50 protein-coding genes and 3 pseudogenes (1 of these 53 only partly in view) are annotated in these 56,985 nt (G+C 68.5%); 30 read left to right on the forward strand and 23 right to left on the reverse strand.

Features of this window, described 5'->3' with window-relative positions; all coding sequences use genetic code 11:
• The 3 genes and pseudogenes from H9Y04_RS24535 to H9Y04_RS24545 form a co-directional block, all read left to right on the forward strand.
• Positions 1-308: pseudogene (locus H9Y04_RS24535) on the forward strand (hypothetical protein); the annotation flags it as partial.
• Between the two features lie 901 nt (positions 309-1,209).
• On the forward strand, positions 1,210-1,665 hold the full coding sequence (locus tag H9Y04_RS24540; protein WP_187816187.1) for a hypothetical protein: 456 nt from the start codon (positions 1,210-1,212) through the stop codon (positions 1,663-1,665).
• Positions 1,666-1,916: 251 nt separating this feature from the next.
• Positions 1,917-3,202 (forward strand): IS3 family transposase gene (locus H9Y04_RS24545; protein WP_187816188.1). Its coding sequence is split into 2 segments (ribosomal slippage): positions 1,917-2,190 and positions 2,190-3,202, totalling 1,287 coding nucleotides; the frame shifts between segments, so codons are not numbered across the junction.
• A gap of 239 nt (positions 3,203-3,441) precedes the next feature.
• On the opposite strand, the gene H9Y04_RS24550 is transcribed toward H9Y04_RS24545, so the two are convergent.
• From H9Y04_RS24550 to H9Y04_RS24560, 3 genes are read right to left on the reverse strand one after another with little or no spacing between them, the layout of a single operon-like run.
• Positions 3,442-4,212 carry an AAA family ATPase gene (locus tag H9Y04_RS24550; RefSeq protein WP_187816189.1) on the reverse strand — a complete coding sequence of 257 codons (771 nt, stop codon included), beginning with the start codon at positions 4,210-4,212 and terminating at the stop codon, positions 3,442-3,444.
• Positions 4,209-5,957, reverse strand: coding sequence for a TnsB C-terminal domain-containing protein (locus H9Y04_RS24555; protein WP_187816190.1), 1,749 nt, complete (start codon positions 5,955-5,957; stop codon positions 4,209-4,211). The genes H9Y04_RS24550 and H9Y04_RS24555 overlap by 4 nt, the downstream gene beginning before the upstream one ends.
• A 28-nt stretch (positions 5,958-5,985) precedes the next feature.
• Complete coding sequence (locus H9Y04_RS24560; protein WP_187816191.1) at positions 5,986-7,236, reverse strand: ATP-binding protein; 1,251 nt, start codon at positions 7,234-7,236, stop codon at positions 5,986-5,988.
• Between the two features lie 449 nt (positions 7,237-7,685).
• Between H9Y04_RS24560 and H9Y04_RS47790 the strand changes: the two genes are divergently transcribed.
• Positions 7,686-7,796, forward strand: a complete 111-nt coding sequence (locus H9Y04_RS47790; protein ID WP_306660172.1) for an ATP-binding protein — start codon at positions 7,686-7,688, stop codon at positions 7,794-7,796.
• Positions 7,797-8,408: 612 nt separating this feature from the next.
• Here H9Y04_RS47790 and H9Y04_RS24570 read toward each other — a convergent pair.
• Together H9Y04_RS24570 and H9Y04_RS24575 are read right to left on the reverse strand one after the other, a co-directional pair.
• A complete protein-coding gene (locus H9Y04_RS24570) occupies positions 8,409-9,557 on the reverse strand; it encodes a serine/threonine-protein kinase (protein ID WP_438818141.1) in 1,149 nt (382 codons plus the stop codon).
• 80 nt (positions 9,558-9,637) lie between these two features.
• Positions 9,638-10,207, reverse strand: coding sequence for a DNA-binding protein (locus tag H9Y04_RS24575; protein WP_308801083.1), 570 nt, complete (start codon positions 10,205-10,207; stop codon positions 9,638-9,640).
• 73 nt (positions 10,208-10,280) lie between these two features.
• Here H9Y04_RS24575 and H9Y04_RS24580 point away from each other — a divergent pair, with 73 nt between their 5' ends.
• Together H9Y04_RS24580 and H9Y04_RS24585 are read left to right on the forward strand one after the other, a co-directional pair.
• Positions 10,281-10,583, forward strand: a complete 303-nt coding sequence (locus H9Y04_RS24580; protein ID WP_187816193.1) for a hypothetical protein — start codon at positions 10,281-10,283, stop codon at positions 10,581-10,583.
• Positions 10,584-10,622: 39 nt separating this feature from the next.
• Positions 10,623-11,876, forward strand: coding sequence for a DUF4132 domain-containing protein (locus H9Y04_RS24585; RefSeq protein WP_187816194.1), 1,254 nt, complete (start codon positions 10,623-10,625; stop codon positions 11,874-11,876).
• Between the two features lie 502 nt (positions 11,877-12,378).
• Here H9Y04_RS24585 and H9Y04_RS24590 read toward each other — a convergent pair.
• Both H9Y04_RS24590 and H9Y04_RS24595 read right to left on the reverse strand, forming a co-directional pair.
• The gene (locus tag H9Y04_RS24590; RefSeq protein WP_187816195.1) at positions 12,379-12,816 is read right to left on the reverse strand and encodes a hypothetical protein; all 438 of its coding nucleotides are present in this window, start codon (positions 12,814-12,816) and stop codon (positions 12,379-12,381) included.
• Between the two features lie 55 nt (positions 12,817-12,871).
• Entirely contained in the window at positions 12,872-13,360 is a 489-nt protein-coding gene (locus H9Y04_RS24595; RefSeq protein WP_187816196.1) for a DUF8825 domain-containing protein, read from the reverse strand.
• A gap of 282 nt (positions 13,361-13,642) precedes the next feature.
• Here H9Y04_RS24595 and H9Y04_RS24600 point away from each other — a divergent pair, with 282 nt between their 5' ends.
• The 3 genes and pseudogenes from H9Y04_RS24600 to H9Y04_RS24610 all read left to right on the forward strand — a co-directional run.
• Positions 13,643-14,107: an integrase gene (locus H9Y04_RS24600; protein ID WP_214661580.1), complete on the forward strand. Its 465-nt coding sequence runs from the start codon at positions 13,643-13,645 to the stop codon at positions 14,105-14,107.
• Between the two features lie 89 nt (positions 14,108-14,196).
• Positions 14,197-15,633, forward strand: coding sequence for a membrane-associated oxidoreductase (locus H9Y04_RS24605; protein ID WP_236071352.1), 1,437 nt, complete (start codon positions 14,197-14,199; stop codon positions 15,631-15,633).
• A 94-nt stretch (positions 15,634-15,727) separates the two neighbouring features.
• Positions 15,728-16,345: pseudogene (locus H9Y04_RS24610) on the forward strand (DinB/UmuC family translesion DNA polymerase); the annotation flags it as partial.
• Between the two features lie 138 nt (positions 16,346-16,483).
• Here H9Y04_RS24610 and H9Y04_RS24615 read toward each other — a convergent pair.
• Both H9Y04_RS24615 and H9Y04_RS24620 read right to left on the reverse strand, forming a co-directional pair.
• On the reverse strand, positions 16,484-16,975 hold the full coding sequence (locus tag H9Y04_RS24615; protein ID WP_187816199.1) for a hypothetical protein: 492 nt from the start codon (positions 16,973-16,975) through the stop codon (positions 16,484-16,486).
• On the reverse strand, positions 16,932-17,240 hold the full coding sequence (locus tag H9Y04_RS24620) for a hypothetical protein (RefSeq protein ID WP_187816200.1): 309 nt from the start codon (positions 17,238-17,240) through the stop codon (positions 16,932-16,934). The genes H9Y04_RS24615 and H9Y04_RS24620 overlap by 44 nt, the downstream gene beginning before the upstream one ends.
• A gap of 211 nt (positions 17,241-17,451) precedes the next feature.
• Here H9Y04_RS24620 and H9Y04_RS24625 point away from each other — a divergent pair, with 211 nt between their 5' ends.
• Complete coding sequence (locus H9Y04_RS24625) at positions 17,452-18,714, forward strand: MFS transporter (protein WP_187816469.1); 1,263 nt, start codon at positions 17,452-17,454, stop codon at positions 18,712-18,714.
• Positions 18,715-19,223: 509 nt separating this feature from the next.
• Here the strand turns inward: H9Y04_RS24625 and H9Y04_RS24630 are convergent.
• Positions 19,224-20,483 (reverse strand): cytochrome P450, encoded by a 1,260-nt coding sequence (locus H9Y04_RS24630; protein WP_187816201.1) that lies wholly within the window; start codon positions 20,481-20,483, stop codon positions 19,224-19,226.
• A gap of 391 nt (positions 20,484-20,874) precedes the next feature.
• On the opposite strand from H9Y04_RS24630, the gene H9Y04_RS24635 reads away from it, so the two are divergent.
• The 3 genes from H9Y04_RS24635 to H9Y04_RS24645 all read left to right on the forward strand — a co-directional run bounded on the left by H9Y04_RS24635 (position 20,875) and on the right by H9Y04_RS24645 (position 25,488).
• Positions 20,875-23,223 carry a chitinase C-terminal domain-containing protein gene (locus H9Y04_RS24635; protein WP_187816202.1) on the forward strand — a complete coding sequence of 783 codons (2,349 nt, stop codon included), beginning with the start codon at positions 20,875-20,877 and terminating at the stop codon, positions 23,221-23,223.
• A 767-nt stretch (positions 23,224-23,990) separates the two neighbouring features.
• Positions 23,991-24,269, forward strand: coding sequence for a hypothetical protein (locus tag H9Y04_RS24640; protein ID WP_187816203.1), 279 nt, complete (start codon positions 23,991-23,993; stop codon positions 24,267-24,269).
• Between the two features lie 808 nt (positions 24,270-25,077).
• The gene (locus H9Y04_RS24645) at positions 25,078-25,488 is read left to right on the forward strand and encodes a hypothetical protein (protein WP_187816204.1); all 411 of its coding nucleotides are present in this window, start codon (positions 25,078-25,080) and stop codon (positions 25,486-25,488) included.
• A gap of 177 nt (positions 25,489-25,665) precedes the next feature.
• On the opposite strand, the gene H9Y04_RS24650 is transcribed toward H9Y04_RS24645, so the two are convergent.
• Complete coding sequence (locus tag H9Y04_RS24650; RefSeq protein WP_236071353.1) at positions 25,666-26,298, reverse strand: DUF2461 family protein; 633 nt, start codon at positions 26,296-26,298, stop codon at positions 25,666-25,668.
• Between the two features lie 183 nt (positions 26,299-26,481).
• Complete coding sequence (locus H9Y04_RS24655; protein ID WP_214661582.1) at positions 26,482-26,859, reverse strand: hypothetical protein; 378 nt, start codon at positions 26,857-26,859, stop codon at positions 26,482-26,484.
• Between the two features lie 83 nt (positions 26,860-26,942).
• On the opposite strand from H9Y04_RS24655, the gene H9Y04_RS24660 reads away from it, so the two are divergent.
• Positions 26,943-27,254 carry an ArsR/SmtB family transcription factor gene (locus H9Y04_RS24660; RefSeq protein WP_187816205.1) on the forward strand — a complete coding sequence of 104 codons (312 nt, stop codon included), beginning with the start codon at positions 26,943-26,945 and terminating at the stop codon, positions 27,252-27,254.
• 775 nt (positions 27,255-28,029) lie between these two features.
• Here the strand turns inward: H9Y04_RS24660 and H9Y04_RS24665 are convergent.
• From H9Y04_RS24665 to H9Y04_RS24680, 4 genes are all read right to left on the reverse strand, one after another.
• A complete protein-coding gene (locus H9Y04_RS24665) occupies positions 28,030-28,869 on the reverse strand; it encodes an alpha/beta fold hydrolase (RefSeq protein ID WP_308801084.1) in 840 nt (279 codons plus the stop codon).
• Between the two features lie 869 nt (positions 28,870-29,738).
• A complete protein-coding gene (locus H9Y04_RS24670; RefSeq protein ID WP_187816207.1) occupies positions 29,739-30,314 on the reverse strand; it encodes a transcriptional regulator in 576 nt (191 codons plus the stop codon).
• Positions 30,315-30,882: 568 nt separating this feature from the next.
• Positions 30,883-31,194 carry an alpha-amylase inhibitor gene (locus H9Y04_RS24675; RefSeq protein ID WP_187816208.1) on the reverse strand — a complete coding sequence of 104 codons (312 nt, stop codon included), beginning with the start codon at positions 31,192-31,194 and terminating at the stop codon, positions 30,883-30,885.
• Positions 31,195-31,253: 59 nt separating this feature from the next.
• Positions 31,254-31,562, reverse strand: coding sequence for an alpha-amylase inhibitor (locus H9Y04_RS24680; protein ID WP_308801085.1), 309 nt, complete (start codon positions 31,560-31,562; stop codon positions 31,254-31,256).
• Positions 31,563-32,094: 532 nt separating this feature from the next.
• Here H9Y04_RS24680 and H9Y04_RS24685 point away from each other — a divergent pair.
• The 5 genes from H9Y04_RS24685 (at position 32,095) to H9Y04_RS24705 (ending at position 37,393) form a co-directional block, all read left to right on the forward strand.
• Entirely contained in the window at positions 32,095-32,580 is a 486-nt protein-coding gene (locus H9Y04_RS24685) for a hypothetical protein (protein ID WP_187816209.1), read from the forward strand.
• Positions 32,577-32,927: a winged helix-turn-helix domain-containing protein gene (locus tag H9Y04_RS24690; RefSeq protein WP_187816210.1), complete on the forward strand. Its 351-nt coding sequence runs from the start codon at positions 32,577-32,579 to the stop codon at positions 32,925-32,927. The genes H9Y04_RS24685 and H9Y04_RS24690 overlap by 4 nt, the downstream gene beginning before the upstream one ends.
• 483 nt (positions 32,928-33,410) lie before the next feature.
• Complete coding sequence (locus tag H9Y04_RS24695) at positions 33,411-35,240, forward strand: glycoside hydrolase family 20 protein (protein WP_187816473.1); 1,830 nt, start codon at positions 33,411-33,413, stop codon at positions 35,238-35,240.
• 22 nt (positions 35,241-35,262) lie between these two features.
• Complete coding sequence (locus tag H9Y04_RS24700) at positions 35,263-36,909, forward strand: alpha-L-fucosidase (RefSeq protein ID WP_187816211.1); 1,647 nt, start codon at positions 35,263-35,265, stop codon at positions 36,907-36,909.
• A gap of 301 nt (positions 36,910-37,210) precedes the next feature.
• Positions 37,211-37,393, forward strand: a complete 183-nt coding sequence (locus tag H9Y04_RS24705) for a hypothetical protein (RefSeq protein WP_187816212.1) — start codon at positions 37,211-37,213, stop codon at positions 37,391-37,393.
• Positions 37,394-37,462: 69 nt separating this feature from the next.
• On the opposite strand, the gene H9Y04_RS24710 is transcribed toward H9Y04_RS24705, so the two are convergent.
• Both H9Y04_RS24710 and H9Y04_RS24715 read right to left on the reverse strand, forming a co-directional pair.
• Positions 37,463-38,332 (reverse strand): class II fructose-bisphosphate aldolase, encoded by an 870-nt coding sequence (locus tag H9Y04_RS24710; protein ID WP_187816213.1) that lies wholly within the window; start codon positions 38,330-38,332, stop codon positions 37,463-37,465.
• 21 nt (positions 38,333-38,353) lie between these two features.
• Positions 38,354-39,238, reverse strand: a complete 885-nt coding sequence (locus H9Y04_RS24715) for an SIS domain-containing protein (protein ID WP_187816474.1) — start codon at positions 39,236-39,238, stop codon at positions 38,354-38,356.
• Between the two features lie 136 nt (positions 39,239-39,374).
• Between H9Y04_RS24715 and H9Y04_RS24720 the strand changes: the two genes are divergently transcribed.
• Complete coding sequence (locus tag H9Y04_RS24720; RefSeq protein ID WP_187816214.1) at positions 39,375-40,154, forward strand: DeoR/GlpR family DNA-binding transcription regulator; 780 nt, start codon at positions 39,375-39,377, stop codon at positions 40,152-40,154.
• Positions 40,155-40,239: 85 nt separating this feature from the next.
• On the opposite strand, the gene H9Y04_RS24725 is transcribed toward H9Y04_RS24720, so the two are convergent.
• The 4 genes from H9Y04_RS24725 to H9Y04_RS24740 all read right to left on the reverse strand — a co-directional run bounded on the left by H9Y04_RS24725 (position 40,240) and on the right by H9Y04_RS24740 (position 45,107).
• Positions 40,240-41,418 carry a Gfo/Idh/MocA family protein gene (locus H9Y04_RS24725; RefSeq protein WP_187816215.1) on the reverse strand — a complete coding sequence of 393 codons (1,179 nt, stop codon included), beginning with the start codon at positions 41,416-41,418 and terminating at the stop codon, positions 40,240-40,242.
• A 325-nt stretch (positions 41,419-41,743) separates the two neighbouring features.
• On the reverse strand, positions 41,744-43,069 hold the full coding sequence (locus H9Y04_RS24730; RefSeq protein ID WP_236071355.1) for a type 2 periplasmic-binding domain-containing protein: 1,326 nt from the start codon (positions 43,067-43,069) through the stop codon (positions 41,744-41,746).
• A gap of 68 nt (positions 43,070-43,137) precedes the next feature.
• Complete coding sequence (locus H9Y04_RS24735; RefSeq protein WP_187816216.1) at positions 43,138-44,079, reverse strand: carbohydrate ABC transporter permease; 942 nt, start codon at positions 44,077-44,079, stop codon at positions 43,138-43,140.
• Complete coding sequence (locus H9Y04_RS24740) at positions 44,076-45,107, reverse strand: ABC transporter permease (protein ID WP_438818142.1); 1,032 nt, start codon at positions 45,105-45,107, stop codon at positions 44,076-44,078. Before H9Y04_RS24740 ends, H9Y04_RS24735 begins: the two co-directional genes overlap by 4 nt.
• 464 nt (positions 45,108-45,571) lie before the next feature.
• On the opposite strand from H9Y04_RS24740, the pseudogene H9Y04_RS24745 reads away from it, so the two are divergent.
• Together H9Y04_RS24745 and H9Y04_RS24750 are read left to right on the forward strand one after the other, a co-directional pair.
• Positions 45,572-45,890 (forward strand): annotated as a pseudogene (locus tag H9Y04_RS24745) (transposase family protein); the annotation flags it as partial.
• 376 nt (positions 45,891-46,266) lie between these two features.
• Entirely contained in the window at positions 46,267-46,713 is a 447-nt protein-coding gene (locus H9Y04_RS24750) for a peptidoglycan-binding domain-containing protein (protein WP_187816218.1), read from the forward strand.
• A 768-nt stretch (positions 46,714-47,481) separates the two neighbouring features.
• Here the strand turns inward: H9Y04_RS24750 and H9Y04_RS24755 are convergent.
• Positions 47,482-48,393 (reverse strand): MHYT domain-containing protein, encoded by a 912-nt coding sequence (locus tag H9Y04_RS24755; protein ID WP_187816475.1) that lies wholly within the window; start codon positions 48,391-48,393, stop codon positions 47,482-47,484.
• Positions 48,394-49,497: 1,104 nt separating this feature from the next.
• On the opposite strand from H9Y04_RS24755, the gene H9Y04_RS24760 reads away from it, so the two are divergent.
• The 8 genes from H9Y04_RS24760 to H9Y04_RS24795 form a co-directional block, all read left to right on the forward strand.
• A complete protein-coding gene (locus H9Y04_RS24760; protein WP_187816219.1) occupies positions 49,498-50,148 on the forward strand; it encodes an ester cyclase in 651 nt (216 codons plus the stop codon).
• Positions 50,149-50,443: 295 nt separating this feature from the next.
• Entirely contained in the window at positions 50,444-51,577 is a 1,134-nt protein-coding gene (locus H9Y04_RS24765) for a hypothetical protein (protein ID WP_187816220.1), read from the forward strand.
• A 223-nt stretch (positions 51,578-51,800) separates the two neighbouring features.
• Positions 51,801-52,121 carry a methyltransferase domain-containing protein gene (locus H9Y04_RS24770; protein ID WP_187816221.1) on the forward strand — a complete coding sequence of 107 codons (321 nt, stop codon included), beginning with the start codon at positions 51,801-51,803 and terminating at the stop codon, positions 52,119-52,121.
• Positions 52,091-52,519 (forward strand): hypothetical protein, encoded by a 429-nt coding sequence (locus H9Y04_RS24775; RefSeq protein WP_187816222.1) that lies wholly within the window; start codon positions 52,091-52,093, stop codon positions 52,517-52,519. The genes H9Y04_RS24770 and H9Y04_RS24775 overlap by 31 nt, the downstream gene beginning before the upstream one ends.
• A 449-nt stretch (positions 52,520-52,968) precedes the next feature.
• Positions 52,969-54,015 (forward strand): type III polyketide synthase, encoded by a 1,047-nt coding sequence (locus tag H9Y04_RS24780; RefSeq protein ID WP_187816223.1) that lies wholly within the window; start codon positions 52,969-52,971, stop codon positions 54,013-54,015.
• A 198-nt stretch (positions 54,016-54,213) separates the two neighbouring features.
• Positions 54,214-55,155, forward strand: coding sequence for an aldo/keto reductase (locus tag H9Y04_RS24785; RefSeq protein ID WP_187816224.1), 942 nt, complete (start codon positions 54,214-54,216; stop codon positions 55,153-55,155).
• Between the two features lie 22 nt (positions 55,156-55,177).
• The gene (locus H9Y04_RS24790) at positions 55,178-55,609 is read left to right on the forward strand and encodes a nuclear transport factor 2 family protein (protein WP_187816225.1); all 432 of its coding nucleotides are present in this window, start codon (positions 55,178-55,180) and stop codon (positions 55,607-55,609) included.
• A 126-nt stretch (positions 55,610-55,735) separates the two neighbouring features.
• Positions 55,736-56,985, forward strand: partial view of an acyl-CoA carboxylase subunit beta gene (locus H9Y04_RS24795; protein ID WP_438818147.1) — the 5' portion only. 307 nt of this gene lie beyond the right edge of the window; 1,250 of the gene's 1,557 nt are visible here — the first part of the coding sequence; the start codon lies at positions 55,736-55,738; the stop codon falls past the right edge of the window.

Here is a 56,985-nt window from a genome sequence, read left to right on the forward strand (position 1 = left end):
ACATTCCATGGCCCACCAAGCAGGAAACGCTGCCAGAACTCACCGACATGCGCTGTCACTTACCGCCGACAGAGCCAGAAGGCCTCGCCTATGCCGCAACCGTGCCCATCGACGAATACGGGCTGCGTGGACAACATGCCTGGCTCCTGGCCGGTGCCGGCCGCCTCAACGAGGCCCTCGACCTCCTGCGCCCGCACGTACGCGACTTCTTCGACCTGGCCTACCTACTGATCGAGCACGGACGCGCGGACGAAGCGATCGACTGCATGCCGCCGCTGGCCGAGCTCCGTGCCACACGCCCGTACTGACACCGCATGCGGCGCGGTGAATGGTCTCAACCCGCTGTTCGACCGCCTCGTCATGGCAACGCGGACGGCAGGCATAACGTGCTCGCCCTGCAGATCGCTGACGACTGAACTCGTACGTCACCCTGCAGGCCGCCGGCCAGCACTCCGGCTCCGCGCATTCTCGCGCCGGAGGGGCACTGGCAGGAGCCGGTCTTGATCGACAAGCCGGGCTTGAGGTCAGAGTGTCAGTGGTGCTTGCCACACTCCACAACCCCGCATCACCAGAGGGGAGTTGCTGTGCCCGCACCACTAAGACCCGAGGATGCCGCGCGCTATCAGATCACGGTGAAGCGACTGTGGCCGCTGGAGCGGTTCCCTGGCACCGGGAAGCCGTGGCTGTGCGAGTGCATGGTGTGCGGCTTGCGGGGAAGCCCTCGGTACGGCAAGGGCTGCCGCGGGTGCCAGTACGACAAACTCTCCCGCGATCGGCGCCTGGACCCACAGCTGGCCGCACAGAACATGCTGAACCGCGGCTACCTGACGACCGTCCACTACCCTGGCAGCCACCAGCAGTGGCCCGCAGTCCACTTAACCTGCGACTCCCCCGTCACGCCGACCTACGCGAACGTCATGCAGGGCCATGGGGGCTGTGAAACGTGTGCCAACCAGGCCCGAGCTGACACGCACATGCTGTCGGCAGCACAGGCAGTGGCGGAGCTGCACAGATACGGCTGGGTACCCTTGGTGGACTACCCGGGCGGGATTGAGCGGTGGAAGGCCCGGCATCTGAAGTGCGGTGAGGTGTCGTTCCCCCGCCTCCTCGATCTCCGTAAATGTGCCAAGGTGGCGAACGCCCGGGACGGATTGGGCTGCTCGGCATGCTCCGAAGCCGGCTTCAAACCCTTGCTGCCTGCTGTGGTTTATGTACTGCGGCAACCCGCTCTCCCCCACTCTGCATGCAATCAAGGTCGGCATCTGCAACGTGGGGAGTCAGCGGCTCGCCGTGCACAACCGCTACGGATGGCAGCTGCATCGGCAGTTGAGCTTCGAACACGGAAGGGACGCTCGGGATGTGGAGCAGATAGTCCTGAGCACGCTCAAGTCACAAGGGCTCAAGCCGTATCTGTCAGCGTGGGAGATGCCTCAGGCCGGTTGGCGCGAGACCTTTGACGGGACGGTAGTAACCGAGGACATGGCCTGGACCCTGGTCACCGAAACGGCCCGACGGCACCAACTGCAGACACGGCCGATCGTGGTGACAGGGCCGACACGTGCGGTCGGTGGAAACGCCCAGCCGCCCGTGCCCGCTGCGCGCAGCGTGGGCGCTTACGAGCGGCTCACCCTCTACGGCACCCTGGAGGCCCTCGGCGAAGACTGAGACTGCTCAGTCGTACGTCATCCCGGCAAAGGGATCGGCCTCGCCCGTCCACGGATCAATACCTGAATCGCGAAGGCGCTGCTCCTCGCGCACATGAAGGAATCTTGGGTTCGAATTCCCCCACAGAGTACTCACGCTTAGAGGACAACTCTCAAAGTCTGCACGGAATACCTTGAGCAAAAATTCGACCATACTGAACCGTCCTGGCTTTTCTGCCGCCTCGTTGTGAGGTAGCAGAGAGGATGGGCATCGTGCCCAAGAAGATTGATCCCGCGCTTCGGAGCCAGGCTGTGCGCCTGGTGACCCAGCACCGCTCGGAGTACTCGACCGAGCGAGCCGTCCATATCCAGGTCGCCGAATCGCTCGGTGTCTCCAGGGAGTCCGTGCGGCGCTGGGTGGCCCAGCACGAGATCGACAGCGGCCAGGCGGCGGGCGTGACCAGCGAGGAGCGCGAGGAACTCAAGCGACTGCGGGCGGAGAACAGGCGGCTGCGTGAGGTCAACGAGGTCTTGAAGTCCGCGACGATTTTCTTCGCGGGGGAACTCGACCCCCGAAACCGCTGATCGTGGCGTTCGTCGATCAGATGCGAGCGGTTGGTCATGCCGTCGAGTCGATCCTCATCGCCCTGAACCAGGCAGGGCTGAAGATCGCGGCACGAACCTTGCGAGCCTGGTGCGCCCCAGCCGGCCCAGGAAACGGGCCCGCGGTCCGGACGGTGAGTGACGCCCAAGTCGAGGATGCCGTCCGCCAGCTGGCCTTCACCATGAACGCGGCCGGCGATCGTGTGCTGGCTCCTGAAGGGCTCTATGGCCGGCGCAAGATGCTGGCTCTCATCCGTAAAACGGTGCTGCCCGAGGCCGGGTTCGGTGCCGTCGACCGTGCGATGCGCTCGCTTGGGCTCAACGGAGTGGTGCGCGGACGAAGACCCAGAACCACCATCCCCAACCCGGCCGACAAGCGGGCGGCGGACCTGCTGAACAGGGACTTCACCGCTCCGGCCCCGGACCACAAGTGGATCACCGACTTCACGTATGTGCGGACGTATCAGTCGTTCACCTATGTGGCGTTCATCGTGGACTGCTTCTCCCAGAAGATCGTGGGCTGGCACGCCTCTATCAAACGGGACGTGGAACTGGTCGACGTGCCGCTGCGGATGGCGCTGTGGCGCCGTGGCCACGAAGGAACCCCGGTCGGACGGGACCAGCTCATATGTCACTCGGACGCGGGCTCGCAATATACGAGTGTGCGCTTCACCGAACACCTTCACCTCGAGGGCATCCAGCCATCGATCGGCAGTGTCGGCGACGCATACGACAACGCGCTGATGGAGACCATCAATGGTCTCTACAAGGCCGAATGCATCCGCACCAGGGTCTTCCACGACGGCCCGTACCGGACGATCTCGGATGTCGAGTACGCCACCGCATCCTGGGTCGAGTGGTACAACAACCGCCGCCTGCACTCGAGTTTGGGCATCATCAGCCCCACCGAGTACGAGACAGCACATTACGCTGACACAGAACCCGTGGCCGACTGATCACCGGCCCACAAAGCACCGGCAGGAAAGTCGGGACGGTTCACACCTGCCGTCTGGTTGAGGCATCTGAACTGTCGCGGCAGGGCGGGGCGAGCGCGGAGGAGTGTGTTGGGTCATCGGTGCTGCGCCTGTTCGCGTTCGGACCTGCTGGCGGGCTGTGTCGAATGTGGTGAAAGCTCTGGACTTTCTGAAGTTCGGGGCCGGTCCTCTTCGCGGTGGGACGTGTTGCCCGTAGGTCATCATTGGCCTGAGCTGAGTCGGCTGAAGGTCCAGCGGAGAACTTCCTGATCGACGCTGGTGCGCCCGGTTCGCTTGAGGGCGGTGCGGGCGAGGGCGGTCAGGCGGGCCCAGTTGCGGAAGTTGCCGTGCGCGGCGTGCTTGTCGGCGTAGGCGATGTGGTCGGGGTCGGTGTTGGCCCAGATGGGGTGGTAGAGCGGGATCGTCTGCAGGACCTCGTCGGGGGTGAGGCGGGTGAAGTGCTGCCAGATGAAGATCCGGGAGGAGAGCATGGGCTCTTTGCGGAGTGTGTGGTGACAGCCTTCGCCGCCGACGAAGACAACGGCGATCTGGGTGTACGGGTCGTCCCAGAGGTAGCGGACGTACTCCAGCTGGTCGCTTTGGAGCCACTGGGCCTCGTCGAAGACGAGGGTGCGCGGGTGGGTCGCGAGCGCGTGTTTGAGGTGGTGGTCGAACTCGCTGGCGTAGCGCGGGGGCTGGCCCGGCAGCTCGAGTGCGTTGAACAGCTCATGGCGTACGGCGCGGGTGGTGGCGCGGGCGTGGAAGGTGATGCGGCGGATGTCTTCGTCGGGTTCGAGTGCGCGCAGGCAGCTGGTGACGGCCATGGTCTTGCCGAAGCCTGCACCGCCGTGGACGCACATCATCGCGCGTGCCTCGATCGTGTCGGCGAGGTTTTCCCGTGCGGTGAGTACCGCGCGGGTGCTGACGAGGCGGGCCTCGGGCAGGAGGACGTACTGGTCGCTGGAAGCGGGTGGCAGGTGGCCGCCGGTCATGGGGAGTCCTCGCTGTGGTCGGGCGGTTCGGTGGGGCGGGTTCGGGCCTTGAGGGCTTCAGGAATGGCCCAGTCGGCTGGTGGCGGGGCGGGTGGGATGAGGTCGGGCAGTGCGAGGGCGGCCAGGTCGGTGTGCTGGTGCTGGTCGAGTTCGCGGGCGGCCTCGGTGGCGGTCGTGGCGTCCAGGCGGCGCGGTTGGCCCGGTTCGGTGGCGGGGGCGAAGCGGGTGTGGCGTAGTTGCTCAGCGGCTTTCGCTTCGGCGCGCAGGCGTCGGGCGCGCTGGGCACGGGTGCGGCGTAGCTCTGTGCGTTGTTCTTCGGTGGCCTGGTCGGCGAGGTAGGCGGTGCCGAGGTGGCGGCCGTGGGGTGTGCAGATTTCGATCTCGTGGGTGTGGTGGGGCATGAAGCGCACGGTGACTTCGCGGCCGGCCTGTCCGGTCATCCAGTCGGCAAGGTAGTGCCGGTTCTTGAAGCGGACTCCGTGGCTGGTGATGGTGCGGGTACGGCCGTCGTCCTCGAGCGTGAACGACCACACGTCCTGGGCGGGGATGTCGTTGAGCGGTGTCGCATCGGATTGCCAGGCTTCGAGCGGGGTCGCGCCGTGCAGTTCCGCGGGGCGGTGTTCGGTGTTCCACCAGTGCGCCCAGGTCAGCAGTTCTTCGGTGAACGCCGCAAACGACATGGGCGGTGCCGTGTGGGGGCGGCGGTCGGGGCGTCGGCGCGGCTGTTTGGGTGTGTAGCCGGGTAGGGCGGCGAACAGCATGCGGGAGACGTTGAGGTTGAGGTTCTCGATGCTGCCCTTCAGGTGCGGGCTGTAGGGCGGCAGGATGGTGATGTCCGCGTCCAGGGCGGTCAGCGCGGTGGATACGGTGCGGGAGAGGAAATCGCGGCCGCGGTCGAATCGGACGTTTTCGGGCAGGCCTCCGAAGGGGCCGTAGGGGCCGGTGCGTAGGGTGGCGGAGCGCAGGGCGGCCAGGATCGAGGCGCGGGTCGGGGTGTTGGGAGTGACGGCGAGGCCGGTGATGGCTTTGGTCGCGCAGTCGATGAACCAGGTGACGTACGGGGGAACTAGCTCTCCGTCCGCCTCGACGCGCAGCGGGGCCTGGACGTGGTCGGCCTCCCAGACGTGGTTGCGCCAGGTGCGGGGGCGCTTGGCGAACACGTCGCTCGCGCGGGCGGCCTCGGGACCGTGGCGGTAGCCGGCCCGCTCCCCCGCTGTCAGGTCCCGGCGCACGGCGCGCAGGAACGTCGACAACGACGGCACCGGATCCAGTAGCGGGACAGCGGCTGGTGGTGCACCGCCCGGAACAGGCGTACGGCTCGACGGTGCCGCGGGTATCGCTCCTGTCACTTCCCCGTCCGCGGCATTGGCTTGTGCGGCTGTACCGGCGCGCGCCACAAGCTCCCGGTGGACCGCGGAGGCGTTGCCGTGCCAGTACGCCAGCAGCACCCTGACCTCGGGAGTGACTTCGAAACGGTCGCTGTGGCGTGCTCCGGGGCGTGCGGCGGTCTCGGGAGCGGTGGTCGCGTCTGCCAGCCATCGCCACACCGTGCGGTCGGAGACATTCAGGCACTGGGCTGTGGTGTGGACGTGGGCGCGGGTGAGGCGGCGTGCGGCGCGCAGCGCGAGCAGGCGGCGGACGGCCGGGGCCCGCAGCGCGGTCAAGGACGCCGTGTCGAGGGCGGGTTCAGCCTGGGGCGCTGGGGAGTCCTGAAGGATGCCGTCATCGAGGGTAGTGGCGATCATTGGCATACCTGCCCGTGGGAGTGGTCGGTCAGGGGGTGGGGCCGAGTCGGGAGCAGGCCCGGCTCAGCAGCGTGTGGTCCACGGTGGTGTCGGGGTGGCGGCTCAGGGCCGCGTAGGCGTGGCTGGTGATCTTTGCCCAAGCGCGGAAGTTGCCGCGGGCGCATGTCTTGTCCGCATGCAGCAGATCGGCGTCGGTCGCGGTGTGCCACAGCGGGTGGAACAAGCGCAGGACGCCGGGAACTTGGGCGGGCTCCAGGCGCGGGGTGTGCTGCCAGGTGAGCACCCGAGAGGCCAGAGCAGGGGCCCGCGCCAGGGTTCGCTCGGCGCCGGCGCCGCACAGCACCAGCGACATCTGAGTGGTGGGCGCGTCGATGAGCAGGCGCAGGTAATCGAGTTCGGGCCCGGCGATGCGCTGCACGTCGTCGATGACCAGCACGCCGGGGGTGGCCAGAGCGTCGATCAGGGCGCGATCAGCCGCATCCGTGCGGCTCGTGAGCGCTTTTGCGGGCAAAGAGAACGCGGTGAGCAGCGCGGCGCGTAGCTGCGGCAGGGCCGGCTTCACTGCCACGTGGGCGAAGTGGATCGGCACACGGCGCGGAAGCAGACGCAGAGCCCGGTGGACGGCGACCGTCTTACCGTGGCCGGTGTCCCCGTATACGCACAGCACACCTCTGGCGGCGGCCGTGTGCGCGAGCGCTTCGGCAACCTCCCCTACCTGCCGTGTCGACACCAGATGCGCGCCTGGGGCGTAGAGACGCACGCCGCGGGTGAGGGGCGAAGCCTCGCCGGTCGTGCCGGCGTCATCCACCGGGTCTGCTTGGTCGGTGGTCGCGGCTTGGGATCGGCCGGTTTCATCGCTCGTGCCTGGCAGGGCCAGCTCGGCCAGGGCGCGGTCGTAGCGGTCCGGGTCGACGTGTCCGTGCCGGGGGTGGGTGGTCTCCAAGACCCGGCCGGTACGGAGGTCCTCGCGTACCGCGCGGTGCAGTGTGGCCAGCGAAGGAAGTGGTCCATGAAGGGGTGCGGTGTCACCGGCCTGTTCCAGCTCTCGGTGCAGTTCGGCGACGTTCCCGCCCAGCTTCCCCAGGCGGGCCCAGAGCTCATCGGTGAACGCGAAACCACCGGGTCGCGACCTGGGTTCCATCCGGCCCGACTCACGGGCCACTGCCAGCCATCGCCACACCGTTCGGGTCGACACCCCGGCCGTCTCGGCGGCGATCCGGACATGCACCGACTCCAGCGTGCCCGTCTCGTCCAGGGCGAGGAGGCGGCGCACCACCACTTGCCGGGCCAGCCTCCGATCCTGCGATCTGGACGCCAGCGGTGCAGCAGCGCGCGGGGATCCCGTCCCCGTCCCCGAGACGGCTAGGGGAGATACCTCGGCGGTCATACTCTCCAGCGCACACCCCTGCCCTGGTCCAGAGCACAGGAACACGCATCCTCACGTCAGCCACGGCCCTGGTGTGCTAGGCCCAACACGCGGACCATGACAGCAACTTGGTCACCCCGTAGCAGCCAAGATCAGGCGCAAAGAGCCTGGCCAGAGAGGCATATCCCGGCTAGCGCTTGATGACGCCCATACCGCTGACACCACCCCACCCACTCACAGTCCCCTTGGTCGCCACACACCCCCAACTCGGGCCGCTACGAACGCGCCTCCGTGATCGTGACCAGCAACAAGCCCCAGATCGCTGGGGAGAGGTCTTCGGCGACGACACCGTCGCCGCCGCGATGATCGACCGCCTGGTCCACCACGCGGAGGTCATCTCGCTCAAGGGAGACAGCTACCGGATGCGCGGCCGCGACCTCGGACGGGTTCCAGCCGCCAACACCGGGGAATGACCAACATCAACTGACCAGCAGGAGGGTCACTTTTCAACCGCCGGCACTGGCTCACAATTCAAGCGTCGCCGACATCACGAGACGGGCTGGAGCCGCATCGCCGACAACGCAGCTCCAGCCGCCGCCCGGGCGTGACGGCAGCAGGGCTATTCCCGCAGCCCCGGCCACCCCGGAGGGCGCCTCGCGCGAGGACCGATAGAGGGGGAGCCTCGGTCCCTCGCGCGCCAGCCGCTGCCGCACCCGCGCAGTGGCGGCCGGACGCTTCTAGCTTCCCACCAGGGATACAGCCTGTCCGCAAATGCGGCCTATTCTCCATGCCATTTGCGGCAGCAGGTTCTCACTTCCACCAGATCGACGTCACCGCCGCAACGACCGTTCCAACGGCACACCCGTCATCACAGCCTGCATCGGACGAAGCCTGCGAAGTTCAGACACAGGCACTGAGCGGCCCTGCACCACGTGCGAAGTGCAGGGCCTTGGGCTTCGGTCCTGTCGTCGCCCCACCGCCGACCGTACGACCGCGAGGACGCGGCCGCATGTCCAGCTGGCCGGGCGGCTCCTGCGCGATCCGCGGTGCAGCGGACTATGGGTGCCGTCGGCGGGTCGGCGCGGTCAGGGTTGCAACCAGGCCCAGATCCCGACGGCGATCAGTAGGAAGCCGAGCCCGGTGAGCCAGCCGGTCCCGGCCGGTAGATGGCTGGCGCGGGTTGCTGGTGCAGCGTCGGCCGCGGGCCATGCTGGGGCCGCTGGGGTGGTCAGGTGCGCGGTTGTGGCCGTCGGCGAATAGATCGGCTTCGCAACGGACGGGGCCGCAGAGACCGCGGGTGCTGGCACGGCAGGGGCGGGTCTGCGCAGTTGTGCGGTCTCGGCAGTCGGCTGTGGGGCCGTGGTGATGTTCGGTGTGGGCTCGGTGGTGAGCGGGCCGTCGGGGCCGAAGCCGTCGGGCAGCGGCGCGAGTTGGTCGAACACCTCGATGGTGCTGTCGCTGTCCGGTTCAGGCAGGTGCGGGGCGATCGCGGCGAGGGCCGTGCGGGCCTGGGCCGCGGTGGCGAGGCGCTCGAGCGGGTCGGGATGGAGCAGGTGGGCGATGACCTGCCACCACGGTTCGGGAACATGCTCGGGGGCGGCAGGCGGGATACCGTCGTCGGTGTAGGCGCGGACGAGGGCGGGGGCGTCCGGGTGGGTGCCTTGGAGGAGGTAGAGGGCGACGACGCCGACGGCGAACAAATCGGAGCGCGGGTCGGGTTCGGCGCCCTCGTACTGTTCGGGGGCGACGTACCCAGGGGTGCCGATGACCTGATGCACCTGGGTCATGCGGACATCGCCGTCCTGATGGGCCAGGCCGAAGTCGCCGATGCGCAGGCACGGCTGTTTCGGTCCGGTCGCCTCGAGGAGCAGGTTCCCGGGTTTGATGTCGCGGTGGACGAACCGCAGGGCGTGGACGGCGTCGAGGCCGGCCAAAAGCTGGTCGACGAGAGTCAGGACGTAGCGGGGCGGCAGGGGTCCGTAGTCGCCGACGAGGCTCGCCAGGGTGCCGCCGCCGGCGAGGTCCATAGCGATGAGGACCTTGTCGTCGGCCGCGGCCCAGCCGGACGGTGCCAGAACGTGAGGATGCTCAATGCGGCGGGCGCCTTCGCGGACGAATCGGAGCAGGTTGTGGGCCTGGGACTGCTGCAGCATCTTGGCCGCCACGTAGCGCTGTTCGCGGATGTCCCAGGCGCGGTAGACGAGGCCGAAGGCGCCTTGCCCGAGCTCGTCCACGAGAACGTACCGTCCGGCAAACAGCGTGCCCGCGCCCATCGTCTCCCCCAGTCGTTCGCGGTCGTTGATCGGATCCCGTACTACGTGTTCTGGTGCCCGAGGTAGTGGGCGAGCGCCTCGTCGGTGCGGCCCGCACCGTAGACGGACAGGAACTGGGCCAGCTGCGGATGCGTCGCCTCGAGCGCGGCCGCAGCCGCGAGGAGGTCGCCGGCGTCAGCGACCTCGCGCAGCAGCCCCTGCACTTCGCGGACCACCCGCCTGGCAGTGGCCACATCACTGGCGCTGGGGGTGGAGTCCGCGGACATGGAAGGGCGCGCGGACAGCACGGCGCTGTCCTGCAGCAGCTTGATCTCGTCCATCTTCGCGGCGATGTCGGCGGGTCCGAGTGTGCCCCGGGCGGCCTGGGAGGCGAGTGCCTGCAGGGCGCTGAGGCGCTGCATCACCACCGGATTGCCGATCTTCGCGCGCTGGCCCGACATGAGCTGCGACAGCATCGGCGCCGACAGACCGAGCACGCCCGCCAGGCGAACCTGGTTCAGGCGGAGGTCATGAAGGAGGTCTTTAAAGATGTCGCCGAGCGGGCGCCCGTACCAGGCGCGCTGCAGCTCCTTCGCCTTCGCGCACGCCTCCTGCTGGACAGCGTCCGGCACTCCAAGCCTCCTTCGCGCTGGCGAACTGGCCTGCATCATACGGAAGTTCCGGCAGCCGGATCAGCCGTTGTAGTTGTATCCCCAGCGTGCCGTGCCGTCCCTGCCCACGTTCAGCTTCCCGCCGCTGGCCAGCGGTAAGCGCCTGACGGCGTCGTTCGCGACGGCCGCGGCCGAGACCTTCCCGGCCGGCCCGCGGCACACCTGGCTCGACTTCGAGGTACGCGACGACGACCTGAACCTCTTCGGGGACTTCGTCCAGGCCCACAGCCGGGAGGACCTGGATGACCTCGTGGATCACCTGGAACGGGCCGCGGCGCAGCTGAAGGCGTTGCGTGATCGCCTTCCTGCCGCGTCTCGCGAACGCGCGCAGTCCTGACCAGCCTCACTGTCAGAGGCCTCTGACACGATCACGGGCATGAGTGATCGGATAGCACCGCTGCTGGACCTGGAGACCTCATGGGTGGAGCGCATGCGCACCCATCTGCGCGGCCTGCCCCCGGAATTGACCGACCTCGTCCTGCATCTCGCCGACGCGGGGACGTTCTGGGACTGGCACTACAAGATGGATCAGGTCTGGAAGCGCCGCACCCGAGAGTTGCTGAAGGCCGACGGTGCCCGCGACCTGGTCGCCACCGGGATCCGGGAGCTCGCGCACGGCGGGTCGCTACATGACCGCACCGAGCCGGTCCTCACCCGGCAGATGCTCAGGGACTCCGGGAAGAAGACCCAGGCGCAGGCGCTGGCATTCGGCCTCGCGCTGGCGGCCGGCCAGGCGGGCGGGCGCGGTGCGAGCGAGGAGCAGCGCGCTGCGCTCATCGAGGACCTGGTGACCGTGGCGCGTAAGAACGGCGGGGTCCTGGACGGCTTCTACCGCACCGACACCGAACTGGTCGCCGCCGCGGTGACCTCGCTTGGCGAACTGTCGGCGATGGAGGAGCTGTTCACCCTGCAGCGCGAGGTGCAGCCAGGTGTGCTGTGCCAGCGGTACCTCGTCAAGGTGGTGAAGAAGACCGCGAAGCGCCTGCAGGTGCCCGACCATGAGCTGGAGGAGCGGACGGTGGCTACCGGCGGCCTTGACGACAACGGCACCCTGCATCTGGGCTGGATCGGACAGGGCGCGGTGTGGCTGAACGTGCCGTTTGAAGCCGTCATCCAGGTGCACGACGACTACACGGTCACCATGGAGTGGATCGACGTCGACCGTGATCGCGCCAGCACCGTCACTCGCAGCCCGTTCACCTCCCCACGCGGTTTCAAGGAGCGCTACCTGCCGCAGAACGTCGACGGTGCCCGCCGCCGGGCCACTATGGTGCATGACCTCGTCCAAGGCGAACGGCGCCGGCTGCTCGCGCTCTCCGTCCAAGACCGGGTATGGCCGTACGGGGAATGGGCGCGCTGCTACCGCGATCACCCGCTCACCGGCCGCATGACCCGCGCGTTGGCCTGGCAGTACGAGACCAGTGACGGGCTGTGGCACACCGGCCTGCCGGACAAGGACACCTTCCGCCTCCTGGACGGCTCCACGGTCGACGTGCCGACCGCCGCCCGGATCCGGCTGTGGAATGCAGAGCGCGCCGAGCCGCAGGAAGCAGCCCTGATCCGCGGGCGGCTCGACGAGCTCGGCCTGCCGCGTCAGCCGTACGGGCAGCTGCTGACCCAGGCGCCATGACAGCACGCATGGCAGCACGCAGTTCACCAACGGCCCCGCCTTGCGGGGCCGTTGGCATGCGGCAGCCGCAACGGCCGCCCGACGTCCGGGCTACGGAATCGGCGCCCCGGGCACTACATGGCCGAGTGGGCGGCCGATGTTCCCCAACGCGTCCAATTGCTGCGCGATGGTCTCGTCCGCGGCGAGGGCGGGACCGTCCCAGCCGTCCGGGACCGGGACGGCTTCGACGTGGACCTTCGTGCCGAAGGCGGCGGCCGCTTGGTAGAGGTCTGCAGAATCTCCACGGTCCGAAGGTCGAGCACTCCGCAGGCCACGCGCCACACCTTGGTGGTGTCGTCGAAACGGGCGACGGTCCGCAGGACCTCGACCTGGTCAAAGAAACGGGCGCCGGGCGCGGCGACGGCGGATATACGAAGGAGCCAGCGTGGCGGGTCGGAGGACTGGGGCATCCTCCCACCGTAGAACTCGGCACTGACAGCGCCGTGTTGCCCGACGGCCGGGGTCAGGCAGAACCGTGGCCGGCCGCACGTTGCACCGCCTCCAGCAGCCGCGGGATGCGCTGCGGGATCGGCACCAGGTACTGGTGTGCCAGCGCTCCTGGGGACACGCTGCGCAGCTGGCCGTCCGCGCCCCGGACGTCGATCACGAACTCCCAGCCGCGCGGAAAGGCCCCGTCCGGCCGTGCCCGCGGCGTTCCCGCGTAGGTGTCCAACAGGACGACCGTCAGATATGCGCCGACGTCAGTCAGCAGTCCGACCCAGTCTTCCGTCTCGAACTCGCGGATCGGCAACCGCAGAAGGTAGTCGTCCACGATCTCGGCGGCGCTGAGCGGATCCGCATCGAAGGCGACGGCCGCGTCGGCGCCCCCAAACTGCTCCACCAGGTCCCGCACCGAGGGCCGGCAACCGCGCATGAACTCATCGAGATCCACATCCACCATGCGGTGGAGTCTCTCGCCTCGGGCCGCGGCGTCGTTCAGTGGGGGGCGGTGCTGCTCAGGCGGCAGGAGCCGGGGACGCGGCGGCCGTCTTCAGACCGGAGCGGGCCTTGACCACGTCGGCGCCGCTGAACCCTCCCCAGTAGCTGTGCGTGAGGATCTTCTCCACGACCTTGCGGCGCTGCTCGCGCAGCTCCTCGATCCGGGCGGTCATGCCCTCGTCGTACGCCGCGACCCTGTCCTCGGGGACGGTGCGCTGCAGTGGGGTCCCGTCCGTCAGCTCGATCTTGTTGAGCGGGAAGTTGTCGATCTCTGCGTCGAGACGGACGCGGTCACGCTGGTAGTCGAGCAGGTCGCGGGGGGTAGTCGAGGGCGTCGTCGGGCATGGTGCCCATCGTACGTACGGTCGGGTCATGGTCCGCGCGCGTCGCCGGGAACGTCGACGACGGGAGTCGGCGCGTGGCAGGGCGACACACAGGTGCAGCAGATACTCCCCGCGCCTGGTCATGATCAGAGCTGCGGTCCACACCGAGGCAATGTCAGACACGGCTGTGATGATGCCCATCTGCTGTCGAGGACCCCGCCGCCGTCGGCTTTTTGGCCACCAACCGTCCACCCCGCTCCCCCACCACGCGGGCGTGCGTGTAGCGGGCATCGTCGATCGCCCGTGCGACGGCGGAGTACGCGACCCGACCGAATCGCGTGCATTCGAAAGCGGGTGCGGGTCGTTGGGCCCGGCACACCATTCGCACGAGGGAGATGACGTTGCCCGAGCCGCCCAGCCGCAGCCGCATGCAGGTACTTGGCGTTCACCTGTATCAACACCACCATGGGCTACAAAGCGACCTTCCCCACCGAAGCCGTCGAGGCCCACCGAGCCTTCATCGCCCGCCGCCGCGCCCTGCGTCCCTCCGAGGAATACCGGACCCCCACAACCGAGGAATGGGACTCATTCCTTGGCCACTTCGAACGCCGCAAACTCTCCGTCGGCATCTGCGCCCGGGCGTTCGGCACGCCCTGCATTCACGAACATGCCTGTATCAGGTGCTCGATGCTCCGGCCAGACCCCGCCCAGCGCACCCGGCTGACCGAGATCCGCAACAACCTCATGGCTCGCATCACGGAAGCGGAGCGAGAGGGGTGGCTCGGTGAGATCGAAGGGCTTGAGGTCAGCCTCGCCGGAGCCAACGAAAAGCTCGCGCAACTGGACGACCACCTCGAACGCCCCAGCCGGATCGTCGACCTCGGGATGCCGGCCATCACCGGCAAACCGCCCGAGGCAGGGAGGCATTGAACTCCGATCGCAATTCAAAGACGTTCCGCCGGCCGCCGGACCCGGGACATCTCACCGGGGGTAATGTCCCGCAGGTGGAGATCTTGGACTTGACGTCTCTGGAACAGCGCCTCTGCCAGGCGTTCCCTCGCGGTGCATCGATCGACCTACGCCAGTCCCCGGACGAGGACCCTGAACACCCTGGCACCTGGGCATCCGAGCGAACGGTCCGCGCAGAGGTCATCCGCGCCCTCCTCCTCGGCGACGCGTCCGGACCCGGCGAGGTGCCCGGCCTCCATCTCATCGGCGCCCGGATCTACGGCCTCCTGAACCTCCAGTACGCGGAGATACCGCACCCCGTCCGCCTCATCGCCTGCCACTTCGAGCAGCCCCCGGACTTCCGCGGAGCGCAGACCCGCCAGCTCGACCTCAGCGCGTCCCACCTCCCCGCCCTCATGGCCACCGCGATACGCGTCGATGACGTCCTCCGGCTCACCGACTGCCGGATCTCCGGGAGCGTGGAGCTGGGCAGCGCCCAGGTGGTCGGCGGAATCTTCCTCGACCGCACCCGCCTCGGCGTCGACGGCGGGTGTGTCCTCCAGCTCAGCCAGGCTTCCGTCGGAAACGACATCTGGGCACCCGAAATGGTCGCCCACGGCGAGATCAGCCTCGGAGCCGCCCGCATAGAGGGGGTTCTTGACCTCGAGGACGCCCACATCAAGAACGCGAACGGCGACGCCCTCAATGCCGCCCACCTCACGGTCGGGACCAGACTCAACGCGGGCGGCCTGAAGGCCGAAGGGCGCGTCAGACTCACCGCTGCCAAGGTGACCGGCTGGCTCACCTTCATCGAGGCCGAGCTCCGCAACCCAGGCGGTGTCGCACTGGGTGTCAGCAGCTGTGAGGCGGCAGGGTTCTCGCTCTGGGATGCGGCCCCGGTCTCCGGCGACGTCAAAATGCACTATGCCAACTTCAAGGTCATCCACGCCAAGCCCCAGGTGTGGCCCGACACAGTACGTCTGGACGGCCTGACGTACGAAACCCTGGCCCCCCGCCTGCCAGCCTCACAACGACTCGCCCTCCTCGAGCGGGACGAGGACGGCTTCGTGCCGCACGCATACGAGCAACTCGCGGCCTCCTACCGCCGCGTCGGTGACGACGCCGAAGCCCGTGCGGTCCAACTCGCCAAACAGCGCCGCCACCGAACCACACTGCCCTGGTACGGCAAGCTGTGGGGACACCTGCAGGACGCGACCGTCGGCTACGGCTTCCGCCCCACCCGTGCCATGGCCTGGCTCCTGGCCCTCCTGCTCCTCGGTTCAGTCACCTACGGACTGAACCACCCGGCCGAGCGCGGCAAAGGCCCGGACTTCAACCCCGTCATCTACGCCCTCGACCTTCTCCTGCCCATCATCGACTTCGGCCAGGAGAAGGCATACGCCCCCACAGGCCCCTACCAATGGCTGTCCTATCTCCTCATCGCCGCAGGCTGGATCCTCGCCACGACTATTGCTGCAGGAGTTACCCGCAACCTCAACCGCGCCTAGGTTTGGCCCGGCGCATCAGGAGCAGAGCCAGAGACGTACGGCATCGAGGGGCACGGTGCCGTGAAACATGCCGATGTGCTCTTGGTTCAGAGAACCGGCGACGGCCAAGACGCTCGCCGGGTTCGGGATCCACCGCATCGGTGACCTCGCCGCGATTCCGCCCGGCACCCTTGCCCGAATCCTCGGCGCCAAGACCAGCCGCCTGCTGTTCGAGCGCGCCCACGGCCACGACCCCCGCCCCGTCACCCCCGAAGCCGCACCCAAGTCGACGTCCGCGTCGTACGACTTCGAGCGCGACGAACTCGACCCCACGGCGCACCGGCGAGCGCTGCTCGAACTCACCGAACGCCTCGGGCTGAAGCTGCGCACGAGCCGCCAGGTCGCCAGCGGGCTCGCGCTGACCGTGACCTACGCGGACGGCAGTACCACCCAGCGCTCTCGCACCCTGCCCGAACCCACGGCGCACACCGCGGCGTTCACCACGGCCGCGTACGACTTGTACGCCCGCCTCGGCCTGCAGCGCGCCCGCGTCCGCACCTTCGCCCTGCGCGCCGAACAGCTCACCGACGCCGAGCACGCCGTCCAGCAACTCGCCTTCGACCCGGGAGACGAGAAACGCCGCCGGATCGAGCAGGCCGCGGACCGGGCCCGCGCACGATTCGGCGAGCTCGCCGTCCGTCCTGGAGCCCTCGCCGAACCCACTGAGCCGTAGCAAGGAGGAGCCTTTGGCGACCATTTGAGGACAGAGCCTTGCTGCTCTCAAACGGCGGCCCACGCGGCGGATGCCGCGTGGGTAGAGCCGCGAAGGGAAGCCCGGCGTCAGCGCATGACCGAGGCCGAATCGGTTGTCTCACCAGAGGGGCAGGGAAGACCGAAGCACGTACGGCCCTTGTTCGGGGCGGATGGCAGCGGCTTCCTCTGATGACATCTTCGAAGGGGCCGGCAGCCTCGTGCTGAGGGCCCATCTGTGAGCCCTGGGCGTACTTCGTCGAAGCCGCAGATAGATCGACAGCTGAAATGTAGTGAGCTGCTTGGCGCCCAGCCACTGGTAGCGCGGGGCCAGGCCGGAGCTGAGGCGGTTTCCATACTCATCCGCAGCGAAGACGGACGGCGCCTGCGCGGGGTCGAGGGGCAGGGTGACGGTGATGTCGTCGTGCAGGTTGGCGAGCTGCAGGACGACGTTGCCGGTCGTGCTGGTGATGGCGGACAGGTCGCTACCGATCCCGGAGACGTTGCGGGTGATGCTCCCGCTGGCGTCCTCAGTGATGAAGGCAGGGTTGTCACCGTAACAACGGTGATCATCGTCGTCCTGTGCCCCGAAGGAGGCGCAGTCGGATCGCATCGGCGCGCCGTTCGGCGGCGCAGACGTCCTTGGCGACCATCTCGGCCAGCCAGGCGACGAATTGAGCGAAGTGCCTGGCTAGGACGTCTGCGGCATGACGGTGCGCGTCGGTCGCGTCCTGAAGGTTCCGAGTCACGTCGCCGACCACGACGTCCAGGTCGTGAGGGCACTCGATCGGACGCTCGGCATCGGTGCGTGCCGCGGGTGCGGCGCTCACTCCTCGGCCGAGGTCAAGACGGCAGCGCAGGCCTGCTCCGAGGCACACACGAGGTCCTGCAGGTAGACCATCAACTCGGCGGTGCGGGTGGGCGAGCCGAAGGCATGCAACGCGTCCTCGACAGCACGTCACCGACAGGGCATGCACGGAACCGTGACACACGGCCGGTCCCGCCGGCCCGTAACTCCGTTGTACCGGCCGGCGTTGTGGGAGATCATGCGCGGTTGTGACCTCCCGAGCAGATGAACCCGTTGACGAAGTGGCCCCGCCCGCCTCCGCCGTAGCCGCTCCCGTTTCCACGCCAGCGCATCGGGATGGCAACGTCCTGCGCTGGCTCGTCGCCTACACATTCTCCGTGGTCGGCGACGCCGCCTACTTCGTGGCGCTCGGCTGGGCCGCGCAGAAGGTGGCCGGTCCGGCGCAAGTCGGCCTGGTGATGGCGGTCGGTGCGATACCCCGGGCGATCCTCATGCTCGGCGGTGGTGTGATCGCCGACCGGTTCGGCCCGCGCCTGGTGGTCATCTCCTCCGACGCCGTCCGCGCCGTGGTGATCCTTACGGCTGCCGCGGCGCTCGCGTTCAGCACGCCCGGTCTCTGGCTGCTCGTCACGCTCGCCCTGGTCTTCGGCGTCGTGGACGCCCTGTTCATGCCGGCGGTCGGGGCCATGCCGCCGCGACTGACCGGTCGCGATCAGTTGATGCGGGTGCAGAGCCTGCGCAATCTGATCCAGCGGTCCGGCCACATCGCCGGCCCACCGCTGGCCGGGTTCTCCATGGGGCTCGGCGGTCCCGCCGCCGCGTTCGCCGTCACCGGGGCTCTGTTCACCCTTTCGTTGTTCCTGCTGGTCGCCGTCCGGCTCGCGCCGCTGCCGCCCGAGGAACGGCCCGCCGTGGACTCCACCGTCCGCCGCGACCTGGTCGACGGCATCGTCTACCTGCGCCACGAGCCCGTCGTCGGCCCACTTGTCCTGTCCGGACTGCTCTCCATGATCGGCTGCATCCCGCCGATCGCGGTCGGCGTCATCCTGCTCGCCGACGAACGCGGCTGGGGCCCCTCCGGCGGCGCCTGGGTCAACGCCGCCCTCAGCGCAGGCGTCTGCACCACGTCACTCCTGCTCGTGGTCCGCGGCCGCTTCCCGCGCGCCGGACACTGGCACAACATCACCCTGCTGCTCGCCTCCGCCGGCATCGGCCTGATCGGCATCATGCCCAACCTCGCCCTCGCCGCCGCCGTCGCGCTTGCCTCCGGCCTCCTGTCCGGCCTCTGCGGCGGCCTGGCCCTGGCCCTGATGCAGGCGAACACCGCACTCGCTTTCCAGGGCAGGGTCGCCTCCGTCCAAGCCCTCAACGCGGTCGGCATCACCCCGGTGATGTTCCCGCTCTTCGGCCTCCTCGTGGAAGGGTGGGGCGCCGGCCCCACGTTTCTCCTCTTCGGCTGCATCAGCATGCTCGGCGCCACGGTCTCCACCGCCTCCCGCGCCGTCCGCCACGCCCATCTCGACTTCACAAAAACCGCGAACTGACACCCGGGCCCCGGCCGCAACGTCCAGGTTTCCCGAGGAGCGAGCTTCGAGGTACACCTCGCCCACCGGAACGGCAGCGTGCACGGGCAAACCGATCCAGACGCCACGGCCTCGGCTCTCATCGTCCTGCGCATCACGGCAGCACCGGCCAGCCATCGAGCGCGCGTTCAAGCGCACCGGTTGGCGCAGCAGCCGCATCGCGCAGCGGAGCACCTCACGGAGCACGTGGGTCGTCGGCGCCGGCGCAACAGGAAAGCGCCCCATCCCTGATCGACCTACGCGCCAGTTGCTGTGCGGCGTCGCACTGTCCGTCGGTGCGGGCCAGGCCGCGAGCCGAATTGCGGCCCGCTGTCGCGGTCGGGTCACATCAGGCGGCTGTGGGACATGTACGGCAGCGCCTCCAGCACCGGACCAGTGGCACTCTCGGCAACCGCCGTGCGGCCCGTACGCAGTGCAGTGGCGCTTGCCTGGCTACCACGTCCGGCGCGACCGGCCATAGGCCGGAGCGGTCACCAGGTGACCGGCAAGGCGTCGAGGCCGCAGACGCGGCTGCCCGCCGCCCAGGACAACTCCTCCTCAGCCACGGCCAGCCGGAGATTCGGCAGCCGTGTCACGAGGACCTCCAGGGCGACCTGGAGTTCCACTCGGGCCAGGTTGGCACCCAGGCAGTAGTGCGGGCCGATCCCGAAGGACAGATGACGGTTGTCGGTGCGCGCGATGTCGAATGCCTCCGGCTCGGTGAACCGGTCGGGGTCCTGGTTCGCGGCAACAAACGGAGCGAGCACGCCCTGCCCTGTCCGCACCTGGCCCCCTGACGGCAGCCGTACGTCGCGCTTGGCGACCCGCAGCAGGGCCCCGTGGCCCGGGATCTCGGCACGCAGCACCTCTTCCACCGCGCCCGCCAGCAGTTCGGGGTGCTCGCGCAGAGCCGCCAACTGCTGCGGATGGCGCAAGAGGGCGAGAACACCGCGGGTGAAGGCGTTGGCGGTGGTCTCATGCCCCGCGATGATCAGTCCGCGCACCATGTTGGTCAGCTCGGCGGCGCCCAACTGGTCGGCGTCCTCGTCGCGGGCGTTGAGCAGTTCATCGATGAGGTCGGGGCGTGGGGAGGGGCGGGCGGCTGCCGCACGGCGGTGGTCGGCGACCAGTTCGTCGACGTACGTCGCAAACGCGATCCCCGCCTCGAGGCGCTCCTGGGCCGCACTGCCGCCCGTGAGCGAGAGCAGCGTCTCCGGCCAGCCGCGAAACAGGGTGCTGTCCTTCGGGGGCACTCCCAGCAGCCGGCAGATCACTTCCATCGGCAGCGGGAAGGCGAACGCGGTCCGCAGATCGGCGGGCGGACCCGCGGCGATCACCTCGTCGAGCAACTCCTCGGCGATGGCACGGATCTGCGGCCGCCACTTCTCGGCCGCGCGCGGGGTGAATGCGCCCTGCACGATGCGTCGCAGCCGGGCGTGTTCGGGTGGGTCCATGTTGATCAGCGAGTTGGGGTCTTCGCCGAAATCCGCGGTGGCGAGCATGCGAGGGGCTCCCGGGTAGCGCAAGTTGCGTGAGAAGTCCGGGTTGGTGTGCACCTCGCGGATGTCGTCGTAGCGGGTGACGAGCAGCACCTCGTCCCCGCTGGGCAACGCGATCGTGCTGACCGGAGCGTCCTTGCGGCGCCGGCGGTATGCGGCCGGGCAACTGCCGAAAGGCCCTGGCTCGAACGGGTACGCGCCGCCATCGTCCCCTGCAGCATCGGACACTGTGGAGCTGGAATCGACCGCCATCGCGCTGCGCCCCTCTCGCCGATTGGTGGACCGAGAATGTCAGCTGATGACCCGTCATGTCACCTGTGCGCCGGGCCCGTTGCGTATCCACGCGCGCATTACGCCGCACAGCAGGAAACAGCGTTGACGATGTGCACTTCCGCGCAGGAGGCGGTTGAGGCGCATCCGGCTTCCGGCCACGTCCTGCCGTCGGCTGCGCGATCCGCGGGCGCCTTCCGCTGACGGTTGGCGATCACCGCACGACCGTATTGGTCCATACCTATTGACGTGGTGGTCTAGTCCTTTTAAGGTCTGCGTCACCTCCCAGGAGAGGTCCCGTCCGGTGTGCGCACACCAGGGGCCCCACCCCGTCCCCGTTGTGCAACACCAAGCCTCCCCCGGAGGAACCGACGTGCACTCCCCCACCCGCGTCAGAGCCCTGCTGCTCGGCGCCGGAACGGCCATCGCCGGACTGCTCCTGACCACCCTGTCGACCACGTCCTCGCACGCCGTGGACGAGGACTGTCGGCCGGACGGCCTTTACCAGACCCCCGGCGTCGACGTCCCTTACTGTTCCGTCTACGACACCGCGGGCCGCGAGAAGATGGGCGCCGACCATCAGCGACGCGTCATCGGCTACTTCACCGGATGGCGCACGGGCAAGAACGGTGAGCCCGCCTATCTCGCCTCCGACCTTCCGTGGGACAAGATCACACATATCAACTATGCGTTCGCGCACATCGGTTCGGACCATAAGCTTTCGGTCGGGACGGACGGCGCGAACAATCCCGCGACGGGCATGACCTGGCCCGGCGTCGCGGGCGCGGAGATGGATCCCGGCTATGCCTACAAGGGTCATTTCAATCTGCTGAACAAATTCAAGAAGCAGCACCCCGACGTCAAGACCCTTGTCTCGGTGGGCGGTTGGGCCGAGACCGGCGGCTACTTCGGTGACGACGGCAAGCGGGTGAGCTCCGGCGGCTTCTACGCGATGGCCACCAACGCCGACGGTTCGGTCAATCAGGCCGGCATCGACACCTTCGCGGACTCGGCGGTCGCGTTCGTCAAGAAGTACGGCTTCAACGGAGTGGACATCGACTACGAGTACCCCACCACGATGAAGGACGCGGGCCATCCCCTCGACTGGCCGTTCGCCAACGCCCGGCGCGCAGGTCTCGTCAAGGGCTACGCCGCGCTGATGAAGACGCTGCGCGAGAAGCTGGACCGGGCCGGAGCCCAGGACGGCAGGCATTACCTGCTGACCGTTGCCGCGCCGTCCTCCGGCTATCTGCTGCGCGGCATGGAGACGTTCCAGGTCCAGAAGTACCTGGACTACGTCAACATCATGTCGTACGACCTGCACGGCGCCTGGAACGAGTACGTCGGCCCCAACGCCTCGCTGTTCGACGACGGCAAGGATGCGGAACTCGCGGCGGCCGGGGTGTACTCCACCTCGCAGTACGGGGGCATCGGCTATCTCAACACCGACTGGGCCTACCACTACTTCCGCGGATCGATGCCCGCGGGCCGTATCAACATCGGACTCCCCTACTACACCCGCGGATTCAAGAACGTGACCGGCGGGACGGACGGCCTGTGGGGCAAGGCGCCCAGCACCACCTGTCCGGCCGGATCCGGCCTCACCAAGTGCGGCGACGGAGCGGTCGGCATCGACAACCTGTGGCACGACAAGGACGACAACGGCAAGGAATCACCTGCCGGTTCGAACCCGATGTGGCACGCGAAGAACCTGGAGAAGGGCGTCGTCGGCGACTACGTCACCCAGTACGGATTCCCCTCGGACACCACACTCACCGGCACCTACGCGCGCAAGTACGACTCCACCCTGGTCGCACCGTGGCTGTGGAACGCCGAGAAGAAGGTCTTCCTGTCCACCGAGGACGAGCAGTCCGTCGCCGCCAAGGCCGACCACGTCGTGGACCAGGGCATCGGCGGCACGATGATCTGGGAACTGGCCGGCGACTACGCCTACAACTCCGCCAAAGGCCAGTACGAAATGGGCGACACGCTGACGACGACGATGTACGACAAGTTCAAGTCGGCCTCGCCGTACGGCGCCAAGCGCTCCACCATCGACCTGCCGACCGAGGCACTCGACATCGACGTGTCCTTCGGGCAGTTCCCGCTCGGCGACTCCAACTACCCGATCAGCCCCAAGCTGAAGATCACCAACAACACGACCACCACGCTGCCGGGCGGCACGGAGTTCCAGTTCGACTACGGCACCTCGGCGCCGAACAACGCCAAGGACCAGTCGGGCTTCGGCACGACGATCATCCGCAGCGATCACACGGGCAACAACGTCGGCGGCCTCAAGGGCATCTACCACCGGGCCTCGCTCAAGCTGCCCGGATGGCAGTCACTCGCGCCGGGCGCCTCGGTGGAGCTGGACTTCGTCTACTACCTGCCCGTCTCCACTCCCTCCAACTGGACGGTAACTCTCAGCGGCAGGCAGTACGCGCTCACCGGCGATCTGGCCCGCGGCACCACCATCGGGCAGCCGGGCACGGGGTCTCCCTCGCCCAGCCCATCGGATACCAACGCCGGCTCGCCGTCACCCAGCCCCTCACAGCCCGGCGGCACCTGTGCACCGGCGGCCTGGACGGCGACAACCGAGTACGTCGGAACGACGGTCGTCTCGCACAAGAACCACACCTGGAAAGCGAAGTGGTGGACCAAGGGCGAGGAGCCCGGCACCACCGGTGAATGGGGGGTATGGCAGGACCTGGGAGCCTGCTGACAACCCGCGCACGCCACCCGGCGGCGGGCCTGAAGGCTACTTGCCCGCCGCCGGAACCCGGCCGCCGCGACTTCGGCAACCCGATCGAGCGCTGCGCCCCAGCAGAACGGCCAGTCGAGGCAGGCCGGGCACAGGTCACGGTGCGGCGCGGGGCCTGGCCTGCGGCAGCCGGCGCACTCGGCAAGGACTCGTCGGGTGAGGGCTCCGCCACGGTCCGATCGGCCGCAGCCTCTCCCCCGTGCACAGAGCCGGCCGGCGCCCGGATGTCATGAGCGGTACGGAGCCGGGCGGCGATGATTGCGCCGACGGAGGCGCGGATCGGTTCGGGCAACGGCCGCTCGGCGATGAGGTGCTCGAGCTGCGCGGGGGCCCAGCCGTCGCGCAGCATGTCGGTGACGACCTGGCCCTGGTCGTTCAGGGTCGGCCCAGTGAGCAGGAGTTCGGGCCGGCGGGTGCCGAGGGCGAGCAGCAGCCGTGGGCCCGGTTCGTTGTCGCGCGTACGCGCGACACGGACGGACGGATGGGGGTTGCTCTTCTGCTTGCTGGTCTTCTTGAGCCTGGTGTTCTTAGTGGCGGGTTCAGCCTGTGCAGGGTCGGCCTGTGCAGGGTTCTCCGCTTCTGGTGCTGACCTGCCGGTTCGCCAACGGGCCTGGGCGGCGTCGCCGAGGAGGTCGTGGAGGTGGGCGGGCATGTCGGTGATGGCGTAGACGGCGTCGCCGAGAGTGCCGTCCGGGCGGCGTGCACGCACGCACGCAGGTGAGGTAGCCGTGCTGCTCGAGCTCCTTCAGCCCGCCGGCGACGGCGTCCCGTCCTTCCCGTCCGCAGCGGGCGAGTTCGCTCACGGTGATCCGCCAGCCGTCCCGGTGGGTGGAGATCAGTCCGAAGATTCCTTTGGCTTTGAAACTCAACCGCCGGTCGCGGAACAGCGCGTTGGAGATCTGCGTGAAGTGATCAGCAGCCATCAGGCCGCGCTGGATGCCGTGCCCGAAGCCACTCATCACGCCGCCCCTGTGGCGGAGGAGTGCGGCGCGGCCGCGGGCGGCTGATGGGCGAAGGGGATGTGCGCGACGGCGGGTCGCAGGGCGTGCGCGAGGCTCATGCCTCCCAGTGCAGAGGTGAGGGCCGACCGGAACGCCGGCCGCGTGCCCCGCACACGCGTCACGAGCTGATGACGTCCGGCGCCCACGAGCATGGTCGGCCCGACCAGAACCCCGACCAGTCTTCTGCTGCCGCTGATCGCCGCTCCGCACTGCGCACGGGATCTCGTGCCATCGCTTCGGTGGCCGGTGCGCACCGAGGGCTGCGCAGCCGGATGGTGCGCACACGGCACGCCGGACTGCCGCCGTGCAGCGGCCGGTGCGCGGTGTCGTGCAAGGGGTGGGCCCTGTACTGCGCAGAGCGTCTGCGCGACGCTCGGTCGGTGCGCAGCCGGTGAGTTGCGCGCGCTCGGAGGATGCGAACCGGTAGCCGCTGGCGCTCCGCTTGGGAGGTGCGCCTGCACGGTCGTGAGCTCGCTCTCCGCCGGAGCTCTACTTGGGCTGGCCGTGGGACGGTGCGAACACCCCCTACCGTGCGTCGCGTTGTGCTGACCTGGCTGGTCGGGGTAGTGGTCGGGCCGACCAGAACCCCGACCAGGGTTTTGTGGCCGTCGCGTGATGCTGGTCCGGGGCGACTGGTCGGCGGTCTGGTCGGGGTCTGTGGGTCTTCGTGAGGTCAGCAACAGTCTTTTCCGACCTGGGAGTTCGCAAGATTGCTGCAGAGAAGGTCCGGCAAGGCGTCGCTGCTCCTCCCACGGCTGCCGGGGCGGCGCTGCACCCGGATGTATCGCCGGGTCCGCCGCGGCCACCTGGCGGCGTGGCTGCGATCGCGACCGGGCCGCTGGCGCCGACGGTCACGGTGATGGCGCCCTCGCCAACCGTGTCGGCGGCGCCGAAACCCACGCCCGTGACCGTTCCGGTGGCGCCGGCGGACCTGACGACGGGTTACACCGAGATGTTCCCGTCCGCGTGGCTGCGCAGCAGCGACAAGCAGACCGATGCGCAGTCGCATGTTGTGCAGACGATGGCACGGTCGGTGGCACTGCCCGATCGGGTCGAGGATGCGCAGCCGGTCAGTGCTGTGCATGCGGTGCGCAGTACGCAGCACCGCGACAGTCGGGGGTCGGTGACGGCGGCCGCCCAGTACACGGATGGCACCGTTCGAACGGAGAGGTGGCATCGCGGTGGCGATCAGTCCGTCGACGAGGTTGCCGGGTGGGCGAGTTGAGGCCTCGGTTCGCGCTCACGGCCCCCGCGGTGTCGCCGTACCGCGGTCGTGCGTGTCGCGGTGAGCCGTCGGATCGCTGTCACGGTGTCGCGGTGGGCTGCAGCGCGCGCCCGGTGAGGGCGGGCGAAGTGCAAGGGCGCGCCGGCGCTGCGTGCGCGTGGTGGTGGGTCGGGTGGGTCAGGTGGTGCGTTTGATGTGGTGGACCAGCCAGGTGAGGAAGGGGTCGAGGTCGGTGATGGCGGCCAGGACCCGGTCGAGTGCTTGCGGGGTGTGCAGCCACGGGCCGTAGTCGAGGTGGCGGGCGGCGATCAGGGAGCGGTGGCGCAGCAGGTGGGCGCGGGGGTGGTGGGCGGGGTAGCCGCGTGGGGGGCGTTGCAGGGTGTCGCCGGAGATGTTGTAGCCCTGGTGGTGGAGGTCGTCGATGAGGGTGGCGAGTTCGGGGCCGCTGGTGTCGTGGGCGACGGCGGTGCGGAAGGTGTCGATCTGGCCGGGGTCGGGGTACCACCAGGCGCCTTGGATGTGGAGGCCGTCCAGGGAGAGGCGGAGGTTGATTTCGATCTTGCGGCCGCGTCGGATGGCGGCGCTTTGGTTCTGCCACCACCAGGAGTCGGTGCGGTAGTGCCAGACGGAGAAGTCCTCGTAGCGCGGGTCGGTGTCGGCGATCGCGTTGAGGAGGGCGATCATGGGCCGGCGGACCAGGTGTTCGCGGTCGGTGCGGCAGCGTTCGCGGGTGGCGTGGGTGGGTTCGCCCTGGAGTTGCCACAGCACGTCCATGGCGTGTTCGGGCCAGCCGGTGAACGGTGTGGGCATGCGCGGAGAATAGCTGGCGGACAGGCCCGAGTGGAGCGTGCGGGGTGGGACAGGTGGCGGGGCCGACGGGAGGTGCGGGCGGCGGGCACTCCACGGTGCTGTTGCCGTCTGCGGGCCGGATGGAGCTGATGGACTCGACGGTGAACCCCACCGCGCATGCCTGTTCAGGTCGACCAGGTCAGCTCACGCGAGTGTTGATCGTGCGGCTGCGTGGAACTGCACGTACTCGATGGTCGCGCCTCCGGGGTGCTGCACGGTCAGGTTTCGGCCGGTGGGCACCTCGTTGGGGCCGTCGAGGATTTCTCCGCCGTGCTGCTCGATGATGCTCAGGATCCGGTCGATGGACTCGACGATCGCGGTGGCGTGGGTGCCGCGGTAAGGGGCCAGGGCTTCCTCGGAACCTGCCAGAAGCAGATAGCCGCCGACGCTCGCGAGGTCCAGACCGCGGTAGGTGAACCGCAGTCGCGGCTGCTCTCCGGTCAGCTCGACGAAGGTCGGCAGTGCCACGTCCAGGTCGTCGACGTAGACACGGGCAAGGGTGGCAAGCACCGTCACAGCCATCTCCCAGATCATTTCGACGTTCCCGAAACATCGAATCGATCTGCATACTACGGGTGTCACACAGGCGAAGACGAGGAGGGCCAGTGAACCAGCCCGACCACGCGGACCTGGACCTGGCCGCGGTGCTCCACGCCCTGGGCGATCCGGTCCGGCTGGCACTGGTCCGCCGAATGGCCGAGGACGGTGAAAGTGCATGCAGCCCGGACGGCGTTGACGTGCCCAGATCGACGCTGTCCAACCACTGGCGAATCCTGCGCGAAGCCGGGATCACCCACACGCGGCGGATCGGAAAGGCACGCCTGATGGCTCTGCGTCGCGCCGAGCTCGACGCCCGCTTCCCAGGACTCCTCGCCGCCGTGTTGGCCGAGGCAGGCAATGAGCGCCGTAACAGGTAACAGCTCGCCGGCGAGCCTCACGGCCACGACGCCGAAATCGACTCCCGTCTCCATCCCGGGCGGCTGTGTCCGCGAGACGCACGCCTCAACGGGCGCCTTGCGTCCGCGTCCACCGCGATCTGCGGCTTGTACCTGCCGGTAACCGCTGCTGCCACGGGATCACGTGCGTCATCCATACTTCCTGGGTGCCGGTGTCAGGGGTTGAGGGTGCGGTATGCGGCCCACGTCTCCAACGCACCGGCCGGAACCTCGAATCCACGCCGAGGAGACCGAACCCGCCGAACAGGTCGTCGATCTGATGGCCGCGCCCCAAGACTCCGCGCCCAGTGCGCGGGCCAGGCGCGGTGAACCCGCGGACGACGCCGGCGTGCACGCTCTCGCCCCGCGCCGCCAGTAGCCGGGCCCCGACGCAGAAGAAGGCCGCTGCCAGGCAACTGCTGCAAGACACCGCCGTGTGCCGGACACCCCGATCAGACCCGACGATGATCGGTGAGGCGCTCCCCCAGCCCCTGAAACACTCACCGCACCCTGCACGCGCACGCCACGGAGCACACCGGCGGCCACCCGTGCCCGGCCTCCTGACCGATACGTGGAAGCGGCCGGGACAACGCGGAGGCTTGGTGCAGCGAAGTATTGGATGCTCGGCGCTGTCGTGGACGTCAGCGAGTTCAGGCTCGTCACACCAGGGAACCTGGGCGAAGAAGGCGGCCCGAAAGCGGCGGAGCGTCTCAGAGCAGCCCGCACGTGCGGCCGAAAGCCCACGCTCAGAGCGGACTCAGGACAGGAAGTGCCTCAACAGCCGGTTGACGTCGGCCGGTTGCTCGGTGGGCAGGGAATGGTGGGACGCCTGCTCGAGCACGGTCACGGTGGCGTGCGGCAGCAGCTCGCGGGCCGTCACCGCTACTTTCCGCGCGTCGTGGGCTTTGCTGCGGCCGGCGAGGAGCACCAGCGTCTCGACCGTGAAGGCCTGAAGGCTTTCCGGGCGCGGGCGCCGCATCCGAATAGCCTTGGGGCGCGGGGCGTATGCCGTGGCGGCGAGGAACTCCTGCCAAACCGGCTCAGCGGGAAGGCTCCCGGTCTCCCAGCGGTGAAAGGCGAGCATGCGCCGAGCGGTGGGCCGCGCAAGCATCGGCAGCGCGCGCAGCACGTACCCGCTGCGCAGCCCGGCGAAGCAGCCGGTCGGGTCCAGCAGCGCGAGCCGGCTGACCCGCTTTGGGTCGTGCAGCGCGTAGTGGAGAGCTGTCCACGCGCCATACGAGTGGCCGCACAACCGGACGCCGGCCAACCCCAGTCCGTCGAGCAGCGCGGCAAGCCAGGCCGTCAGATCCTCGCTGCTCCGCAGCGGCTGCCCGTCGTTTCGGCTGTGCCCCAGATCGCCGATCAGGTCGACGGCGTATACGCGATGGTGCTCAGCGAGGGCTTCCGCATTGGCGAACCAGGAGACGGACGTACTACCGCCTCCCGGCAGCAGGACGAGCGGGATGCCGCCCTCCGGCCCGCTGACGTACGTACGCGTGCGGCCGTAGGGAGTAGGGATGTCGACGGCCTCGACCTTAACGGGCCACTGCCCAAGTACCGCGTCGTAGGCCGCGAAGAACGCCTTGCTGTCAGCCACCTGCTGCCCCCTCACCGCAATTGTCGGACGGTCGGCAGTCTCGCCGAGGAACATTGCCGTCCGCTGGGAAACCCAGTACTGCGGGTCAGGCGTGGCAACCCATCTGCCGGACCTTGGACCCGCTGCGGATACATGGCCACATCAGGCCGTCAACGTCAGCCCGATACGGGCGCGCCTCGATCGGGCACCCACGCCGATGCGGCAACGCACCCCGCTCGCCGTTCAACCCCGGCCCGGGGCGCGTGGCCGTCGGCTTGTACGCGCTGCTCACCGCCCTGTGGACACTGGTCGCGGCGCGTACGGACACGCCTGCCTGGACTTGACGTATCTTCCTGCCGCCCGCGCCGCCCCGTGTGCGACCGGCGAGGACGGCTCAAGGGTGCGGGGGCCTGCGCGCGGGGTTGGTCCGAACCTGCGCCGGGCCCGGTGGCGGGGTCGGTGGTCATGGCCTTACGTGATGGGTAAGAACTGTTGCGGTGATGCGAGGAACGGTGTCGAAGTGAGCCGCAAGGTCCCGGCCGATCGCCGTACGGTCGTCGGCGCCTGCGCCTGAGTGCTGATCACCCAGCTGTTCGTCCTGCACTTCATCGTGCAGTCCCGCTGGCCGCGCCCCTACAGCTGGCGCCGGAACTGGCTCAGCGACCTCGGCAAAGTGCAGTGCGGCGCGAGCAGCGGGGCCGGAGTGACGAAAGCCTGGGCCTGCTCACCCTGGCACCTCGCCATGGGCGTGTCCTTCGTCATGACCGGCATCCTCGTGGTGTCCGGCACCGTGCTGCTGGCCCGGACGCGTTCCCAGCGGGACGGATGGCTCGCGCGGCCCGACATCCACCGTGAGATTCCGACACGAAATTTGAAACCCTACAAGAACATCAGGCGGCAAAGCCGACGCTCGTGCAGTACTCGTAAGCGCCCCACTGGGAGCCGAGGTCCGGCAGAATCCCGTCCGTCCACGCGGTATCGAGGCTCGCATGGTCACCGGCCGCCCAGGACTCCACAATCCGATCCCAGCGGCGGACATTCATCGACCGGAACTCCACCACCCGCTGATGCGGACGCGCCACCCCGGACTGATTCAACGGATGGAACTCAACCCGGGTGCCGCGGCCTTGACGATTCAGGCGGCCCAACAGGTGACGGGCCACGTTCTGCCGACGCACCCTGCGATACGCGGCGTCAATCCGCTCGAGATTCTTCTTCGACGGGGAGCGCCTGCCGTCCAGCCACGCCTTCAGCGTGCGATCAGTGACAGTCAAACCGGCATCCTTGGCAGCCTGCCGGGCATGGCCCGTCCGGGTGAGGTATCGCAGACGGGCCATCAGACCCCGCTGCACAGTGATCGGTGTGGCGATACCGCCCGCGAGTTCGTCCAGACGCCGGGCCACCAGATCACTCCCCCGGGCACCACGGGCGCCGAACTTCCCGAACTCCACATTCCGCTCCGGCACCCCAACCCTCCACCCACCACGCGCTGATACCAACTACCAGCAGAATATCCACCCGACCTCCGATCTGCCGCACGCCGACACACAACCCATGCAACCCACACCGTGTCCCACATCCCCCGACACCAGCGCAGCGGGCCGTGTCCTCGATCCCTGCACCATCTCCGGCTTCCCCGCCGACGGCGACGCCGAGGCGGCTACACCGATCCACTCGCCCAAGGCCAGGCGAGGCGACGCACTCCGCAGACACCAGCGAGTACGGTCCGCGCCTTTCGCCCGTCCGGGAAGCCGAGTCGGGCTTGGTCTTGGCGGACGTCATCGGCAGGGCGAGGACGCGGCGGTCGTCAGGCAGGACAGCAGGCTCTGGGCGTGTCCACTCCCGGCAGGCAGTGGTGCGGCCCCAGTTGTCCTATCGCTACGACGACACATATCGACCGCGACGAAAGGCGGAATTCGGACACGAACAGGGGGTGCCCCGGTGAAGTGGTGGGGCACCCCCAGGGTGCGGAAACCCCCGGGGACACGGCGGAGGTTGTACCCATGCCGCCTGTCCAGTTCCGGGAGTTGCGGTTCAGCAGACGGCGGTGCGGTCGTACGTGCCGAAGATGCTCTCGTGGATGTAGAGCTTGGACACATTGGGCGACATCACGTAACACGGGCTGTCACCGGCGTTGTTGACGACCACCTGGACCGACATGACCCTGCCGCACTTGTTCGTCAGCAGAACGTCGAAGCCATTGGGGGTGTTGGTGACGTACCGGTTGACACAGGCAGGGGCGGTACCACCGGCCGCGTAGGCGGCCGGGGACGACAGGGCGGTCGCTGCGAGCAGGGCGACGGCGGTGGTGGTGATGCGGGCTGCGTGCTTCATCGAAGTCCTCATGGGGTCCCCTTCGTGTGCGTGTGGAGAAACGGGATGGCCTGCAGAGATGTGGACCTCGGTCAGCAGACGGCGGTGCGGTCGTAGGTGCCGAAGACGCTCTCGTGGATGTACAGCGCGGTGGCCCTGTTGGCCAGCACGTAGCACTTGCTGTCACCGGCGTTGTTGACGACCACCTGGACCGACATCGTGTAGCCGCAGTTGTTGGTCAGCAGCACGTCGAAGCCCTTGGAAGTGTCGGTGACGTAGCGGTTGATGCATGCAGGGGCGGTTCCGCCGGCCGCGTACGCGGTGGGCGAGGCCAGCAGGGCGGTCCCGAGTGTCATGGTCGCGACGGCGGCGGTGCGGGCTATACGACTGCGCACGAACACGGCAGCACTCCTTGATCGTTGGGGAATGGCGACCAGAATTTAGCATGCACACGACAAAGTTGAAATCGCTCAAAAGAAGGTAACTGACGGCCAGAAAAAGGGATTTGATGATTCCAATCGGAATCATCTTCTCGACTTTCAGTCGACCGCAAACCATCCTCTCTCGACGCCGACACCTCATACGAGACAGCCCGTCTGATATCGCTCGCGCCGTCGCTGGCGCACGATGCGGAGCGCCATGAATTTCCGGCAACCCGTTGACCCGGCACCAGTCGATCCCGTTCCCGTTGGCCCTGGCACCAGCACACCTCCCCCGGCCGAACCCGAACCAGTGGGTCCCGAACAGGTGGATCCGGCACCTGAGCGCTACGCCGTCCTCCGGAGCGGCATCACCTTCACTGTCTGCTGCACCGCAGGTGGATAGAGCCGGAAACCGCATCAGCCACGACCTCACTGTGTACCGGGGAAAGTACTTGCCGAATGGGAAACCTCGCGCTACTTTCCCGACAGGAAAGTAGCGCGAGGAGGCCACATGAGTGACCAGGTACGGCCGGACGAAGCCGCCCGAGCACTCACGGAGATCGACCGGCGGCAGGCCCAGATCATCCGAGCGGCCAGCCTTCCCCGCTGGTTCTGGGCGGCCATCGGCTTCCTGCTGGTTGCGTTCGCAGTGATCGTCGACGCCACGCATGGCGCCCTCGTCCAGGTGGTGGCCGCCGTCGTATTCATGGCCGGTGCGCTCGCCGCTGTCGGGTCGGTGGCGTACCGCTCGGTCCGTGGTGCCCAGCCGCGCACCAACCTGGTCGGCCCTCGCGTCATGGCCGCGGACCTCGCCTTCACAGCAGTCATCGTCGGCGTATCGCTGGCGGCCTCGTTCACCCTGACGGCGTCCGGGGTTTCGTACGCGGCGACCATCGGCGCCTCGACCACCGCCGCAATCCTGGTGGTGGGCGGGCCGATGTACACGCGGTACCGGCAGGGCCTCATGCTTGCGAACCGGTCCGGGGGCCGACGGTGATCGCGCCCAAGTTCGACGAGCTGATCCATGCGCCCACCCGGCTCTCGCTCGTCTCCCTGCTCGCGGCCGCCGAGTGGGAGGACTTCCGGTTTCTACGCGACACCGCCGGTCTGTCGGACTCCGCCCTGTCGAAACAGCTCACGACGCTTGAGGGCGCCGGCTATATCGAGATCCGCAAGGGGTTCGTCGGAAAACGGCCGCGCACGTCGGCGCGGCTCACCCACGTCGGCCGGGCGGCCTTCGACCAGCACGTCGCGGCTCTGCAGGAGATTGTCGCCAAGGCGGGCGCGTCAGTACTTCCCTCGACCGCACAGGTACAGGAAGGCGCCGTTGACGGCGGTCAATAGCGGTGGCTGGAGCTGCCGTTGGCAGGGCATGGCCAAGGACCTGAAGCGATCATGGGATGCGGCCTCAGGGTGATCTGACGGACGCCACCGGACCGACACTCGAGGTGATCGCCGAACTCGCCGCCGAGGTCGAGCCGTTGCGGCACCGGGCATCGCGAAGACATCGGTGGACTGTGGGACTCCTTGTCGGCGGGAGCAGCGGCCAAAACCTGCCCAGAGGCCCCGTGTCCGACCTCCTTGTCCCGCGCCACTTCAGCGTTCTCCACAGATCGCAGGCAGAAAAGTCCAATCGGACTTGGACGTTCCGCGCGCTTTCCGTGCGCGATGTTGACCGCATACGCCGTCGCTGGATTGGATTGCGAACAGAGATCCAGCGGGTAGAGATCCGATGACTCTGTCCGGTACCCCACGCCGACAGGAGCCGTAGTGCTGCGCAGACGATCCATCTCACGGCTGCTGGGCACCCTTGCGAGCGCCCTGCTCATGGTCGCGGCACCGTTGCCCAGCGCCGCCGCCACGGTCGCCGCACACGAGCCGCCCGTCACCGTACCCGCCCTCGCCAACTGGACGCCTCAGGGCGGGAGTTATCTCCTCGGGCGGCACACGCGCATTGTCGTGGACGCCGGTGACACGGCGGCTCGTCGCGTCGCCGACACCCTCGGCGAGGACCTCCGCGCGGCCGGCCACGGTGCCGCCCCCGTAGCAGTCGGAGGGGACGCTGCGGTCCGTCGCGAGGACATCGTGGTCGATGTCGATCCCACCCGCGGCAAGGACCTGGGCAAGGAAGGTTACGAACTCACTGCGGGCCGGACGCTCACCGTCACCGGCGCCACCGAGGCCGGTGCCTTCTACGGCACCCGTACCGTGCTCCAACTCCTTGCCGCGGGTGCACGGATACCGGCGGGGCGGACCGTGGACGTCCCGCAGTACGCCGAGCGCGGCGTCGGGGTGTGCGCCTGCTACATCCACATCACCACCGAGTGGCTCGAAAACCTCGTCCGCGACATGGCGTACCACAAGCTCAACCACCTGCTCCTCGAGCTGAAGGTGAAAAGCGACGCCCACCCCGAGGCCAACTCCTGGAGCTACTACACCAAGGACGAGATACGCCGGCTCGTCGCACTCGGCGCGAAGTACCACGTCACGATCGTCCCGGAGATCAACTCACCCGGCCATATGGACCCGTGGATCGAGAACCGGCCCGATCTCCAGCTCACCGACAGCGACGGCAAGCCGCAGCCGTCCAGGCTCGATGTCACCGCACCCGAGGCCTTCGCCTACTACACCTCGCTGATCGACGAGTACAGCGAGGTGTTCACGGCCGACTCCTGGCACATGGGCGCCGACGAGTACATGCTCGGCTCGGACTTCGCCAAGTACCCGCACGTCCTTCAGTACGCACACGAGAAGTACGGCCCGGACGCCACGCCGCAGGACGCGTTCATCGACTTCGTCAACCGCGTCCATGACTACGCCGCTGCCAAGGGCAAGCGGCTGCGGATCTGGAACGACGGTCTCACCGGCGACAACACCGTGCCCGTCAAGGACGGTACGACCGTCGAGCACTGGCTCAACGTCAAGACGAAACCCAGCGAGATCCTCGCCCAGGGCTACCCGCTGCTGAACGCCTCGTACGCGCTGTACCTCGTGCGCGGCGGCTTCCACATGAACACCAAGTCGCTCTACGAGCAGCGGTGGGACCCGCGCAGCTTCGAGGGCGAGAAGGTCGCCTCGAGCGAGGGCATCACCGGAGCGAAGATCAGTCTCTGGCCGGACAACGGCCGCGGTGAGACCGAGAACGAGGTCGCCGCGAGCATGGACCTGCCGCTGCGCTACGTCGCCCAGACCACATGGGGTGTGCCGAACCCGGATGCCACGTACGAGGCCTTCGCCGCCCGCGCCAAGAAGATCGGCCACGCTCCCGGCCACCGTGACCTGACCCGGCTGCCCGTCGCCGAAGGCACGTACACCCTGCGCGACACCCGGGGCAGGCTCGCCCCCGCGAACTGGCGGATCGGCCGCACCGCCGACGGCTACGCCACGCTCACCTCGGCGTCGACCGGACTGTGCGCCGAGACACGCAGCGGGAAGCTGACGCTCAACACCCCGCTGCAGCCCGGCACTCCGGTCACGCAGGAGACCTGCTCGGCATCGAACACGCTGCAGCGCTGGCAGCTCACCGAGGTCCGTGGCGGCTATCGCCTCACCAACGCGATCACGCAGATGGCGGTCCACGTCACCGCGGACGGCCGGATGCTCCAGTACCCGGCCGACCAGCGGCCGCCCGCCGTCTGGCGACTCTCCCCCCACTGACCCGAGCGCAAAGGACCCGCATATGAGCCTCAGCAGACGTCTGTTCGTCGGCGCGGTCGCCGCGTCGAGCACCTCGTACGCGCTCACCGCGGGTGCCGGTCCCGCGAACGCCGCGTCGGCCGGGACCGCGAGCGCCTCGGCAGCGCCGGCCGAGGCGTACTACCGCATCCCGATCAGCACCGCCGACACACCCGAGCAACTCGTCGCCAAGGCTGCACGCGTCCGGCCGACGGAACGTCAGATCACCTGGCAGCGTTTGGAGAAGACCGCCTTCCTGCACTTCGGCGTCAACACCTTCACCGGCCTCGAATGGGGCACCGGCGACGAGGACCCGAAGGTCTTCCAGCCTGTCGGCCTGGACACCGACCAGTGGGCGCGCGCCCTGCGCGACGGCGGCTTCAAGCTGGCCATCCTCACCGTCAAGCACCACGACGGTTTCGTCCTCTACCCCTCCCGCTACACCCGGCACAGCGTCGTCTCCAGCAGCTGGCAGGACGGCCGAGGCGACGTCCTGCGCTCCTTCGCCGACTCCATGCGGCGCCACGGCATCAAGGTCGGCGTCTACGTCTCCCCCGCCGACGAGAACCAGTACCTGCACGGTGTCTACGCCAACGGCAGCGCCCGCACCACGCACACCGTACCCACGCTCACCGAGGGCGACGACCGGGCGGGCGAGCACCTGCGCACCTTCGAGCTGCAGGCCACCGACTACGGCGCCTACATGCTCAACCAGCTCCATGAGGTGCTCACCGAGTACGGGCCCATTGACGAGGTGTGGTTCGACGGCGCCCAGGGCCGTATCCCGCCGGACAAGGTGGAGCGCTACGACTGGGACAGCTGGTACCAGCTGGTCCGCACGCTCGCGCCGGACGCGACCATCGCCGTGTCGGGCCCCGACGTCCGCTGGGTCGGCAACGAGGGCGGGCTGGCGCGCGAGGACGAGTGGAGCGTCGTCCCGGTGCAGGAGAAGGACTACGGCCGTACCGACTACGCGCTGCACTACGAGGCCGCCGACCAGGGCAGCCGCGCGGCACTGGTGGGGGCGCAGCCACTGGCTCAGTATCTGCAGTGGTGGCCTGCCGAGTGCGATGTCTCCATCAGGCCGGGGTGGTTCTTCCACGCGGACCAGCAGCCGAAGACGGTGGAGCAGCTGACCGACATCTGGTTCCGCTCGGTCGGACGTAATGCGGTACTGCTGTTGAACATCCCGCCGAACCAGCAGGGGCGGCTGCCCGACGCGGACGTCGCCGTCCTGCGGGAGTTCCGCGAGCGCACGGCGCGCGAGCTGCCCGACGACCTCGCGCGTGGATCCCGTGCCTCGGGCGACGGCCACCGGCCCGTGCGAGCGGTCGACGGCGACCCGGACACGGCGTGGGCGGCACCCGCGCCGTCGAAGGGGACGCTCACCCTCGACCTCGGCCGCGAGCAGAGCGTCGACCGCATCCGGCTCGCCGAGGACATCCGGCGGGGCCAGCAGGTCGAGTCGGCGGTCGTCGAAGCGCGCACGGCTGAGGGCTGGCAGCAGGTGGCGGCGATCGGCACGATCGGGGCGAGCCGGATCCTCGCGCTGCCCACCATGGTGACGGCCCGTCAGTGGCGTCTGCGCATCGTCGCGTCCCGCGAGGCAGCGTCGATCGCCGCCTTCGAGCTCCATCGCTCGCGCGTCTGACGCGTGGTGGCGGCAGGGGGCCGCGTCCCACGGCGGACCCGGACCGCCGCCCTGTGCGGTCACTGCCCGAAGCGGAGACGTCCGTCACGAGACAGCGGGCCGGAAACCGGAACACCCTCGCCAATCGGTGGCAGCGCGGCCTCACGCGGGTGGTTGGTACCGGGTGGAGCTCGCCGCCGCGGTGCACCCTGCCGTGCGGAGCCTCGGCAGCCATTCCCGTCCCAGTGGCGACGGAACGGTGGCAAGCTCTCCCCTTTCGGGATTCTCATCCACCGCAAGGATTCATCAGCAGCCCTCGTTCGTGTCGCAGCTCCTCGCGCAGGTGAAGGCCGAGTTCATCGCACGCGTCGTGGCCCCCGACGCCGGCGGCCGCACTGTGCTGGCCTCCACCCTCGGGTTGACCGCGGCGGCACGCGGCGGCGCCCAAGCCTCGTTGGGCTGCGTGTACCGGAATCCGGGCGGGACGATGGCAACACCCGGGTGATACGGGGATCGCAACCCTGCTTGATGCGCGGGAGTTGACCGGCCACCCCGAGAGCGACCGCTCAGAATCTCACCCTTCGTCGGTGCCCGCCCGCACCGGTCCTCCGATCGTTCGTGCCGCCGCCGCGGCCATCGCCTCACGTCCGGCGGCCAGGTACTTGCGGGGGTCCACCACCGCGGCGTGTGCGGAAAGATGGTCGCGTACCGCCCGGGTCATGGCGACGTTCAGCGCGGTCCCCACATTCACTTTCGCGATACCGCCCGTGACGGCCAGGGCGAGTTCGCCGGCCGGGACGCCCGACGAACCGTGCAGCACGAGCGGCACCTTGACCGCCTCGCGCAGAGCGGCGAGCAGCGCGTGGTCGAGCGTCGCCGTGGTCTCGGTCATCGCGTGCGAGCTGCCGATGGCGACGGCCAGCGCGTCGACTCCGGTCTCGGCCACGAACTCCCGTGCCTCGCCGGGCTCGGTGCGCGCACCGGGCATGTGCGGGTCCAGCGGCGGCCGGCCTTCCTTGCCACCGACCTCGCCCAACTCGGCCTCGATCCACAGGCCCTGGGAGTGCGCCCAGTCCACGGCGGCCCTCGTGGCGGCGACATTCTGCGCGTACGGCAGATGGGCCGCGTCGTACATGACCGAGCTGAACCCGGCAGCCGCGGCCTGGCGCAGCAGGTCGTCACGTTTGACGTGGTCGAGGTGCAGGGACACCGGGATGGAGGCGCACTCCGCGGCGGCGACGGCGGCCCGGGCCAGGGGCAGCAACTGCCCCTGCCGGAAGGCGACCGCGTTCTCGCTGATCTGCAGGATCACGGGCGATCCGGCGGCCTCGGCGCCCGCGATGACCGCTTCGACGTGCTCAAGGGTGATGACGTTGAAGGCGGCTACGGCCTGCTGCTTGGCCGCGGCCTCGGCGACGAGTGCGCCGGTGGTGGCGAGTGGCATCGAAGTCCCCCTTCCGACCGGTCAGGCCGAGGCGAGCACGACGGACCGGGTCAGATGCCGCGGCCGGTCCGGGTCCAGACCGCGCGCCGCCGCCACCGCCACGGCCAGCCGCTGGGCCCGCACCAGTTCGGCCAGCGGATCGAGCGTCCCCTCGATCCACAGGGCCCCGGTCGCCCGAACCTGCTCGGCGAGACCCTCCGGCGCCGCACCGAACATCCAGGTCGCCGTGCCGTCGGTGGAGATGGAGATCGGCCCGTGGCGGTACTCCATCGCCGGGTACGCCTCGGTCCAGGACAGTGACGCCTCGCGCATCTTCAGGGCCGCCTCCTGGGCGAGGCCGTTGGTCCAGCCCTGCCCCAGGAAGCTGAACTGGGTGCGCTCCACGAGCCCTTCGGGCAGCGGCTCGGTCAGCGCCACGCGCGCGTCGGCCACGGCCTGGGGGGTGTGCAGTCCCAGATGCGCCCGCAGCAGGGTGAACGCCGTGGTGGCGAACCGGGTCTGCACCACCGACTCCTCGTCGGCGAAGTCGAGCACCACCACGTCATCCGCTGCCGTCATCACGGGTGTGTGCGGGTCGGCGGTGATCGCGGTCGTCCGCGCGCTCCCGCGCAGCCGCGCGAGCAGTTCGAGCACCTCGGTGGTGGTGCCGGACCGGGTCAGGGCGATCACCCGGTCGTACGTGCGGCCCACCGGGTACTCGGATGCGGCGTAGGCGTCCGTCTCGCCCAGGCCCGCGCTCTCGCGCAGGACGGCCACCGACTGCGCCATGAAGTACGAGGTCCCGCAGCCCACCAGGGCGACCCGCTCCCCCGGTGCGCCGAGCACCTGCCCGTGCCCGGCCGCAGCCTCGGCGGCGCGCTGCCAGCAGTCGGGCTGGCTGTTCAGTTCCGTCTCTATGTGGCTCACGCCGGCTCCGCTCATCAGAATGATTGTTCCTGCAAGATAAGGCCTTGTTTCAAACATAATCAAGCATCGAGCTGTGCGTTAAGGTCGTCCCGGACGGTGCGTGTCACGCATCGACGGACCGACAGGGAGGCTGTGGATGTCACGCGAGGCGCGCTGGCAGGCACTCCTGGAACTACTCGTGGAGCGCGGCCGCCTGGACGTCGAGGGCGCGGCGAAGGAGCTCGACGTATCCGCCGCGACCATCCGGCGCGACTTCGATCAGCTCGCCGAGCAGCAGATGCTGGTGCGCACCCGCGGTGGCGCCCTCGTCCACGGGGTGTCGTACGAGCTGCCGCTGCGCTACAAGACGGCGCGGAAGGTCTCGGAGAAGGAGCGCATCGCCAAGGCGGTGGCGGGTCTGATCACGCCGGGCGAGGTCGTCGGCCTGACCGGCGGCACCACCACGACCGAGGTGGCGCGCGCCCTGACCCTGCGGCCCGACCTCGCGGACGGCGCACCCGCGTTGACCGTCGTCACCAACGCGCTCAACATCGCGAGCGAGCTGGCCGTCCGGCCCCAGTTCAAGATCGTGGTGACCGGCGGTGTGGCCCGCCCCCAGTCCTACGAGCTGGTCGGCCCACTCGCCGACGGCGTCCTCGACCAGATCGCGCTCGACGTCGCGGTGGTCGGCGTGGGCGCCTTCCACGTGAAGCACGGCGCCAGCGCCCACGACGAGGGCGAGGCCGGTATCAACCGGCTGCTGTGCGAGCACGCCGCGCGCGTCGTGGTGGCCGCCGACTCCACCAAGCTGGGCGAGCGCGCCTTCGCCCGCATCTGCACGACCCAGCAGGTGGACGTCCTGGTGACCGATACGGGCCTGTCGCCGGAGTCCGCCGCACAGTTCACCGAAGCGGGCGTGGAAGTCCTCACGGTCTGACGGCCGGCGCGAGGCACGCCCGGACCGACGGCTGCCGCGTGACGGAGGGCCCGGGAGCGGTCGCGCTCCCGGGCCGCGCCGGCCCTCAAGCCGTCGTCTGACCAGTGTCGAAGTACCTGACGAGGTCGGCGTCCAGGGGCGGGACGTCGTACGGCGTGCCGCCGTCGCGCAGCGAACGGGTCGCGAGTTCGCCCGCGGCCACGCTCATCCGGGCCGCGACCGGTGACGTGTCGGTGACCCCGCCCTCGCGGACGAACCGGCAGAACTCGTCGATGATCCGGCCGTCCGCGCCCCCGTGCGAGCCGTCGGCCGCCGGGACGCGGTGCACCACGTCGGCGTCCGCGCGGTAGCCGCTCGGCCCCGTGTTCCAGACGCGGATCTCGTCGCCGGGTCGGTCGCCGAAGTTCTCCAGACGGCCCTCGGTCCCGATGACCGTGTAGTTACGGAAGTAGTCGGGACTGAAATGGCACTGCTGGTAGGCGGCGATGACCCCGTTGTCGAGGCGCATGTTCATCACCGAGACGTCCTCGACGTCGACCACGTGGTGCAGGTCCTTGCGCGCCGTCGGCGGCCAGTCGAACTCCTTCAGCCAGCCGTCCGGCCGCGGGGTGTCCGGGGCACGGCGGGGCAGGTCGCCGTAGACCATCAGGTCGCCGAGTGCGTTGACCCGGCTGGTGTAGCCGCCCGCGAGCCAGTGCACCACGTCGATGTCGTGGGCGGCCTTCTGGAGCAGCAGTCCGGTGGTGCGACGGCGGTCGGCGTGCCAGTCCTTGAAGTAGTAGTCGCCGCCGTACGACACGAAGTGCCGTACCCAGACCGTCTTCGGCTCCCCGATGTCGCCGCGCGCGATGAGGTCGCGCATGGTGCGCACGACACCCATGTGCCGCATGTTGTGGCCGACGTAGAGCCGGGTGCCGGTTTTGTACGCGGTGCGCAGGATCTCGTCGCACTGCTCGGTGGTGATGCCGAGCGGCTTCTCCACGAAGGCCGCCTTGCCGGCGCTCAACGCGTCGCAGGCGATGGCCTCATGGGTGTCGTCGGGGGTGGCCACGATGACGGCGTCGAGGGCCGGGTCCTCGAGGAGGCGGCGGTAGTCGCCGACGGCTGCGGCGCCTTCGTACCGCTCCGGGACTCCCGCGCGTACGGCCGGATCGGTGTCCGCGACCGCGGCCACCACGGAGCCGCGGCCCGGCCGGTGGGCGGCGTCGGCGATGCTGGCCCGCAGGCCGAGACCTATGACGCCGATGCGGAGATCGTCGGTCATCACTTCGAGCCCTTCGCGATGGCGTCCTCGAACTCGCCGCGGATGGCGTCACCGCCGTCACGCAGCCACTTCTTCAGCGATTCCTTGTACGTGGACAGCGGCTTGCGCCCGGCGACGATGTCCTTGATGTCGTCCTCGAGCTCCGAGCGCAGGGACTGCCACTTCGCGGCGTACGTGTCGGAGTAGAAACCGATGGTCGGGTCGGCCTGGGCGATCTTCAGGAGTTCGGTCTGCGTCTCGTGGATGGAGCGCGTGACCTCCGGCCTGCCCGGGGTGTAGAGGGTCTCCGGGGTGTTGCCGAGGAACTGCAGCGGGTCGAAGGTGGTCAGCGCCTCGCCCTCGCCCTTGGGTGTGAGCGCGACGTCGCCGTCCTTGGTCCGGGTGTGGTGAGTGCCTTCGATGCCGTTGCCGAGGAACAGCCGCTCCTCGCTGCCGAAGGGGGCGTTGAGAGGTAGTCCATGACGGCGAGCAGCGTCTTGATGCGGCTCTTGTCGGCCTTCTTGCTGATGCCGACGAACCCGACGGAGCCGATGCCGAGGTTGTACTTCGGGCTCGCGCCGCTCTCGGCGGCGAAGGGCACGATGACCTCCATCGGCCAGTCGTACATCTTGGTGTCGCTGAGCAGGCCCGGGAAGGACTGGACGTGCGCGCCGAGGTATCCGCCGCCCATCTTCTCGAGCGTGGTGCGCAGGTTCGGGTCGGGCCAGAACAGCTGCGCCTGCCGGCACTTGAGGGCGAACTCGATCGCCGCGAGGTACTCCTCGGTCTCGTAGCGGGCGGTCAGCTTGCCGTCCTTCAGGGACCACCAGTTGGGGGCGCCGTACCACTGGCTGAACATGTGCACGTGGTTCACGTAGGCCGGTTCGAGCACGTACTTCCTGCGCTTGATGTCGAGCAGGTCCTTGCCCTTGGCCAGGAAGTCCTCCGCGTCGTCGAAGCGCACACCGCCGACGGGCTTCCAGAAGTCCGAGTTGGCCACATAGACCTGGCCGAAGCGGCCGTACGGCACGGCAGTGCCCCAGATCTTGCCGTTGATGACGGCGGTCTTCCAGGCGAAGTCGGGGATGTTGGCGAGGTTCGGGAACGCCTTGACCGCATCGCCGGAGAGGTACGACGTGAGGTCGTGGAAGCGGGCCTCCAGGAGCTGCGGCACGTTCTTCAGACCCTGGTTCGGCGGGAACCACACGAGGTCCGGCAGATCGTCGCTCGCGGTGAGGGCGTTGAGCTTGGTGCGGTAGACGTCCTCGTCACCGAGGCCGTTGACGACGGTCATCCGGAACTCGGAGCCCAGCTGCTTGTTGAGCTCCTGCCAGTACGCGTTGCGGCCCATGGCCGGCGGCGCGGTCGTGAACGTCTCGGTGAGCGCGGTGATCGGCTTGCCGTCGCCGGGGGTCTTCGCGACGGACTTCACCAGCCTCTTCGGATAGCGCAGATACGCCGGGTCGAGGCCGTCGGCGTTGCCCGCGAGATCCGGTGCGGCCACGTTCGCCGCGATGTACGTGGGCAGCTTGACCTTGGCCGACTTGGCGGCGCCGCCCTTGCCTGACGCGGAGCCGGAGCCGCAGGCCGTGAGCAGGGAGCCGCCGGCGACCGTGAGGCCCGCGAGGCCGGCGGCGCCGAGGAAGCCGCGGCGGTTGAGGGAGGAGGACATGGGTGGGGAACTCCTTGTGAGGTGCGGGGAGATCTTGGGGTGCGGCGAGAAGGCCTCGGTAAGGGAGCTCAGCCCTTGACCGCGCCGGTGAGGACGCCCTTGGTGAAGTGCCGCTGCAGGAAGGGGTAGACGGCGACGATCGGCACGATGGCGAGCAGCAGCACGGCCATCTGCGTGGCGCTGGACGGCGGCAGGCTGGAGACGCCCATGGCCGACTCGTTGATGGTGTCGCCCTGCAACACGTAGGAGCGCAGCACCATTTGGAGCGGGAGCTTCGCGCCGTCGTTGATGTAGAGCATCGCGTTGAAGAAGTTGTTCCAGTACGACACCGCGTAGAACATGCCGACCACCGCGAGCACGGCCTTGGACAGGGGCAGCACGATGCGGCACAAGACAGTGATCTCGCCGGCGCCGTCCAGGCGGGCCGCCTCGTGGAGTTCGTCGGGGATGCCCTGGAAGAAGGCGCGGACGACCACGATGTTGAAGGCGTTGAGCATGATCGGAACGATCAGCGAGGCATAGCTGTCGATCATGCCGAGCTGGTCCACCACCAGGTAGACGGGGATGATGCCGGGCGTGAACAGGAACGTGCCGAGGACGAGGAAGAGGATCGGCTTGCCGGCCACCGTCCCGGGCCGGGACAGGCCGTAGGCGAGCGCGATCGTGCACAGCAGGCTCAGCGCGGTGCCGACCAGCGTGACGCCGATGCTGACGAGGGCGGCCCGGGTGACCACTCCCCCGGACAGGACCGCTTCGTACGCCTGGAGCGTCGGCTCCGTCGGGAACATGACGTAGCCGCCGTTGGCCGCGATCTCCTCCTTGCCCGCAAGGCTGGTGCCGAGCGCGATGAGGAAGGGGTAGCCGACGGCCACCACGATCGCGCCGAGCACAAGGACCTTGAGGCCCTGGCCGTACCAGGTGGGGCGCTCCATCCAGGGCGGGCGAGCGTCGGTGCGCGCGGTGAACCGGGCGGTGCGGCGCTTGAACAGGCTGATGGCGGGCGTGGTCATCGGTAGACCCCCTGCTCTCCGAGGCGGTGGGCCACCTTGTTGGCGACGACGATGAGCACGAAGCCGATGACGCCCTTCATCAAGCCGGCCGCCGTGGACATGCCCCAGTCGCCGTCGACGACGCCGTGGTAGTAGACGTACGTATCGAGGACCTCGGCAGCGTCCGGGCCGACCGCCTCGCGCTGCAGCAGGATCTGCTCGAAGCCGACCGAGAGGATCTCGCCGAGCCGCAGGATGAGCATCAGGACGATCGTGGGGCGGATGCCCGGCAGCGTGACGTGCCACATCCGGCGGGCCCAGCCGGCCCCGTCCATCGCGGCCGATTCGTACAGGCCGTTGTCGATGGAGGCCATCGCCGCGAGGAAGATGATCGCGCCGTATCCGGCGTCCTTCCAGATCATCTGCGAGGTGAGCAGGAACGTGAAGGTGTCCGGGTTGGTCATCAGATTGCCGGCCCCGATGCCGTGCTCGGCGAGGTAGCCGCTGATGGTGCCCGCGCCGCCGAAGACCTGCTGAAACATGGCGACGACCACGACCCAGGACAGAAAGTGCGGCAGGTACACGATGGTCTGCATGAACCGCCGGGTGCGGTTGCTGATCAGGGAGTTGAGCAGCAGCGCGAGCGCGATCGGCGCCGGGAAGAACAGCAGCAGCTGTACGGCGGTGATCTCCAGCGTGTTCCAGACGGAGGACCAGAACTCGGGCTGCTCCAGGAGGGCCGTGAAGTTCGTCCAGCCGACGAACGGGCTCTCCTTGAACCCGAGATACGGCTGGTAGTCCTGGAAGGCGATCGTGTTGCCGGCCAGCGGCAGATAGAAGAAGACGGCGAAGTACAGCACGCCGGGGATGCACAGAAGCAGCAGGGCGCGGTCCCGCTTCAGCCGCGCACGCAGCGGCTTGCGGACGGTCGGCGCCCGCTTCCCGCCGCGGGCGGGTGGCGCCGGCTCGCGCGCCGAGTGCCCCGTCGGGGGCGGAACTTGAGGGGTTGACGTGTCCGAGCGGGTCGAAGTCAACGCAGCTTTCGGCACATTCACCTCCTGCGTCGAGTGGGAGTGTGGCGGGGCATGGGGCGACGCATCGGGGCATGACCGGCTGGCGCCAGTGCATGCATGGATGCCTGCCCTACGCAGGGACCAGGGCCACTGCGAAGCCGGGGCTCCGGACCGCGTGACCATGGGAATCTTGCAGGTTGGAAGCACTCGATGACAAGAGATGCTCGAAGGATCTTTATTTCTTACAGTTTCACGCACGATCTGCGCAGGCACCGGTTGACGTCCAGCTCGCACACCGGGTTCCCGTAAGCAAACCGGGCCACGGCATCCGCGGCTCCAGCGCGCTACACGAGGCTCTGGCCTGGACATCTCCGGCGTGTGGCTGGTGTTGACGGCTGAACGTGTGTGGGTGGAGACGTTTACAGGGCTGCGGGTTTGAGCATTTCGGCCGGCTGTTGCGGGCGGTGCGCGATCGCGGCTGGAACGGCACGCTGCAGGGGCGGCCGGTGCCGGGCACCATTACGGACGCCCACGCCTGGCGGTCCTCCAGCCTCGCCGTGCACTGCGAGGGCGTGACGGTGCTGGGCGACGGCGCCTACCTCAACTGCGGCACGGTCACCTGCACCGCAAACCGCCCCCGACGCGAGCTGCTGCCCGGAGAGGAAGCCGAAAACGCAGGCCACTGCACGGTGCGAGCCCGGGTGGAGCAGGTGATCGGCAGGACGCAGAACCACAAGATTCTCCGCGCCTGCCGACAGCACGTCGACGGCCCTCCACCACGCCGTCGCCCACATGCACAACGTTGCCCTCGCATCATGACCAGAGATCCTCGGGCTGCTTGCACAGTCCGTGCGGCCCGCCCGAGAGCATCTCGGTCGGGATGCCGAGCCGCTCGACGGGCTCGGTGTGCAGAAGTGGTCACACGTCAACTCCTTGAGCCGCTGCGGCGGATGGTCGCCAAACGCGGCAATGACTCCTTCGATGTCGAGCAGGTCGAAGGGCGGGTCCGTGCAGTCGTACGCGAGACCGATCCTTACGAGGGACAGCTGAGCTCGCACCGCGGCTGGCAAGTGATCAGGGCCTGTGGCCTGCACCTTCCAGGTTTCTGCAAGGTCTCCACGAGGTTCGTGCGCCAGGCTCATCTGCCATGTGGCCCCGCAAGGGGCCGCCTGTGCCACATTCTTCTGGGGGACGCATGATGAAGCTCCGCGCGCTGCGCACCAAGGTGGGGATCTCCGCCGCAGCCGTCGCACTGTCCGGCGCCGGCCTTGGACTGGCCACCGCGACGCCCGCCTCCGCCGCCTATGCGGGCTACTGCAACGGGTGGGCGAGCAAGGCCATGTCCGGCGCCACCCACCTCGTCGCCAAGCTTCCGGCCTACAACGGCAACATCAACTGCCAGATGTACAGGGGCGCGAGCAACAACGGCGTCAAGGCCCTGCAGATCGCACTCAACGAGTGCTACAGCCGGAGCCTGACCGAAGACGGAATCTTCGGCGACAAGACCAAGACCGCGCTCATCTACGCGCAGGGCCAAGAGGACATCGGCACGGACGGCGGCTACGGCTACGACACCCGCACCAACATCGGGTGGTACTTCAAGAACACCACGGGAAGCGGCGGTATCTGCGCCTATCTCTGACACGTTCCACAAGGCCCCCGGAGCCACCATTCGCTCCGGGGCTCCACCCATTTTCCCTTCAAAGGATCCGCATCCAACTCCGCCTCACCTGGCTGTGCCTGGTGAGTGGCCCTGTCTCCGACGAGCAGCGAGCCCTCCTGACCAGTCCGAGTTCCGATCGACACAGCGACTGGTTGCAGCGGGTGCCGTGGATCGAGCCGATCAACCTCAGGGGCTCATCCACGACATGCTCACGTCTGATCGTTAGACGTCAGTGAAAATGCGGCTACGAGTGCGGATTTAGGCAGCGTGGCGCAGACAAGATCGGCAAGCGCGCGTGCCGACAAAGAGGTGCAGATTTGGGGCGGCGGCACCTTACCGACGAAGGGCTGGTTCGAGCCATGCGAGCGGGATCAGGGCCGCTGGTGACCGGCTCATCAAATCATGGCCATCATCCTTCCAACCCCTGCGAAGACGCATCCTCCTGGTGCACTGATCAGCTCGCCTGGTCGTCGCGGAGCTCGCCGAAGAGCTGGGTGGGGACGACGGGTATCGGCGAACAGGCCGTCGGGGCAGTGCAGGAAACGGAGCGTCACCGGACCACGCGACAAGGAAATAGAAGGTCCGGCTCTCAGAGCAAAGAAAGGTGTGGCGCAGATCAGCAAAGCCGCTCCGCACCACACCTCGTATCGGAATTCTCGATCTTCAGACGCAAGTGCAACGCGTATCAGTCGTGAAAACCACTGCCGCCCGCGGGCACACTGCGGGGCTCGTAGAGCGGGTCAGCCACTACGGCCGCCGATGCGTCGCTTCCTCAGGCTTCGGCACACTCGCGAATCCGTCGAACCGGGCTGCGGCGCCGCGCTGCGGACCGTCGCCGAAAGGCCCCGACCCTGCACGCCGGTCGGAGTCCGTAAGTGAGGGGACGTCAACCGTCAGGCGCTGGGGCTCGGCGGCCCGATGCCCCTCACCCATGATCATCATGGGATCGAACATCACGATGGCGCCGGCGACCACCAGGAAGGCCAGTGGACCGATAAGCATCGGGACGAGCATGCTGAAGGCGGATGTCCCCGTGCCGCCGACCCCCTCACCATGGAGATGAACATTGACGGCGGCCATGCCGGTGTAATGCATGCCCGTCACAGCGACCCCCATGACGAGGCTGGCTCCGAGACTCCACAGCAGACCCTTGACTTGGACCGCGGCCCACAGTGCGGCGGTCGCCGCGACGACCGCGATCACGAGGGAGAGTGCGACAGTGCCGACGTCGTAGCCGAGCGACGCACCCTGCAGGGTCATCGCGGACATTCCCATGTAGTGCATGCCCGCGACACCGAGCCCTGTGATGGTCCCGCCGATCAACAGGGCGGGCACGGTCGCGCCCCGGTATCCGACGATGAACACCCCGACACTCACCACCACGATCGCGATGGCGAGGCTGCCGAAAGTCAGCGGCCAGTCGTACGCGACCCGCGCCTCCCTCACGGTGAAGCCGATCATCGCGATGAAGTGCATCGTCCAGATTCCGCAGCCAATCGTTCCGGCGCCGAGTACGAGCCAGCCGGGCCGCCAGGTGCGAGCGTCGAAGAGGGAGCGGGTGGTGCAGCGCAGGCCGAGAGCGCTGCCGAAACAGGCCATGACGTACCCGACGACGGGTGTCACCCACCCATAACTGAATCCGTCGATGGTCCCGTTCATGAGGTGCTGCAACCTTCCGCGCCACAGTTCAGACACGCGGCCTGCACCCATGTGACCAACTGTGAGAGTTCTGTAAAGGCCGAATGGCCGCGGCTAGTATGCCAGGCCCGCATCTACCGACCGGTAACAGAACGGTCAAGCTTGGCCATGCCGGGATGTTGACGTGTTCCGACTGCAGGGCGCAGCGACCTGCTTCCTACCGATGGCTCCTCCTCCGATCAGCAACATGCGTACAGGCCGCGAAGCCGGTCAGTCGGCTCCGATTCGGGGGGCGGTTCCGGCGATAGCTCTCGGGCTGGTGCCCCCTGCGCCCTGGCCTCCCGTAGAGCCGACTTCGGGCATGCCGGCGACGAAGCCGATGCCGATGCCGATGCCGATCAGCCCCTGTTCGGCGATCTCGGAAACGTATTAGCCGATGGCTCCGGTGTGCGCGGGGCGGCGTACGCCGACGGCCGTAACGCCCATGGGCTCTTGCCCGGTGTACCGATCCCTCTGCGGCGGCAAGCAACGCGACCGGGCCGGGTGCGCCGTCGACCTCCAGGACCGCGGCGGCCGAAGTGCTGGACTCGATGTCGATCCAGGGATTCGCGTTGGCCACGCCTTTGGCCAGCAGGCCCACATAGGCGGGGGTACGGGCGGTGCCGCGCTGGGCGGCCCAGACGAAGGCGTCAGCGGTGGTGGCCACGCGCTCAGAGCCGAGGCCACCCTTCCCGCTTCGGCCGATGCCGGGGTGGGCACGGTGGCTGGGGCGGCCGCAGGGGGCGCGCTGATCGCACGACCTGCGGCCTCTTGTCGCTGCGGGTGAGGCGGTCGCGGGCGAGAGCCAGAACGAACGCTGCCGGAAAGGCGGGGCCCGTTTCCGTGTGCCGTGCCGGGTGGGGGCATCGAGGTCTTCGGTAGTGGACTGGTCACGTCCCAAGGCAGGTGCAGCCGTCGGGTGGTGGCCGGGGCCCTGTTCCCGTCCGGCACGATCTTCACTGCCGCACACCACGCCCCGCGATGTGAAGGTTATCGATCTGAAGTGTTCAGGAGTTGTGCACTTGTGGTCAAAGATTGCCTGCGCCAGTATCTGCCCAACTACCGCTGCTGCGAAGGGTGTTGGCAATGACACAGGCAGAGACTCCGGCTCCACTGTGGCTGCAGGGCCGTGACGCGGTCGTCGCCGCGGCCGACCCCGAGCACTGGCGCGACCACGCGCCCGACTACCACCAGTCGCACACCGTGATGCCGCAGCAGCGCACCACCCGGCACGAGTCCGGCTCGCTGGATGCGATCGTGGAGAGCATCGTGCAGGTCTTCGAGATGGAGGTCTCGCACAAGAAGGACCCGGCCACGTGGGTGTCGATGGTCACCGAGAAGTTCCGCACCCGCGTCAACGGCGGTGCCTGGGCCGGCGCGGACGACATCGTCGAGCAGGGCAGTTACAACATTCTCATCGGCGACAGCGTCTTCTACGGCGCGGAATCCTTCGAGTCCTCCCACGAGGTGTTCCACACCGCGTTCCCGGAGGGCTTTTTCTGGGAGGTCCTCGAGGTCGTCTCGCCGCCGCCGGTCATCACCTTCAAGTGGCGGCACTGGGGCACCTTCACCGGTGAGTACAAGGGCTTCTCCCCCACCGGCAAGAAGATCGAAATGTATGGGGTGAGTATCGCCACCGTCAGCGACGACCTCCGTCTGCTGGAAGTCGAGCACTACTACGACCCGAACGCCTTCCTCGGCTCGATGACCGGCGGCTGCCCCATCACACAGCACTGAACCACCCACACCCACACGCCCGCCCCGACGCCGGGGCAAGGCCGCCCCCGCCCGCGGCGAGATGGCCTTGCCCAGCACCCTCCGGCCTGCGCCGCCCGGCAGCTCGCTCGGAGTTCCCGCCCGGTGCGCGAGTTCCGGCGCATCGGCGTGCCACGCCACGGGCCCAGCGCGAGACAGTCGGCTGGGCGCGCGGTCCATCGCGTCCGCAAGGGCTGTTGCCGCTTGTGGCGGGTGCGGGCAGCGGCCGGGAGTGCGAAGGTGCCCTGGATTACGATCAGCGCCAGGGGGTGGTCGCATGATCGAGGGAAGACGTTCGCTGGCCCGGCTCGGTGCATGGTTCGGGCGGGCGTCCCGGCAGGCGGAGGGTGAACTCGCCACGGTGGAGGCGCAGATCACTGCGCTGGGGATCGCCCTCGACGAGCACGATTTCTCGCCTGCACAGCCGGGGGCGACCGACGCAATGTGCGCGGACCTGGAGCGCGCCCTCGACGCGTACGACGCGGCCAAGCGTGCCTTCGTCGGGGACCGGGACCGCGCGGATGCCCTCGACGTACTGCGGGCGCTCGACGACGGACACCACGCGTTGGCCTGCCTGGATGCCCGGCTGGCCGGGCGTCCGCTGCCCCACAGGCTTCCGCTGTGCTTCTTCGACCCCCGGCACGGGCGGGCCGTGCGCCGGCTGCCCTGGGCCCCGGCCGACGGGGCGCCCCGCAACGTGTCCGTGTGTGCGGCGTGCGGAGTGCGGCTGGAGGAGAGGCGCGGCACGGTGGGCGGGATGCTGCCCGCCCCGCGCGGCGCGGTGGGCGAGGGCCCGCGCCGGCGTCCGGTGAGCACAGCGCCCGCGTCGACCGGATCTGAACCCGGGTACGGCGTCGCGCAGGAGCGGGTGTACGGCCGAGGGCCCGGGGCGGGGCAGGTGCGGCTGCCCGCCGTCGGACAGCCCGCCGTGCTGGTGGTGCACAGCGACGGCGCGGAGCAGGTGACGGTCGTCCTGCGGCTGCGGGGCAACCAGCGCAAGGGCTACACACTCGGCGACGGGTTCGAACCGGTTCGGGCTCGGGTGCCGCTGCAGCGCTTGGGCAACCGGCAGACCGTGCGGTTCACGGTGGAGTTCCGGGGATCGGACCACACCGAATGGGAAGCATGGGCCGAACTGCCCGACGCCATACCGGAGTTCACCGAGCGGATCCACGGCCGCGGCGGCGACCTCGTGCGGTACACGGGACCGGGTGCGCCCGCCGTGCTGCACCATCGCGGTCGCGGCGAGGTACGTCTGCTGGCCCTCGACGACGACCTCGCCGAGTGGACGGAGGCCGGTCGCGGCAAGGGCGACGCACAACTGTCGGTGCATCTGCCCGGGCCCGGCGTCTACCAGGTACAGGCCCGCGGCACCTGGGTCATCGAAGCCCGAGTCGCAGACGGAACATGAACCGCCTCGCACGGGAAAGGCCTCTGCCTGGCGATCGCCTTCCGTGAAGCAGCCACTCTCGAGAGGCAGGGGCACGACAGGCGGTTACGAGCGCACCTCGTAGACCCGGCGTGCCTCCAGGGCCGCCTGCGCACGCCTGGTGCAGACGGCCGGCAGGAAGAAGGCTGAGGTCACACGCCAAAGGTCACCTCTTGGCCTGCTCACGAGCACGGGGGTTGCACAGATGTCGACTGACACGCCCTACTACGGCTCCAGTTGGGAGACGTACTGGAGCATCACGGAAGCTCAGGGACAGGTTTCGCTCTGGGATGCGGATCCGCGGCTGGCCAGCGCCTTGGACCTGCCGCGGTTCGCCGATCATCTCGATCCCGACAAGGTCCTGATCGACCTCGGGTGCGGCAATGGAACCCAGACCCGCTACCTTGCCCGACACATCAAGCACGTGATCGGCGCGGACGCTTCCCGGCAGCGGTCAAAGCGGCTGCCGCAGCCGACCCCGACACCACGTATCTGGTGCTCGACCTGTTCGATACCGCAGCGGTGAACGCCCTGCACGCGCGGTACGGCGACGTCAATCTGTACATGCGCACGGTGCTGCACCAGATCGAGCCCGAGCACCGGCAAGCCTTCGCCGCATCCTTGCGCACGCTCCTGGGTACCACCGGAGTCCTGGCCTTCGTGGAGCTGGCCATATCCGCCGAGCAGTACCTGCACGACCTGGTCGAGCGGTACGGGGCCCCGTCCGGCCTGACCCGCATCCTGAGCACCGGCATCCGCCCCGGCAGTGTCGACCGGGACCAAGCCCTCGCCCTGCTCGGCGCCGACCGCTTCACGGTCCTGGCCGAAGGCGATGCCCTCGTCCACACCACGTTCACCCTTCCCGACGGCGAACGCGCCCAAGTCCCCGCGTACTTCATGGCTCTGCGGCACAACCCGGCGTGACCGGCGGGCCGTTGCGCCGAGCGCGCCGTCTCGGGCGCGCGCTCGATGGCTGATGGCGGGATACGCGTGCCGGGTACCCCGCGGGCAAGCCCTCCGGGCCGGGAGGGGCCCACGCCGCTGACGGTCATGTGCGAGGCCTGGTCGAAACCGTTGTGGTTCGACCAGGCCTCGCTGCACCTGGAGTGGGGGAACGGCTCGCGGCATCCGCAGGGCGAGGCGGAGGCTTCGCAGGGCGAGGCGGAGGCTTCGCAGGGCGGCGCACGATCAAGGTCAGAGGCCCGTATTCCTTGAGTGGCGAACGCGCCGCAGATCCCTGAGGCTGGTGAAGTGCCTCCGAGGGGCAGGGGCGCGATGGAGCGTCGCGCCCTGCAGGCCCTCGGCCGGCCGATCCCGCCTGAGCTGGACACGACGACCGTCGCTGGTGCGGAGAGACCCCCGGAAGGAATCGCATGCCTGTTTTGTGCTGCCCTGCCGTAAGCGTCCCCGAGCACATCATCACGCTCGACGAAACGCTCGACTTGGCCCAACGCATCCGTGCCGATCACGATGAACTCCCCCTCGCGCTGAAACTCATCACGAACACCGGAGTGCAGACCCGGCATCTGGTGCAGCCCATCGAGGTCACCCTGCACCATCCCGGCCTCGAGGAACGCAACCGGGTGTACGAGCGGGAGGCCAAGGCACGCATACCGGCCGTCGTCGCCCAGGCCCTGGCGGAGGCGGATCTGCCTGCCGACCAGGTCGACGCCTTGATCTTCGTGTCCTGCACCGGGTTCACGATGCCGTCCATGACCGCCTGGATGATCAACAATCTGGGGTTCCGGTCCGATACCCGGCAGCTGCCCATCGCGCAGCTCGGCTGCGCGGCCGGCGGGGCAGCCATCAACCGGGCGCACGACTTCTGCATCGCCCACCCGGGCGCCAATGCCCTCATCGTGGCCTGCGAGTTCTGCTCGCTGTGCTACCAGCCCGACGACATCACCGTCGGCAATCTGCTCTGCAACGGCCTGTTCGGAGACGCGGTGGCCGCGGCGGTGGTCCGCTCGGAAAGCGACCGCGGAGTACGTCTGGAGCGCAACGGTTCACGGCTCGTGCCGAACACCGAGGACTGGATCGCGTACGCCGTGAAAGCCACCGGATTCCACTTCCTGCTCGACCGGCGCGTGCCGGGCACCATGGAGCAACTGGCGCCTTCCCTAAGGGAAGTGGCCGCCGAGGAGGGCTGGAACGCGGAGGCCCTCGACTTCTACGTCATCCACGCCGGAGGTCCGCGCATCCTGGACGATCTGTCGCGCTTCCCGAACGTCGCGCCCGACATGTTCGCCTGCAGCCGGGCCACTCTCACTCAGCACGGCAACATCGCGTCCGCCGTGGTGCTGGATGCCTTGCGGCGCCTCTACCGCACCGACACGGTGCCCGTCGGAGCCCGCGGTCTCATCGCCGGCTTCGGCCCAGGAATCACCGCCGAAATCACGCTCGGCACCTGGCTGGGATGAGCCTTCGGCTGTTCAGGCGCTCCCCGCGGCTACGTCAAGATCCCGCGATCCGGACTGCTGCCGCTTGCCGTCCTTGAGCCTGCGCTCGCACACGCCGTCGGCCCCCGAGCGCGCCCCTCCCTCTCGCGCTGCGACCTCCCGTACGCCTGCGCTTTCGCCTGCCGTCATCCGCCACACCCCCACCGAAAGGAAATCAGCATGCCCACCAACACCCCGTACAACCCGCAGCAGTTGACCATTGGCGGCAACATGGTGGTCGACCGGCTCGGCTACGGTGCCATGCATCTGACCGGCCATGGCATGTGGGGTCCGCCCGACGACCCCGACCAGGCGGTCGCCGTACTGCGCCGCGCGGTGGAGCTCGGCGTGACCTTCATCGACACCGCCGACTCGTACGGGCCCGGCGACAACGAGCGAATCATCCGCAAAGCCCTGCACCCCTACCCCGAGGGCCTGATCATCTCGACCAAAGGCGGACTCCTGCGCTCGGGTCGCGACGACTGGCTCGAGGACAAGGGGGCGCCGTACATCGTCCCGTGCGGTCGGCCCGAATACCTGCGCCAGCAGGTCGAGTTGAGCCTCAGCAACCTGGGCGTGGAACGGATCGACCTGTACCAGTTGCACAGCATCGACCCCACCGTTCCGATCGCCGACCAGTTCGGTGAGCTGGTACGGCTGCAGCAGGAAGGCAAGATCCGCCACATCGGCCTGTCCGGGCAGCCGGGTGTCACGCTCGACGATCTCGCGCACGCGAACGCCCACGCCGAGATCACCGCAGTCGAGAACATGTACAACATCGTCGACCGCGCCGGCGAGGATGTCGTCCGCCATGCGGAGCAGCACAACGTCGCCTTCATCCCCTGGTTCCCGCTCGGCCACGGCGGGCTCGTCGGGCCCGACAGTCCGCTGCGGCCGATCGCCCAGCAGTACGGGGCGACACCCGCACAGCTGGCCCTCGCCTGGCTGCTGCACCATTCGCCGGCCACGCTGCTGATCCCCGGCACCACGTCGATCGAGCACCTCGAAGGCAACATGAAGGCTGCCGAACTGCACTTCACCACAACGGACATGGAGGCCATCACGGCCGCCGTCGACGCGGCCCAGGTCCCCGTGTGGCGTCCGGAACCGGCAGCCGCCTGACCTCGGCGAAAGGAAGACACCCATGAACAGCACACCCATCGCGGGGAACGGCACCGGAATGCATCCGAACGCCCTCCTGCTGCGCGAGCTGTACGCGGATCTCGCACGGATCGGGGAGTTCGTGCACGAGGACGTCGTCCTGCATCCGGCGATCCGGGATGTCGATCCCACCTCCCGTGACCAGGTGGGCCGCGCGGCTGTCGTCGAATGGGAGCGCGAACTCCTCGCGGCCACCGGCGGCACGCTGGTCATGAACGTCCAGGACATCACGGCCAACGATCACTTCGGCACGGTGCTCGGCCGGCTGGAAGGGCGCTTCGGCGACACTCCGTTCGCCCAGGCCTTCTGCGGCGTGTGGCGGTTCGAGGACGGCAAGGCCACCGAGCACTGGGAGAACATCTACACCCCCAACCTGCTCGCCTCCCTCACACAGGTCGCTCCGAGCAACGCCTGAGCCGCTTGTCCATCGGTCGCGGCGGCCCCATCCGGCAGGCCGCCGCGACCCGGCGTCCCGAGAGGATCCGCGATGTCAGAACTCGCCGAGCATTCAGCAGCCGCTTCCGCCCTTCCCGAGGGGCTCATGGACCGGTCCCTCGAGGTGCGGTGCACCGCGCTGCGGGGGCTGAAGGACTCCGTGCGCGAAGCAGGCGGAGAGGCGGCAGCCGAACGTCAGCACCGTCGGGGCAAACTCACCGTCCATGAGCGTCTCGAACTCCTCTTGGACAAAGGGTCGTTCAGAGAGATGCAAGGTATGCGCCGGCATCAGGCCACGGGCTTCGGCCTGGAAAAGCACCGGCCGCACTCGGACGGCGTCGTCACCGGCTGGGGCACCATCCACGGCCGTACGGTCTACGTCTACGCCCACGACTTCCGCATCATGGGCGGCTCGCTCGGCGCCACCCACGCGGCCAAGATCCATCGCGTCATGGATCTCGCCGAGGCGGCGGGTGCACCACTGATCAGCCTCAACGACGGGGCGGGCGCCCGAATTCAGGAGGGCGTGTCCGCACTCAACGGCTACGGCGGGATCTTCCTGCGCAACGTCCGCAGTTCCGGGGTCATCCCGCAGATCAGCGTCGTCCTGGGCCCGTGCGCCGGCGGCGCCGCCTATTCGCCCGCGCTCACCGACGCCGTCTTCATGGTGCGCGGCGTCGGCCAGATGTTCCTGACCGGCCCCGCCGTCGTCAAAGCGGTCACCGGCGAGGACGTGACCATGGAGGACCTGGGCGGCGCCGACCTGCACGGATCCGTGTCCGGTCTTGCCCAGTTCGTGTACGACGACGAGGAGAGCTGCCTGGACGAGGTGCGCCGGCTCATCTCCTTCATTCCGCACAACAACCAGTCGCCCGCGCCCGAATACTTCTGCCAGGACCCCGTGGACCGGCGCAACGACGTGCTCACCGACCTGGTTCCCACCGACGGCAACCGCAGCTACGACATGCTCCAGGTGATCGAGGAGATCGTCGACGACGCCAACTTCATGCAGGTGCACGAGACATGGGCCCGCAACATCCTGTGCGGTCTGGCCCAGATCGGCGGCCAGACCGTGGGGATCGTGGCCAACCAGCCCGCACACCTTGCCGGTGTCCTGGACATCCACGCCTCCGAGAAGGCCGCGCGCTTCGTGCGGCTGTGCGACGCCTTCCACGTCCCCCTGATCACCCTGGTGGATGTCCCGGGCTTCCTGCCCGGCACCGACCAGGAGTCCGGCGGCATCATCCGGCACGGCGCGAAACTCCTCCACGCCTACTGTGCCGCCACGGTGCCCCGTATCCAGATCATCATCCGCAAGGCGTACGGCGGCGCGTACATCGTCATGGACTCACCTGC

The organism is Streptomyces polyasparticus (assembly GCF_014493765.1).
GTDB lineage: Bacteria > Actinomycetota > Actinomycetes > Streptomycetales > Streptomycetaceae > Streptomyces > Streptomyces polyasparticus.

What these genes read in the sequence shown, in the direction of transcription:
- H9Y04_RS24760 (WP_187816219.1), top strand. Translation starts at nt 49,498, where the DNA reads ATGACACAGGCAGAGACTCCGGCTCCACTGTGGCTGCAGGGCCGTGAC.
- H9Y04_RS24755 (WP_187816475.1), bottom strand. Translation starts at nt 48,393, where the DNA reads ATGAACGGGACCATCGACGGATTCAGTTATGGGTGGGTGACACCCGTC.
- H9Y04_RS24720 (WP_187816214.1), top strand. Translation starts at nt 39,375, where the DNA reads ATGTCACGCGAGGCGCGCTGGCAGGCACTCCTGGAACTACTCGTGGAG.
- H9Y04_RS24675 (WP_187816208.1), bottom strand. Translation starts at nt 31,194, where the DNA reads ATGAGGACTTCGATGAAGCACGCAGCCCGCATCACCACCACCGCCGTC.
- H9Y04_RS24600 (WP_214661580.1), top strand. Translation starts at nt 13,643, where the DNA reads ATGGGCTACAAAGCGACCTTCCCCACCGAAGCCGTCGAGGCCCACCGA.
- H9Y04_RS24780 (WP_187816223.1), top strand. Translation starts at nt 52,969, where the DNA reads ATGCCTGTTTTGTGCTGCCCTGCCGTAAGCGTCCCCGAGCACATCATC.
- H9Y04_RS24765 (WP_187816220.1), top strand. Translation starts at nt 50,444, where the DNA reads ATGATCGAGGGAAGACGTTCGCTGGCCCGGCTCGGTGCATGGTTCGGG.
- H9Y04_RS24785 (WP_187816224.1), top strand. Translation starts at nt 54,214, where the DNA reads ATGCCCACCAACACCCCGTACAACCCGCAGCAGTTGACCATTGGCGGC.
- H9Y04_RS24650 (WP_236071353.1), bottom strand. Translation starts at nt 26,298, where the DNA reads ATGCCCACACCGTTCACCGGCTGGCCCGAACACGCCATGGACGTGCTG.
- H9Y04_RS24790 (WP_187816225.1), top strand. Translation starts at nt 55,178, where the DNA reads ATGAACAGCACACCCATCGCGGGGAACGGCACCGGAATGCATCCGAAC.
- H9Y04_RS47790 (WP_306660172.1), top strand. Translation starts at nt 7,686, where the DNA reads ATGATCGACCGCCTGGTCCACCACGCGGAGGTCATCTCGCTCAAGGGA.
- H9Y04_RS24770 (WP_187816221.1), top strand. Translation starts at nt 51,801, where the DNA reads ATGTCGACTGACACGCCCTACTACGGCTCCAGTTGGGAGACGTACTGG.
- H9Y04_RS24655 (WP_214661582.1), bottom strand. Translation starts at nt 26,859, where the DNA reads ATGGCTGTGACGGTGCTTGCCACCCTTGCCCGTGTCTACGTCGACGAC.
- H9Y04_RS24725 (WP_187816215.1), bottom strand. Translation starts at nt 41,418, where the DNA reads ATGACCGACGATCTCCGCATCGGCGTCATAGGTCTCGGCCTGCGGGCC.
- H9Y04_RS24590 (WP_187816195.1), bottom strand. Translation starts at nt 12,816, where the DNA reads ATGGTGGATGTGGATCTCGATGAGTTCATGCGCGGTTGCCGGCCCTCG.
- H9Y04_RS24585 (WP_187816194.1), top strand. Translation starts at nt 10,623, where the DNA reads ATGAGTGATCGGATAGCACCGCTGCTGGACCTGGAGACCTCATGGGTG.
- H9Y04_RS24615 (WP_187816199.1), bottom strand. Translation starts at nt 16,975, where the DNA reads ATGCGATCCGACTGCGCCTCCTTCGGGGCACAGGACGACGATGATCAC.
- H9Y04_RS24710 (WP_187816213.1), bottom strand. Translation starts at nt 38,332, where the DNA reads ATGCCACTCGCCACCACCGGCGCACTCGTCGCCGAGGCCGCGGCCAAG.
- H9Y04_RS24750 (WP_187816218.1), top strand. Translation starts at nt 46,267, where the DNA reads ATGATGAAGCTCCGCGCGCTGCGCACCAAGGTGGGGATCTCCGCCGCA.
- H9Y04_RS24630 (WP_187816201.1), bottom strand. Translation starts at nt 20,483, where the DNA reads ATGGCGGTCGATTCCAGCTCCACAGTGTCCGATGCTGCAGGGGACGAT.
- H9Y04_RS24540 (WP_187816187.1), top strand. Translation starts at nt 1,210, where the DNA reads ATGTACTGCGGCAACCCGCTCTCCCCCACTCTGCATGCAATCAAGGTC.
- H9Y04_RS24685 (WP_187816209.1), top strand. Translation starts at nt 32,095, where the DNA reads ATGAGTGACCAGGTACGGCCGGACGAAGCCGCCCGAGCACTCACGGAG.
- H9Y04_RS24550 (WP_187816189.1), bottom strand. Translation starts at nt 4,212, where the DNA reads ATGACCGGCGGCCACCTGCCACCCGCTTCCAGCGACCAGTACGTCCTC.
- H9Y04_RS24695 (WP_187816473.1), top strand. Translation starts at nt 33,411, where the DNA reads ATGGTCGCGGCACCGTTGCCCAGCGCCGCCGCCACGGTCGCCGCACAC.
- H9Y04_RS24735 (WP_187816216.1), bottom strand. Translation starts at nt 44,079, where the DNA reads ATGACCACGCCCGCCATCAGCCTGTTCAAGCGCCGCACCGCCCGGTTC.
- H9Y04_RS24700 (WP_187816211.1), top strand. Translation starts at nt 35,263, where the DNA reads ATGAGCCTCAGCAGACGTCTGTTCGTCGGCGCGGTCGCCGCGTCGAGC.
- H9Y04_RS24555 (WP_187816190.1), bottom strand. Translation starts at nt 5,957, where the DNA reads ATGATCGCCACTACCCTCGATGACGGCATCCTTCAGGACTCCCCAGCG.
- H9Y04_RS24730 (WP_236071355.1), bottom strand. Translation starts at nt 43,069, where the DNA reads ATGTCCTCCTCCCTCAACCGCCGCGGCTTCCTCGGCGCCGCCGGCCTC.